We start from the raw sequence: 55,505 nt of genomic DNA, 5'->3' as shown, positions 1-55,505 counted from the left end.
TGTCCGCCCAGCAGCGCGAACGCCGCAGAGAAGATCGACGAGCCCACGAACAGCCAGCACACCATGGCGCTGGTCTTGGCCGTCAGCAGCACCGATTCCTTGACCACGCGGAAGTTCAGCTGCCGGTACGCTGCCGCCAGCAGCGCGCCGCCGAGCGAGCCCACCGCCGCGGCCTCGGTCGGCGTGGCCAGCCCGAACACGATCGAGCCCAGCACCGCCAGGATCAGCAGCGCCAGCGGGAAGAACGACGACAGCAGCATCTTGAAGATTTCCAGCCGCGCGAAGCTGAAGCGCCAGTAGAAGTACACCAGCACTGCCGCCACGGCCGCCAGCGTGATCCAGAACCAGCGGGGTGCCGATACCGCAGCCGCCGCCGGTGCTGGCTGCGCCCCGGCTGGCGCTGCAGTGGTGGGCGCAGGGGTGGCAGCGGCGGGGGCGGCCGGTGCGGCGGGCGCAGCGGATTCTTCCACCGGCGGCGCCTGCAGGTCGTCGAGTGACGTGCTGCTTTCCTCTGCGCCGCCCAGTGACAGCGGTGCTTCCACCGCGACGCTGGCGGCGGGCGCGGTCACCGCGCTGTATAGCGTTCCCATCACCAGCACCACGGCGATCGCCGGCAGCAGCACGATGCCCAGCTGGCGCGCGAACACTGCGGTCGGCAGGTCGGCATTGCGCGGGCCCTTGAGCGCGCGCATCAGGCCGGCACCGAGCGCAGGCAAGGCATGGGTGGCGCCGCGGGCTTCCAGCGTGCGCGCCACCGGCGGCAGCGGCACCACCCGCTCGGCTTCCGGCAGCGGCGGCGCGAGCGCGGGCTTGAGCTTGGCCAGGATCAGGATGTAGAGGATATAGAGCCCGGTCAGCATCAGGCCGGGGAAGAACGCGCCCGCATAGAGCTGCACCACCGACACGCCCGCGGTGGCGCCGTAGACGATCAGCAGCACCGACGGCGGGATCAGGATGCCCAGGCAACCGCCCGCGGTGACCGCGCCGGCCGACAGCGAGGTGTTGTAGCCCGCGCGCAGCATGGCGGGGAAGGCCAGCAGGCCCATCAGCGTGACCACGGCGCCGACGATGCCGGTGGCGGTCGCGAAGATCGCGCAGGTCACCAGCGTGGCGACCGCGAGCGAGCCGGGAATCCACGCCAGCGCAAGGTGCAGGCTGCGGAAGAGCTTTTCGATCAGGTTGGAGCGCTCGACTAGGTAGCCCATGAACACGAACAACGGGATCGAGATCAGCACGTCGTTGGTCATGACGGCATAGGCCCGCTGCACCATCAGGTCCAGCGTCTGCTGCACCGCGATCGAGGGGTCGGCGTGGCGGTAGGCCAGCCAGGAGAACAGCACGCCCATGCCCATCAGCGTGAACGCGGTGGGGAAGCCCAGCATGATCGCCACCACGATCAGCGCCAGCATCAGCAGGCCGAGATGCCCGTTGGTCCAGTCCGCCGGCGCGGGCATGAACCACGCCACGGCGCCGACAATCAGCACCATCAGGGAAACGCCAAACCACAGTTCCTTCCTCATCGGCCGGCTCCAGGCTGGTCGTTACGCGGCGGCGGTGACTCGGCCAGCTCAGCGGTAGGGGTGCCTTGCACCATCTCCTTGAGCTGCTCGACATCGACTTCCTCGACATCGCCTTCGCGCAGCGGCCAGCTGCCGTTCGCCAGGCACACGATGCAGCGGATGGTCTCGGCCACGCCTTGCAGCAAAAGCAGCGCGCCGGCCACGGGAATCACTGCCTTGAACGGATAGATCGGCGGGCCGTCGGCGGCGATGGAAGAGTGTTCGTCCTGTGCCAGCGAGACCTCAAAGAAATCAATGCCGGCCCAGGCCAGAGCGATCACCCCGGGGAAGAAGAAGGCCAGGTAGAGCACCAGGTCGATGGACGCCTGCATCCGCGGCGACAGGAAGCCGTAGAGGATGTCGCCGCGCACGTGGCCGCGCTTGGCCAGGGTATAGGCGCCGGCCAGCATGAACAGCGTTCCGTACAGCATATTGCTGGCATCGAACACCCAGGCGTGCGGTGTACCCAGCGCATAGCGCGAGAACACCTCGTAGCTGATCATCAGCGTGAGCCCGATGATCAGCCACGCGCCGGCCTGCCCGACGAAGGTGCTGATGCGGTCGATGCCAAACAGCAAGCGTTGCACGGTATGGCCCCCGGCGTGGCGTGGCTCAGGTGCGTTTGGAGAAGTAGTGGCTCGTTGCCAGCCGGAAATCGACGTTAGTGTCGTTCTGCCAGCGCGTGGCGCGCTCGGCGAAGGCCTTCATCGAATCATTGACCTTCTTGAACATCGGGTTTTCTTTTTCCTTGCGCGCCACGATCTCATCCCATACCTTCAACTGCGCCTGCAGCACCGAGTTGGGGGTCGCATAGAACTTCACGCCTTGCTTCTGCAGCGCCTGGTAGTCCTTGGAATAGCGGTCGATCGCCTTGATCGACATATCCGCGGACGCCGCCTCCACCGCGTTGGCGATCAGCGCCTTGAGCTTGGCCGGCAGCGCGTCATAGCGTTTCCGGTTGAACAGGATCTCGAACTGCTCCGAGGGCTGGTGGAAGCTGCGCAGCATGCAGACCTTGGACACATCCTGGAAGCCCAGCGCGCGGTCCGAGCTGGCGTTGTTGAACTCGGCCGCATCGAGCAGCCCGCGGTCCAGCGCCGGCACGATCTCAGCGCCCGGCAGCGCATTCACCGCGGCGCCCAGGCCGGTGAAGATGTCGATCGACAGCCCCACCGTGCGGAACTTCAGCCCCTTGAAGTCTTCCGGCTTGGTGATGGGCTTCTTGAACCAGCCCAGCGGCTGGGTCGGCATCGGGCCATACAGGAACGACACCACGTCCAGGTTGAGGCTGCGGTAGATCTCCTGCTGCAGCTCCTTGCCGCCGCCGTACTTGTGCCAGGCCAGCAGCATGTTCGGGTCCATGCCCCAGGCCGGGCCCGAGCCCCACAGCGCCAGCGCCGAGTTCTTGCCATACCAGTACGCGATCACGCCATGGCCGCCGTCCAGCGTGCCCTTGCTGACCGCGTCGATCAGGTCGAAGGCCTTGACCACCGCGCCCGCGGGCAGCAGCTCGATCTTCAGGTCGCCGCCCGACATATTGTTCACCTTGGTGACGAAGTCGCCGGCGAACTCATGGAAGATGTCCTTGGTGGGCCAGGTGCTCTGCCAGCGCATCGTGACCGGGCCTTGCGCCTTGACGATGGCCGGGAAGCCCATTGCCGCGGCGCCCGCGGCCGCACCGGCGGCCCCCCCGAGGAAGCCGCGCCGGGAAACGCCTGGCCTGGTTTCCGCTTCAGGTTTTGCCGCGCCTGCTTTCCTTGTCCTGGATGCCATGACCGCCTCCATTTGCTGTGTGTGGGATTACCCGCGAGCGCCGGCCATGGGGGGCCGAGACAACTCGCCACTGACGCGAACATCGGAAAAGTCGGGAAATCTGGAGCATGCCGGGCCAGTGGCCGCGCGGCAGGAGCGGGCGTGCAGGTGGCCCGTGATTCCCTTCATGGTAGGAAAGGGACAGGGAACCACAATCTAGGGATTACCCGCGCGGTGTGGGCCCGCGCACTTTGTGGCGGCGCCGGCCGATGCCGCGGATCCGGGACTGGGCGGCTCAGGTGCGGGCGATGCCGACCGTGAACTCGGCCTCCAGCAGCCCCGCCGCATCGGCGGCCTGGCGCACGCGCATCTGGTTCGGGTGGGATCCCGCGATCGGGTCCTGCGCGGTGGCGCGCGACGGCACGCCGCGCGCGCGGTAGGCCGGGTGGCTGCCCAGCACCTCGCGGTTCAGGGTATCGCTGAAATACAGCTGGCTGGTCAGGGCTTCCGACCGCCCGAGCAGCACCTTGAAGTGGATATGGATGGCGCGTGGCGCGTACCAGCCGGGATAGATCGACGTGAACGTGGCCACGCCGTCCTGGCTGGTAGGCTGGACGCCGCGCAGGAAACGCGCCTGGCGGTTGCCGCGGCCCTCGCCGCTGTAGCTGCCGTCGGCATCGCAATGCCAGATGCTGACCAGCGCACCCGGCACCGGCGCGCAGCCGCGCCCGGCATCCACCACCCGGATGCGCAGCCGCAAGGGCTGGCCGGGCCGGTCGTCGCGGATGTCGGCGCGCACCAGGGCATCGTCAAGGTAGAAGGGGCCTTCGGTGGCGGCGGGCGTCAGCAGGCAGGCGGCAGGGGTGGCTGCTGCCGCGCCGGGTGCGATGCCGGCAGCGGCAAGCAGGCCGCCCAGCTCATGCAGGAAGCGGCGGCGCGCCGCGTCGGTGTCTGCCGCGCTGTCGGCGCCAATTGCCGGGCGCACTGTCATCGTGGGCTCCGTGGTGATCCGCGTGCGCCTTGCGGCGCGTGGTGCTGCCGCGCGGGCTCCGGGACGTCAGCGCCCCATCGCCTTGAGCATCGAGTAGCCGTGGCTGGTGATGCGTGGCTCCTGCCGGCGGCCGTGCAGGATCTCAAGTTGTACAAGTTGCTTTTCGACCAGTGCCTTCAGGTCGATGGGGTCGATCTGGCGGGAGTCGCTGGAATCGAGGGAATCCGGACCATCGCTCAACAATAGCAGTGTGGCAAGTTCATGCGGGCTCAGCACGTTCGTCTCCTTGGCTAGAGGGGGGCGTTTGCTGGGAGTCTGCGCGGCGCAGCAGGCGCGGCGCGGGAAGAAGTCGAGAAGTCGTGGAGACGATGCGGGCACATGCCGCCCACGTGTGCTGCGCTGCGGTGAAATGCTGCAACGCGACATCCTGTCTCCGGCGACTAATTGGTTTGACGAGGCCGGCAGCACGCGGTTCCGTGCAACGGCTCGCCGTTACATGTGACCGGGCGTCGCACCGCCATCATCGTCATTCCTCCTTCATTATCAGCTTGTCACGATGACAATGTGATGGCCATGCCGATGCTGTGGAATTAGGCGGCAGCCTACCGCCCTTGCACCGCTTGCGCCGCATCGCGGCTTCTATTGGCCCTGCTGCTCGCGCCACGCCTCGTACAGGTCGATGCCCTCGTCGCGCGCCGGCACGTAGGCCAGCGTCATCTCCCGCTGCTCCAGCGGCCGGGCCAGCTCGATATAGCCGCGCTCCGCGGACAGGTCGTAGGGTTCGCCATCTTCATTGGAGTAGGCGTAGTAGACCGCCTTCACGCCGGCCAGGTACATCGCCGACAGGCACATCGAGCAGGGGTAGCCGCTGGCGTACACCGTGCAGCCGCTCAGGTCCGGCTTGCCCAGCGCCCGGCTGGCGGCGCGCACCGCCTGCATTTCGGCGTGTGCGCTCGGGTCGCAGTTGGCCTCCACCTCGTTTACCGCGCGGGCCAGCACCTCGCCGTCCCTGACGACCACGGCGCCAAAGGGCCAGGTATTGCGTTCGCGCACGTTCTCCATGGCGAGGCGGATGGAATCAAGCAGATAGGCTTCTGTCGTGGACACGCGTTGTCTCCCTTGAGGCCTGGCCCGTGCAGGCGGACGATGGTTCGGGCCTCGGGAATATAGGCCACCTTGCGCCGGCATGGTGGCGTGGGTTGTTATAGGGCGTATTTGGGCCGTGCGCGTGCAGCACCGGCTATTAGCGATGGCACTGGCGCGCATTCGAATCCATAACTTCGCGCGGCGTGGCCGGCATGACAGAATGCACCGGACCGCATCGATATCCCCTTACACCTGACGCATCCGCACGGAGGAAAGAACATGTTGGCGGCGCGCCTGTCCATCTGCCTTGCCCTGGTCATTGCCATGCTGACATCCACCCCAGCCGCCGCCGGCGGCCCAACCGAACAACGGTTGCGCGAGGCCGCGGCCAGCGGCAACGCCGCGCAGGTCACCGCACTGCTTGGCCAGGGCGCCAGCATCGAAGACCGCGATGCGCAGGGACGCACGGCGCTGCTGCTGGCCACCCACCACAACCGGGTGCAGGCGGCCAGGGTCCTGATCGATGCCGGCGCCGACGTGAATGCAAAGGATGCCATCCACGACAGCCCCTACCTGTATGCCGGCGCGCGCGGCTACAACGAGATCCTGCGCCTGACGCTGGCCCACGGCGCGGACCTGCGCAGCACCAACCGCTATGGCGGCACCGCGCTGATTCCCGCCGCCGAGCGCGGCCATGTCGAGACCGTGCGCACGCTGATCGCGGCCGGCGTGGCGGTGAACCACGTCAACAAGCTCAAGTGGACGGCCTTGCTGGAGGCCATCATCCTCGGCAACGGCGGGCAGGCCCATACCGAGATCGTGCGCCTGCTGGTCAGGGCGGGCGCCGACGTGAACCTGGCTGACGGCGACGGCATCTTGCCGCTGCAGCATGCGCGCCAGCGCGGCTATACGCAGATCGAGCAGATTCTCAGCGCCGCCGGCGCACGCTGAACCCTGCGCCGCAAGGCGGCTCGCTCTCGCCTGCCTCATATATACTGTCAGTGTGCATACAAAATGGTGAGAGCGATGTCTGCGAGAGCGAAACGCAACGCAACGAGCGGCAGTCATGAGGTGGCGGATGCCGTGCCGGAAGCCGATCCGGCGAAAGAATTGCTCTGGGCCCGTCCGGGGTTCCTGGTGCGGCGCTTGCACCAGATCCACGTCGCGATGTTCTTCGAGGAGTGCAAGTCTCCCAATATCACGCCCGTGCAATATGCCATCCTGACGGTGCTGTCGGTGCTGCCGGGGCTGGACCAGACCTCGCTCGGGCAGGAGGTCGGCCTGGACCGGACCACGACCGCCGACGTCGTGCGCCGGCTCGAAGAGCGTGGGCTGGTAGAGCGCCGTGACAACCCCGCCGACCGGCGCACCCGCCATGTCTACCTGACGCGGGAAGGCAAGAGCGTGGTCACGGCGCTGCGAGCCGACATGGCGCGTGCGCAGGAGCGCATGCTGGCGCCGCTGAAGCCCGCTCAGCGCGAAGTGTTCATGGACCTGCTGGCGACGCTGGTGGAAGCCAACAACCAGTACAGCCGTACCGTGCTGCGCAGCATGTAAGCCCGGCGGCGGGCGCAAGGCCCGCCGCGCGCACGCGCTAGACTGGGTAGACCAGGTCGTTGGCGATGATGGTGGTGTCGTAGACGACCTGCCGCTCGCGCAGCAGCAGCCTGCCACCCTGGCGGCGGAACCGGTCGTAGTAAGTCCCCGCCAGGTGGATCGTGGTGGGGCCCTCCACCAGCGTTTGCAGCAGCATGTAGTTGGCCTGTGCCAGGATATCGCCGTCCGCGGTTTCGTCGCTGATGCGCGTGTTGGTCACCAGGTGCAGGTTGTAGCGCGGCGCGAACATCTGGGTATTGGCAATCGCAGCGGCGCGGTCGCGCATCATGCCCACCCCTTCGGCGTAGACCAGCCCCACCGGCAGGTTGCGCTCGGCATTCTCGCGCGCGGTGATCCGGTAGAGCGCGTCCTCGGTGAAGAAGCGGGGCCATTGCTCCACCAGGCCGGCGTCGAGCACCGCGCAGTATTCCGCGTGGAAGGCCTCGATCTCCAGTCGCAGTTCAATGGCGCGCGCGGTGCCGAGGGCGCTCTCGCGATAGAGGGAATAGTTCATCGGTTTCATGTTCTGGGGAATCCCGTTAGCCGCCGTTCAGAATCCCATCACGCCGCGGTAGTACTGGTACATCGCACGGATGGCGGATTCGGAGATCAGGGAGTTGGAGGTGCCGACCTGGTCCGGATCCAGCTTGAGCACATTGAGGTCGCTGCTGGAGCGGCGCACGCCTTCCTGCACGAACTTCATCGCCTCGTTGTCCTCCAGCCCCAGGAAGCCTGCGGGGCCCATCAGGTTGCCCTGGCGCAGGCGGTGTTGCGTCATCTCCTCGGTATCGTCCTCGTAGCCGAACATGGTCCACAGCATCAGCATGCTGTCCGGCCCGTTGGGCACGATCTGGCGCACGCCGAGGGTGTTCATTTCGCGCTGCACGATCAGGTTCGGCCAGATCGTCTGCATCGTCACCGACCACGGCGAATCGAACTCTTTCACATACTCCAGGAAGCGCTCGTCTTCCAGGCGCATGCCTTCATGGTATGAGCGCATCTCCTTCTTGTTCTCGTCGCTGACCGCCGCGTACTTGTCCTCCTTCTTCGCCGACGCCATGGTGCCGTGGCGCCCGTGCACGGGATCGGCGATCATGGCGCTTTCATTGCCCGCCACCAGCAGCCCGAACACCACCAGGAAGGAGTGCAGCAGCGTGGCGTGGTACGGGTCCTTGAGGTTCTCGTGGTACATCTTCCAGTTGCACGGGAGTTCGTTCTTGTAGTACCCGAGCACCTTGAGCGGCTTGCCGTTGAAGACGATGTCGAAGTCCTTGAGGATCTCCGGCGTCAGGTAGTCTTCCAGGCTTTCCATGTCCGCCGCGTACGAGGCGAAGACCACGCCGTTGCGCGTGGCCACGTTCAGCTTGACCAGGCCGTGGTCCTCGTTGCGGAAGTCCCTGGGCATGCCGCCCGCGCGATTGACGCCGCGCTTGAACGGAACGCCCTGCAGGTTGCCCTTGAGGTCGTAGGACCACTGGTGATAGGGGCAGACGAATTCCTTCGCATTGCCCTGGCTGTGGCGGCAGAACTCGGCGCCGCGGTGCGCGCAGCGATTTTCGAAGACGTTGACCGAGCCGTCTTCGGCGCGCGACACCACCACCGGCGTCGCGCCGACATAGGAGCGCTTGTAGTCGCCGGCGTTGGGGATCTCCGCTTCGAGCGCGACGTAGTTCCAGGAGCGTCCGCGAAAGATCTTCTGCAGCTCCAGGTCATGCACCGCCTTGCTGGTGTAGACCCAGTCCGGGATGTAGTGCAGGCTGTCTTCGGGCCAACGGCAGCCGGCCAGGCCGGCGTCTTTCTTGCCCAGCGTGTGCTGGATCACCGCTTGTGTCTGGTACATGTGGGAGTCCTTTCAGAGTGTAGTGGGCTGGCCGCTGCCGTCGGGAGGTCGCGCACCAGCTGTCGCAGCGGCAAGGCGTCGTCGCACAGCCGTGGCAGCAGGTCTTCGACGGCATGGCCGAAGAGCGCGCGCAGCGGCCGCAGGTCGCCGCCGGCATTGATGGCGATGGCGTGGCTGAGCCGGCCGTGCCGGGTGCCGAGCAGCATGAACCTGGGGCAGGGCGCGTCGCTGGCGGCGATGCCACGCCAGGCGTAGCGGGTATCGGGAGTGGCCGCGCCGAGCATCTGCACGTTGCAGCCGAACTGGTCGGTCCAGAACCACGGCATCGCCGCGGGTTCGGCCTGCACGCCCAGCATGGCCGCGGCGGCGAGGCGCGCCTGCTCGTTGGCGCTTTGCCAGGATTCCAGCCGCATGTGGGCGCCGAACCGGGGCTGGTACTGGCTGCAGCAGTCGCCTGCGGCATAGATGCCGGCCGCGCTGGTGCGGCCCTGCTGGTCGACCCGGATGCCGCCGTTGGCGGGGTCCAGCGCCAGGCCGGCGGCGGCGCCAAGCGCCACCTCGGGCGTCAGCCCGATCGCGACCACCACCAGCGGCGCCTGCAACGCCGCGCCGTCCGCAAGCCTGACCTGCACGCCATCGGCCTGCGGTACCAGGGCCGCGATGCCGCAGCCGAGCCGCAGCTCGACGCCTTGCGCAAGCACGCGCTGCGCCAGCCAGCTGCCAAGCTCAGGCGGCAGCGCGCGGCCGAGCAGCCGGTCGGCGCTTTCGATCAGCGTGACCCGGAGGCCGAGTCCGGCCGCGGTCGAGGCCGTTTCCAGGCCAAGGAAGCCGCCGCCGATCACGATCACCTCACGCGCGCGCTGCATGGCATCGCGCAGGCGGGCGGCGTCGTCGAGCGTGCGCAGGTAGTGCACGTGGGGCGTGCCCGGGGGAAGCGTAGGCAGGACGCGCGCATTGCCGCCTGTGGCGAGCAGGCAGGCGGCGTAGCGAATGGCCTCGCCATCGGCGCAGTGCGCCATGCTGTGCGCGGGATCCAGCGCGGTGACCGTGGTGCCAAGCCGCAGTTCGATCTCCTGCCCGGCATAGAAGCCGGCGGGGTGCACGCCGATCTTGCCGTCCTGCGCGGCATCGGCGAGCACGGACTTGGACAGCGGCGGGCGTTCGTACGGTGCATGGCGCTCGCCGCCGGCCATGACGATGCGGCCGCGATGGCCGAGCCTGCGCAGTTCGGCAGCGGCCATCGCGCCAGCCTGGCCGGCGCCGACAATCAGGATGGGCGTGTCTTGTGGCATGCTCGGCTCCTTCAAAGCTCGACCCACACCCGGCTGTCTTCGAACTTGACCGGGTAGGTGCGGATGTCGCTGGTGGCAGGCGCGCACATCGCCTTGCCGGAGCGGATGTCGAAGCGGGCCTGGTGCAGCGGGCACTCGATGCAGCCGTCTTCCAGGTAGCCGTCGGACAGCAGCGCGTACTGGTGCGTGCAGACGTTGTCGGTGACGAAGTACTGGTCGTCGCTGCGATAGACGGCGAGCTGGCGGTCCCCCAGCGTGAGCGGCATTACCTCGTCGTTCTGCAGGCCGTGAGCGGCGTCGATTTCAATCCATGCCATGGCGATCTCCGTGAATTGGATTTGTCAGTATGCTGAATATATAAGATCAGTGTACTGATGTTTTTTGCTGGCAGTATTCTGGTTAACCCTGGCCGGGGTTGGCCGCGCCGGACCTGGCTGGCCCCACCGCGGGCGCGCCGGCCTGCAGTGGCGGGCGGGCCTGCCAGCGAGCCAGGATCTCGCCCATGATGCCGCGGCGGAACGTCAGCACGCACACCACGAAGATCAGCCCCGTCACCATGCTGACCGATTCGCCCAGCGCTTCGAACCAGCCGATGCCGGTCATGGCCGCGAGCGCGTTGCCGGCGTCGCCCAACTTGTTTTCCAGCGCCACGATCACCAGCGCGCCGACCAGCGGGCCCGACAACGTGCCCATGCCGCCGACCAGCGTCATCAGGATGACCGTGCCCGACATCATCCAGTGCACGTCGGTGAGCGTGGCAAAGCCCAGCACCAGGGTCTTGAGCGCGCCCGCCAGCCCGGCCAGTGCCGACGACAGCACGAACGCCAGCAGCTTGAAGCGGTCCGCGTCATAGCCCAGCGAGATCGCACGCGGCTCGTTCTCCTTGATCGCGCGCAGGATCTGCCCGAACGGTGAGTTGACGATGCGCATGATGCCGAGGAAGGCCGCGGCGGTGATCAGCAGCACGACGTAGTACATGGTGTGGTCCGACGCCAGCGGCAGCTCGCCGAACAGGTCGCCCCGCGGCACCGCCTGGAGGCCGTCTTCGCCACCGGTCGCGGGTGTCTGCAGGCAGAAGAAGTAGAACATCTGCGCCAGCGCCAGCGTGATCATGGCGAAGTAGATGCCCTGCCTGCGTATCGCCAGTGCGCCAAACACCAGGCCGAGCAAGGCCCCGAAGGCGGTGCCTGCGAGCAGGCCCAGTTCCGGCGTCAGCTGCAGGAACTTCATCGCATAGCCGCAGGCATAGGCGGCGCCGCCGAAGAAGGCCGCATGGCCGAACGACACCAGCCCGGTGTAGCCCAGCAGCAGGTTGAAGGCGCAGGCAAAGAGCGCGAAGCACAGCAGCTTCATCACCAGCACCGGGTAGGCGCCCAGCCAGGGCGCGAGCAGCAGGACCGCCAGCAGCAGTCCGTAGGCGAAGGTTGCACGCTTTCCGCTTGCCATCATTTTTCCTTTCCAAAGAGCCCGGCGGGGCGCACCAGCAGCACGCACACCATGGCGACGAAGACCACCGTCGCGGAGGCTTCGGGGTAGTAGACCTTGGTGATGCCCTCGAAGACACCCAGCCCGAGTCCGGTGAAGATCGAGCCCAGGATCGAACCCATGCCGCCGATCACCACCACGGCGAAGACCGTGATGATCAGGTTCTGGCCCATCAGCGGCGAGACCTGCATCACCGGCGCGGCCAGCACGCCCGCCAGCGCGGCCAGGCCCACGCCGAACGCGTAGGTCAGCGTCACCAGCAGCGGCACGTTGACGCCGAAGGCCTCGACCATGCGCGGATTCTCGGTGCCGGCGCGCAGGTAGGCGCCCAGCCGGGTCTTCTCGATCATGAACCAGGTGGCAAAGCACACCGCCAGCGACGCCAGCACCACCCATGCGCGGTAGTTGGGCAGCACCATGAAGCCCAGATGGCTCACGCCAGACAAGGCTTCCGGCGTGGGATAGGGCAGGCCGGAGACGCCGTAGACCGAGCGCAGCGCGCCTTCGATCAGCAGGCAGATGCCCAGCGTCAGCAGCAGCCCGTACAGGTGGTCGAAGCGGTAGAGGTGGCGCAGCATGGTGCGCTCAAGCACCACGCCGAGCGCGCCGGCCACCACCGGTGCCAGCACCAGCATCAGCCAGTAGTTCAGCCCAAGGTAGTTCAGGCCCATCCAGGCCAGCACCGCGCCGAGCATGAACAGCGCGCCGTGCGCAAAGTTGATCACGTTGAGCAGGCCGAAGATCACGGCCAGCCCGAGGCTCAGGATCGCGTAGAACGATCCGTTGACCAGCCCCAGCAGCAACTGGCTCAGCAGCGCGGGCAGGGGCACTCCAAACAATTCCATGAAAAGTCTCCTTAAACGCCCAGCAAGGCGCTGAGCGTGGGCATCTTTCGTTCGAGTTCATCGGCGTTGAACGCCTCGACGATGCGGCCGTGCTCCATCACGAAGAAGCGGTCCGCCAGCGGCGCGGCAAAGCGGAAGTTCTGCTCCACCATGACGATGGTGTAGCCGCGGCTGCGCAGCATGGCGATCATCTTCGCCAGCTTTTGCACGATCACGGGCGCCAGGCCTTCCGAGATCTCGTCGAGCAGCAGCACGCTGGCGCCGGTGCGCAGGATGCGGGCTACCGCCAGCATCTGCTGCTCGCCGCCCGACATGCGCGTGCCCTGGCTCTTGCGCCGCTCATGCAGGTTGGGGAACATCTCGTAGATCTCGCCCAGCGTCATCGGCTCGCGCAGTCCGACCGCGCCTGGGGTGCAGGCGAATTGCGGCGGCAGCAGCAGGTTCTCCTCGCAGGACAGGCTGGCGAAGATGGCGCGCTCTTCCGGGCAGTAGCCCAGGCCCAGCGGCGCGATGCGGTGCGTCTTCATGCCGATCGTTTCCTGACCCTGCACGCGCACCGAACCCTTGCGCGTGCCGACCAGGCCCATGATGGCGCGCAGCGTGGTGGTGCGTCCGGCGCCGTTGCGGCCGAGCAGTGTCACCACCTCGCCCGGGTTGACGGTCAGGTCCACGCCATGAAGGATGTGCGATTCGCCATACCAGGCGTGGAGGCCGCGGAGTTCGAGGGCAGGGGAGGTCTTTTCGGTCATGATGCCTCCGCGCTCAGCGCCGCCGCGGCTGCGTGGCGGTCTTCGGGTTCGTCGGTGGTTCCCATATAGGCTTCCCTTACCTGCGGATTGCGTGAGATCTCGTCATAGGTTCCTTCTGCCAGCACCGCGCCGCGCTGCAGCACGGTGATGCGGTCCACGATGGACGACACCACGCTCATGTTGTGCTCCACCATCAGCACCGTCCGCCCCGCCGAAACGCGCTTGATCAGGGCGGTGACGGTCTCCACGTCTTCATGGCCCATCCCCTGCGTGGGTTCGTCCAGCAGCATCAGCTCCGGGTCGGTCGCGAGCGTGGTGGCAAGCTCCAGCGCGCGCTTGCGCCCGTAGGCCAGTTCGGCCGTGCCCAGGTGCGCGAAGCCAGCCAGGCCGACCGCATCCAGCAGTTCCATGGCGCGGCTGTCCAGCCGCGACAGGGAGCGCCTGCCACGCCAGAAATGCCAGGAGGTCCCGAGCCGGCGCTGCAGCGCGATGCGCACGTTCTCCAGCACCGTCAGTTGCGGAAACACCGCCGAGATCTGGAACGAGCGGATCACCCCCATGCGGGCGATCTGGGCCGGGCGCAGCGCGGTGATGTCGGTGCCGTTGAAATGGATCGAGCCGGACGAGGGGGCATGGAACTTCGTCAGCAGGTTGAAGCAGGTGGTCTTGCCGGCGCCGTTGGGGCCGATCAGCGCATGGATCGAGCCCCGCCGCACGGACAGGCTGACATCGCTGACTGCGGTAAAGCCCTTGAACGCCTTGGTCAGTCCCTGCGTCTGCAGGATTACATCGGTGTCAGGCATGGCGCGCTCACTTCTTCACCAGGGGGCATTCGCTGGCCGACAGCGGACGGAAGGCCTCGTCGCCGGGGATCGTGCCGATGTACCTGACCAGGTCCCACGGGCCCTTGGACTCGGCCGGGGTCTTGGCCTGGGCCAGGTACATGTCATGCACCATGCGGCCGTCGACACGCACCTTGCCGTTGCGCACAAAGGCGTCGTTCACGGGCAGCGCGCGCATCTTCTCCGCCACGGCCGGGCCTTCCACGGTCTTCGCCGCCTCCACCGCCTTCAGGTAATGCAGCACGCCGGAATAGACGCCGATCTGGCCATGCGTGGGATAGGCCTTGTGGCGCTTGTAGTAGCGCTCGACGAAGTCCTTCGACTTGCCATCCAGGTCGAGCTTGAACGGGTCGACATAGGTCAGCCCCTGCGCAGCGTTCAGGCCCAGGCTCTTGAGATCGGTGATGAAGGTGGAGGGCGTGATCACGGTCTGGCCCGCCTTGATCAGGCCGAATTCGCCGGCCGCCTTGACTCCGTTGATCATGTCATTGCCCGCATTGGCCAGCACCACCACCTTGGCCTTGGAAGCCGAGGCGGCCACCACCGGGCTGCTGAAATCGCTGGCGTTGAGCGGGTGCCGGGTGGCGCCCACGTTCTTGCCGCCGCCGGCGTCCACGGCCTTGCGGAAATCTGCCTCCAGCGACTGGCCGAAGGCGTAGTCCACCGTGATGTAGTACCAGCTGTTGCGGCCCTGTTCGATCATGCGCCGCACCAGCGGGTAAGACACCGAATACGTGTCCCAGGACCAGTGAAAGCCGGTGGGCGAGCAGTTCTGGTTGGTCAGCGCCATGGCGCCGCCAGTCGAGACGATGTCGATCTTCTGCTTCTGCCGCGCCACCTCCTGCACCGCCAGCGCCGTCGACGAGTTGGGGAAGTCGATCACCATGTCGACGCCATCAGTATCGAACCAGCGCCGCGCCAGCGACGAGGCGATATCCGCCTTGTTCTGGTGATCCGCGGAAAGCACCGTCACCGGCTTGCCGAGGGCCTTGCCGCCGAACTCTTCCACCGCCATCTGCGCGGCAAGCACGGAGCCCTTGCCGGAGAGGTCGGCATAGGAGCCGGACATATCGGTGATGACGCCGATCTTCACGCCATTGGCGTCGGCCAGTGCGGGCGTGGCGGCGGCCAGGCCCAGCAGGGCGGAGGACGCAGCGAGGGTGCGGAGGATGCGAGAGGTGGACATCAGGGGCTCCAGGTTGTCTACGCGAAAGATTGGAATGGTTGCGATGACTGCGTCGGCAGACCGCGGCGCCATCGCTGCGCCGCGGTTCCGCTGATAAACTCAGTATGCTGAATAGTTGGCCGGAAAAATGGGCGGATCTCTCCGCCCTTCAGCCGCGTGCGGTGGCGCGGTTCAGGTAGCCAGATCCCGCCCGCGCGTCTCCGGCACGAACAGCATGCCGATGACGAAGGCCAGGCCGGCGATGATCACCGGGTACCACAGGCCGAAGTAGACGTCGCCGCTGGCCACGTTCATGGCCGTGACCACGAAGGACAGCATGCCGCCGACCCAGCCCGCGCCGAGGTGGAAGGGCAGCGACAGCGAGGTGTAGCGCACCCGGGCCGGGAACAGTTCCACCATGAAGGCCGCCATCGGCCCGTACACCATGGCCAGGAACAGGATCGGCACCAGCAGCAACAGGAACACCATCGGCGTGTTGATCTTCGCGGGGTCGGCGCGCTCGGGCCAGCCGGCCGCTACCAGCGCGCTCTTGATGGCATCGCGGTCAAAGCCCTGCAGCGTGCGATCCGCAATGCGCACTTCCGCCTGCGCCGGATTGCCGGCCGGCACGAAGGTGTAGCCCACGCCCAGGTCGGTCAGGTAGCCGCGGATCTTGTCGCAGGCGGACACCGGCTCGCCGAACAGGCGCGCCTTGCAGTCGCCGGCCGTCACCTGCACGGCGCCTTGCTGCTGGAACTGCTCGAGTGCCGGATTGGCATAGTGCGTCAGGCCCTTGAACACCGGCTGGATGCACACCGCCGCCAGCAGGCAGGCGGCCATCATGATGTACTTGCGGCCGATGCGGTCGGACAGCCAGCCGAACAGCAGGTAGCAGGGCGTGGCCACCACCAGCGCGATCCCGATCAGCATGTGGACCGTTTCGAGCGGCACATGCAGCGTCTTGTTGACGAAGAACATCGAGTAGAAGTGGCCGGTGCCGAAGATGGCGCCCAGGCCTGCCGCCACCACGAACAGCAGCAGCACCGACCTGAGGTTCTTCCAGTTGGTGAAACTCTCGCGGATCGGCGCTTTGGAGGTGGTATTGGCAGCCTTCATCCGGGCAAAGACCGGCGATTCATGCAGCTTGCCGCGGATGTAGACCGAGATCACCAGCATCACCAGCGACACGATGAAGGGAATGCGCCAGCCCCAGTCACGGAATTCGGCCTCGCTCAGGAAGGTCTTGAGCAGGTAGACGACCAGCAACGAGGACAGCAGGCCCAGCGTTGCCGTGGTCTGCAGCGAGCTGGTGTACAGCCCGCGCTTGTGCACGGGAGAGTGCTCGGCCACGTAGGTGACCGCGCCGCCGACCTCGCCGCCCAGCGCCAGGCCTTGCAGCAGCCGCAGCAACACCAGCAGCACCGTGGCGGTGATGCCGATCTGCTCATACGTGGGCAGCACGCCGACGCCGACGGTGGCAACCCCCATCAGCAGGATGGTGACCAGGAAGGTGTACTTGCGCCCGATCAGGTCGCCCAGGCGGCCGAACAGCAGCGCGCCCACCGGCCGTATCAGGAAGCCTGCGCCGAAGGTGGCCAGGCTGGCCAGGAAGGCGGCAGTCTCATTGCCCTTGGGGAAGAACAGTGCGCCGAAATACACCGCCAGTGCGGCGTAGATGTAGAAGTCGTACCACTCCATCAGGGCGCCGAAGGAAGAGGCAAGGATGACCTTGCGCTCCTCGGCAGTCATGCCGGTGGCGGGGGCGCGCGTCTCGCTGCGAGTCAGGCTGATCGTCATGGCGGGGGTCCTTTGGTCTAGCTATTGTCTCTATATGTCTGCTCGTCCCGGCGGTGCCGGCGCCGCTGGCCAGGGCCTGTCGGTCCCTCGCGCAGTGCAGCGCCGCATCCTTCCGGTGCATCAGTCAGTATGCTGATGAGAAGCGCAGTATGCTGAGCAAAATGCGGGCCAGTCCACAACGTGCCGGAGTGCCCGAAATCGCCTATTTAAATGGTCTTTTAATATCGTCAGCATACTGAGCATCTGGGCTCAGTGTACTGAGGGTATATGGCCATCGTTATAGGTGTTAACCCTCCGCGCCGCTTCTAGACTTTTGGAAATTCGCTGACTAGAATCCGAAACTAATCAGTGTACTGAGCAATTGCATCGACGCACGCCGCATGCCATGCGGGACGCGCCCGCAGCGAAGCGATTTCACCAATCAGGAGCCCCCACCAGCATGACCAAAGTGAAGAAGATCGCCCTCGAAGAGCATTTCATGACGCCGGGATTCCAGGCCTATTCCAAGGCGTTCACGCAGCATATCGACCCGACGGTGTTTGCCGAGCTGGGCCGCCGCCTCGCCGATTTCGACGAGGACCGCCTCGCCGAGATGGACCGTGCCGGCATCGACATCACGGTGCTGTCGCAGACTGGTCCGGGCGTGCAGGGCGAGCCCGACGCCGGCCTTGCCGTGGCACGGGCGCGCGAGAGCAATGACTTCCTGGCCGCGCAGATCGCGCGCCACCCCACGCGCTTTGCCGGCTTTGCCGCGCTGCCCATGCACGACCCGGAACAGGCCGCGCGCGAGCTGGAACGCGCCGTGCGCGAGCTTGGCTTCAAGGGCTCGCTGGTGAACGGCCATACCCACGGGCGCTATTACGACGACCCTGCATACGATGCTTTCTGGGAACGCATGCAGGCGCTGGACGTGCCCATGTACCTGCACCCGACCGATGCGCTGGTTCAGCCGCAGGTCCTGGCGGGCCACCCCGAGCTGACCGGCGCGGCGTGGGGCTGGGGCGTCGAGACCGCATCGCATGCGCTGCGGCTGCTGTTCGGCGGCGTGTTCGACCGCTTCCCGCGCCTGAAGATCATCCTTGGCCATATGGGCGAGGGCCTGCCGTACCAGCGCTGGCGCTTCGACAGCCGCTTTGCGGTCTATTCGCACGGCGTCCGGCTGGCGCGCGCGCCTTCGGAGTACATCGGCACCAATATCGTCATCACCACTTCGGGCGTGTGCTCGCACGGCGCGCTGGCCGGTGCCATTGCCGAGCTTGGCCCGGAGGCCGTGATGTTCTCGGTCGACTACCCCTACGAATCCACCGAAGTCGCGGCGAAGTTCATCGAGGACGCGCCGCTCGACGACACCACGCGCGCGCTGGTCTGCCACGGCAACGCGCAACGCCTGCTCAAGCTGTAACCGTACAACCCGAGGACCCTCATGCAAAAAGTCTTTCGCATCGGCCAGATCGTTCCCAGCTCGAACACGACCATGGAAACCGAGATTCCCGCCATGCTGCTGGCGCGCCAGCAGATCCGTCCCGAGCGCTTTACCTTTCATTCCAGCCGCATGCGCATGAAGAAGGTGGTCAAGGAAGAGTTGGCCGCCATGGATGCCGAATCCGACCGCTGCGCGGTGGAGCTCAGCGACGCCCGCGTCGACGTGCTCGGCTACGCCTGCCTGGTCGCCATCATGGCCATGGGCCACGGCTATCACCGCAAGTCGGAGCAGCGGCTGAAGGCCCATACCATCGAGAATGGCGGCGACGCACCGGTCATCACCAGCGCCGGTGCGCTGGTGGATGCGCTGCGCGTGATCGGCGCGCGCCGCATCGCCGTGGTGGCGCCGTACATGAAGCCGCTGACCGAGCTGGTGGTGGACTACATCCGCAACGAAGGCTATGAGGTGGTGGATTACCGTGCGCTGGAGATTCCGGACAACCTTGAGGTCGGCCGCCACGATCCGGCGCGGCTGCCGGGCATCGTGTCGCAGATGAACCTGGCGGATGTCGATGCCATCGTGCTGTCGGCCTGCGTGCAGATGCCGTCGCTGCCGGCAGTGGCAAAGGTGGAGGCGATGACGGGCAAGCCGGTCATCACCGCCGCCATCGCCACCACCTACGCCATGCTCAAGGCGCTGGACCTGGAGCCGGTCGTGCCGGGCGCCGGCGCGCTGCTGTCGGGCGCCTACTGAGGGCAGGCCATGACCACCTTCCTTTATGGCGGCCATGCCCATGCCAACGGCATTCGCCAGCACTACCTGCGCTATGGTGGCAACGACGGTGCACGTGCCGCGCGCGATCCCGTGATCATCGTGCCGGGCATCACCAGCCCGGCAATCACCTGGGGCTTCGTCGGCGAGCGCTTTGGCGCCAGCTTCGATACCTATGTGCTGGACGTGCGCGGGCGTGGCCTGTCGTCGGCCGAGGCCGGGCTGGACTACAGCCTCGACGCCCAGGCCCGCGACGTGGTGGCCTTTGCCGAGGCACTTGGCCTGCGCCGCTACAGCGTGGTTGGCCATTCGATGGGCGCGCGCATCGGCGTGCGCGCCGCGGCGGGCCGGCCTGGCGGCCTGGCCAGACTGGTGCTGGTCGACCCGCCGGTGTCGGGGCCCGGGCGCCGCGCGTATCCTGCGCAACTGCCGTGGTATGTGGATTCCATCCGCCTGTCGCGCCAGGGCACCGACGTGGAAGGCATGCGCCGCTTCTGCCCGACCTGGACCGACGAGCAGCTGCGCCTGCGCGCCGAATGGCTGCATACCTGCAACGAAGACGCCGTGGTGCGCAGCTTCGAGGATTTCCATCGCGACGACATCCATGCGGATCTGCCCCGGGTCAAGGTGCCGACGCTGCTGATGACCGCCGGGCGTGGCGACGTGGTGCGCGCTGAAGACGTGGCGGAGATCCGCACGCTGCTGCCGGGGGTGCTGGTCAGCCACGTTGCCGGGGCCGGCCACATGATCCCGTGGGATGACGAAGCGGGCTTTTACGCGGCGCTGGGGGATTTCCTCGGCGCGCCGCTGACGCAATGACAAGCAAGGAGGCGACATGCCGGTAAGTGACCACCAGATGATCGAGGCCTGGCGCAAGGTGCTGAAGCTGTCCCGGCTGGAGCCGGGGCAGACCGTCACCATCCTGACCAGCGCCGCGACCCACCCGCAGACGCTCTCCACCGCGCTGATCGCCACGCAGGCGATGGGTGCCATCGTCAACCGGCTCGACCTGCCGCCGGTCAACGGCGAGAAGGCGCTGAGCCGCGACGCGCTGGCCTACCTGGGCACGACTCCGCTCACGGGCAACCGGGCCGCGATTGCCGCGCTCAGGGAAAGCGACCTGGTGCTGGACCTGATGACGCTGCTGTTCTCCCCCGAGCAGCACGACATCCTGAAGGGCGGCACCAAAATCCTGCTGGCCGTCGAGCCGCCCGAGGTGCTGGCGCGCCTGGTGCCTTGCGAGGCTGACCGCGAGCGCGTCAAGGCCGCCTCCGAGCGGCTGGCTCGCGCCAAGGAAATGCATGTGGTGTCGCCGGCCGGCACCGACCTGCGCTGCCCGCTGGGCGAGTTCCCGGCCATCAGCGAGTACGGCTTTGTCGACGAGCCCGGGCGCTGGGACCACTGGCCCAGCGGTTTCGCGCTGACCTGGCCCAACGAGGGCGCTGCCAACGGCACCATCGTGCTGGAGCGCGGCGACATCCTGCTGCCGCAGAAGACCTACGTCACCGAGCCGGTCATGCTGACGGTCGAGGGCGGCTTTGCCACGCGCATCGAAGGCGGCCTGCACGCCGAACTGCTGAGCGAGTACATGGCCTCCTTCAACGACCCGCAGGCCTATGCCATCTCGCATATCGGCTGGGGACTGCAGCCGCGCGCGCACTGGTCCACGCTGGGGCTGTACGATCGCGAGGCCACCATCGGCATGGACGCGCGCGCGTTCGAGGGCAACTTCCTGTTCTCGCTCGGCCCCAATAACGAAGCCGGCGGCAGCCGCACCACGGCCTGCCATATCGATATTCCCGTGCGCAACTGCACCGTGCGCCTGGACGGCGTGGATGTGGTGAGCCGCGGCAAGGTCATGGACGGGTTCCGCTACCCGGAGGAGAAGTAGCCATGCACAAGGAGATCGGCGCGTACCAGCGCCAGGGCTTCGGCAACGACCTGGAACTGGCGGGCCCGTTCGGGCTGCTGGTGGTCGATTTCGTCAACGGCTTTGCCGACCCGGAGGTGTTCGGCGGCGGCAATATCCGCGAGGCCATCGCCAATACCGTGCCGCTGCTGGCCGTGGCACGGCGCGAAGGCTGGGCGATTGCGCACAGCCGCATCGTCTTTGCGGACGATGGTTCGGACCACAACATCTTTTCCATGAAGGTGCCGAACATGCTGTCGCTGAAGGAGCGCGAGCGCAACAGCGCCATCGTCGAAGAACTGGCGCCCCGGGCCGGTGAACTGGTGGTGCGCAAGACCGTGCCGTCGGCGTTCTTCGGCACGTCGCTGGCCGCCTGGCTGACCCAGCGCGGCGTGCGCACGCTGGTGGTGGCCGGCGCGGTGACCAGCGGCTGCGTGCGCGCCAGCGTGGTGGACGCCATGCAATACGGCTTCCGGCCGCTGGTGCTGTCGGATTGCGTCGGCGACAGGGCGCTTGGACCGCACCAGGCCAACCTGTTCGACATGGAACAGAAATATGCGACGGTCACCACGCGCGCGGAAGGGCTGGCGGCCATCGGGGTGCGCGAATGAGCGCTTGCATGAATCATCGGGACGGATAAAACAATGACATCGTCGATGGAACCGGATCATTCGGAAGGAGGGCGCGGCCAGGGCGTTGGGGCCCGGGTGGCGCGCAAGGAAGACGCCAGGCACCTGCACGGCAAGGGCCGCTTTGTCGCGGACATCGCCATGCCGGACCTGCAGGAGGTAGCCTTCCTGCGCAGCCCCGTGGCGCATGCCAGGCTGTTGTCCGTGACCAAGCCCGCGCGCCACGCGCAAGCGGTGATCGTGCGCGAGGACATGGCGGCGGCGCGGGACATCGTCGCGGATTCGGCGTTCCCGTCCTACCAGCCGTCGGCGCAGGCGCCGCTGGCCAGTGGCAAGGTGCGCTTTGTCGGCGAGCCCGTTGCCATGGCCTTTGCCCCCACGCGCGCCGAAGCCGAGGACATCGCCGAGCAGGTGGTGGCCGAGTTCGACGAGCTGCCCGCGCTGACCGACGTGGCGCAGGCCCGCCAGCTCGCAGGCGAGGTGCGCGTGCACGAACACTGGCGCGACAACACCTTCCTGACGCTGAATATCGACAAGAACTTCGAGGCGCGCCAGCGCGAGGCCTCCGTCGTCGTCCACCGCAAGGTCAACCTGGCGCGCCAGTGCATGGTGCCGATGGAGGGCAAGGCGGTGCTGGCCTACTGGGACCACCAGTTCGACCAGCTGGTGGTGTACAGCGCCACCCAGGTGCCGCATATGATCCGGACCATCCTGAGCCACTGCCTGGACCTGGACCAGGCGCGCGTGCGCGTGATCTCGCCGGACGTGGGCGGCGCCTTCGGCTACAAGTGCGTGCTGCAGCAGGAAGAGCTCTGTGTCGCCTGGCTGGCGATGACCTACAAGCGGCCGTTCCGCTTTATCGAGGACCGGCGCGAGCACCTGACCGCCGGCGCCAACTCGCGTGAACATCACTACGAGCTTACCGCCTATGCCGACAAGCGCGGCCGCCTGCTGGCGCTGGACGCGAACATCGCCATCGACGGCGGTGCCTATTCGGTCTGGCCCTTCACCATCGGGCTGGAGCCGGGGCAGGCGATCGGCAACCTGCCCGGCCCATATGCCTTCGACGGATACCGCTGCGAAACCACTTGCGTGGCCACTAACAAGCCGGGCTTCGTGCCGTATCGGGGGGTGGCCCGGACCGGCGTCTGCTTCGCCATGGAACTGATGATCGACGCGATCGCGCGCGAGGTGGGGCGCGAGCCGTGGGAAGTGCGCGTTGAAAACCTGGTGCCGCCGCAGGCCATGCCTTACGTCAACGTGACCAACAAGCACTTCGACGGCGGCGACTACCCGGCCAGCGTGCGCCAGGCGATGGCGATGATCGACCTGCCCGCGATCCGCGCGCGGCAGCGGGCGGGTCCGCAGGGTAGCTGCTATGTCGGCGTTGGCTTCGGCACCTACACCGAGCAGTCGGCGCATGGCACTTCCGTGTTCGCGGCCTGGGGCACGCCGGTGATCCCGGGCTTCGACTCGGCCACGGTGCGCATCACGCCGGACGGCGGGCTCGAAGTGCGCGTCGGCGTGCATTCGCACGGGCAGGGCATGGAGACGACCTTCGCGCAGATTGCCCACGAGATCCTGGGCATCGACATCGGACGGATCAAGCTGGTGCATGGCGATACCGGGCTGACGCCGTTCTCCACCGGCACCTATGCCTCGCGCTCGCTGGTGATGTCGGGCGGCGCGGTGTCGCGGGCGTGCAAGGCACTGCTGCCGCGGCTGCAGAAGATTGGCGCGCACATGCTGGGGCAGCCGGTGGAGGCGGTAACGTTCGCGGCCGGCGCGGTTCGTGCGGGCGATGCCAGCGTCATCGACATCGGCCGCATTGCCGACGCCTGGTACATCAATCCCCACCTGCTGCCGTCCGACGTGGATGCGCAAGGGCTGGAGGTCACCATGGGCTTCAAGCCCGCGGTCGATACCGGCAGTTTCACCTACGCCACGCACGCGGTCGCTGTGGAAGTCGACATCGATTCCGGCCATGTCGAGATCCTGGACTACGTGGTGGTGGAAGACTGCGGCACCATGATCAATCCGATGGTGGTCGAGGGCCAGACCTATGGCGGCGTGGCGCAGGGCATCGGCACCGCGATGTTCGAAGAGATGCGCTATGACGGCAACGGGCAGCCGCTGGCCTCCACGCTGGCGGACTACATGCTGCCCGGGCCGACCGAGATTCCGTCTATCCGCATCCATCATTTCGAGACGCCATCTCCGCACACGGAATTCGGCGCCAAGGGGATGGGCGAGGGCGGTGCCATCGCACCGCCGGCGGCGATCTTCAACGCGGTGAACGACGCCTTGCGCGGCTTCGGCGTCGAACTGCAGGAAACGCCGCTGACCCCGAGAAAGATCCTTGAAGCGCTGGATGTGGCAGTAGCCGGCGCACAAAGCAAGAAGGCAGCCTGACCGATGAAAGCCGTCGCTTTTTCCTATCATGCGCCCGGCTCGCTGCCGGACGCGCTGGCCCGCCTTGGCGCGGGCACCGATGTGGCCAAGACCATGGGCGGAGGCCAGTCGCTCGGCCCGATGCTGAACCTGCGGCTGACCCGTCCCGACACGGTGATCGATGTGTCGGGGCTGGCCGAACTGCGGCAAGTCGCGTCCACCCCCGATGGCATCCGCATCGGCGCCTGCGTGACCCATGCGCAGATCGAGGACGGCGTGTTCGCGCCGCTGCGCGGCACCATGCTGCAGGCCGTGGCGGGCGGCATTGCCTATCGCGCGATCCGCAACCGCGGCACCGTGGGCGGCAGCCTGGCCCATGCGGACCCGGCCGCGGACTGGGTGGTGGCGATGACCGCGCTGGGTGCGCGCATCGAGATTGCATCAGGCACCGGCACGCGCGAGGTGCCCATGGAAGCCTTCATGATCGGCGCCTACACCACGGTGCTGGCCGACGGCGAGCTGATCGCCGCCGTGCGCGTGCCGCATGCCACCGCGCACAGCCGCTGGGGCTACCAGAAGCTGTGCCGCAAGACCGGCGAGTTCGCCGAAGCCAGTTGCGCCGCGTACTTCGATGCCAGCCGCCGCTTCGCACGCATCGTGCTCGGCGCGCTGGACGGGCCGCCGGTGGTGCTGCCCGGACTCACGCGCGCGGTCGCCGCGCAAGGCGCCGCGGCGCTCACCGCCAGTGCCGTGGACGAAGCGGTGGCGCAGGCCGCGCCGGGCAAGGACGCCATCGACCGCAAGCTTTACCGTACCGTCGTGATGCGCTGCGTCACGCAAATGCTGAACTGAGGAGCGCCCGTGCAGACCATCGAATTCAACGTCAACGGCCGCCGGGTTTCCGGCGCGTGCGCGGACCGGACGCACCTGGGCGACTTCCTGCGCGACACGCACCGCCTGACCGGCACCCACCTTGGCTGCGAGCACGGCGTGTGCGGCGCCTGCACCGTGCTGCTCGACGACAAGCCGGTGCGGTCGTGCATCACCTTCGCGGCTGCCTGCCAGGGCGCCGACATCGTCACCGTGGAAGGCTACCAGGACGATGCCGTGATGGCCGACCTGCGCGCGGCGTTCAACCAGCACCACGCGCTGCAGTGCGGCTTCTGCACGCCGGGCATGCTGGCGACCGCGCGCGACATCGTGCTGCGCCTGCCCGACGCCGACGACGCCACCATCCGTCACGAGCTGTCGGGCAACCTGTGCCGCTGCACCGGCTATATGGGGATCGTCGCCGCCATCCGCTCGGTACTGGACGCACGCCGCGCCGCAGCCGGCGTGATTGCTCGGCACGCCGCGGGCGCGGCGCCCGCCGAAGCGCCGTTCACCGGTTTTGCCGTTGCGGACGAAGCGCTCGGCACGCTGCCGCACCTGGCCGCCGGCACCGGCGCCGAGGCGGAACGGTCAGCCGACCGCAAGGGCTGGTCGCGCATCGAAGGCAGCTTCACCGTTCCCTACACGCTCGACGCGGTATGGGCCTTCATGGCTGACCTGCCGGCCGTGGCGGGCTGCCTGCCGGGCGCGGTGCTCACTGAAATGGAGGGGGAGAAGGTCAAGGGCCATATCGCCATCAAGTTCGGCCCGATGTCCGCCAGGTTCGAAGGCGCCGCGCGCCTGCAGCGCGATGATGCGAACAAGCGCGGCGTGCTGAAGGGCGCGGGGCAGGACTCGCTCAGCAATTCCAAGGCCGCGGGCGACATCGCCTACCAGCTGAAGGCGCTTGCCGCGCACGAGACCGAGGTCGCGGTCGACCTGCAGTATTCGCTGCAGGGGCCGCTGGCGCAGTTCTCGCGATCGGGGCTGGTGCGCGATTTCGTGCGGCGCATGATTGCGGATTTCGGCAAGTCGGTAGCGCGCCGGATGGATCCGACGCTGAGCGATGCCGAACGCAACCAGGCGGTACGCCTCAATCCCATGGCGATGTTCTTCGGCGTGCTGTGGGAGCGGGTCAAACGGTGGTTCGGCGCCCGCTGAACCCGCCCTCCGGGCTGTCGCAACCCTTGCCCGCGTCAGCCCGGATGCACTACAACCAGTAGTGCGGTGGCAGTGGTCTTGCCGCCATTGGAGATCGCATGTGCGACATCGGCCGCATAGCGCGCGGTCTCGCCGTGCCGCAGCTTCTTCTCATCGGCGCCCGCGCGCACTGTCATCGATCCGCTCAGCACCGACAGGTGTTCCTGGGTGCCGGCCTCGTGCGGCTCGGAGGCCAGCACGCCGCCGGCCTGGATGGTCAGCTCATACCACTCGAAGCGCCCGGCCAGGTCGATCGGGCCCAGGATGCGCAGGTCGCAGCGGGTATCGGGGCTTTTCAGCGACGGGATCGCGTGCGGCTGGACTACGGTGATGCCGCCGGCGGGGCGCTCAGCGGCGCCTCCGGCGAGGAAGTCCGTCAGGTTCACGCCGAGCGCATTGGCCAGGCGCCACAGCACCGCCACGGTGGGGTTGGCCAGGTTGCGTTCGATCTGCGACAGCATCGACTTGGAAACCCCGGCACGGCGCGACAGTTCATCCAGCGACAGCCGTTGCTGCTGGCGCAGCGCCTGCAGCGCCATGCCGACGGCGGGCGGGCCATCGGCCTGCGGGGTCTGGGCGAGGGCTTGCGTCATGGGTTAATGTTCGTTATATTGCGCAAAATGTTCGATATACAGAACGCGTTCGATTTATCGATCGAATCCTAGCACATCCCTCGCACACCAACGGGAGCCAAGCCATGTCGAATGCCGAGGCATTCTATGCATCCATCCGTACCGAACTCGAAAGCATCCGCGCGGCGGGGCTGTTCAAGAACGAGCGCGTGATCGCCACGCCGCAGGGTGCGCGGGTGCGCACCACCGACGGCCGCGAGGTCATCAACCTGTGCGCCAACAACTACCTTGGCCTGTCGTCGCACCCGCAGGTGATCGAGGCCGCGCATGAAGCGCTGCGCACGCATGGCTTCGGGCTGAGCTCGGTGCGCTTTATCTGCGGCACGCAGGACCTGCACAAGACGCTGGAGGCGCGGCTGTCGGCCTTCCTCGGCACCGAGGACACCATCCTCTATGGCTCGGCCTTCGATGCCAATGGCGGTTTGTTCGAAACGCTGCTGGGCGCAGAAGACGCGGTCATCAGCGATGCGCTCAACCATGCCTCGATCATCGACGGCATCCGCCTGTCCAAGGCACGCCGCTACCGCTACCAGCACAACGACATGGACGACCTGCGCGTGCAGCTGGAGCAGGCGCGGGCCGACGGTGCGCGCTACACGCTGGTGTTTTCCGACGGCGTGTTCTCGATGGACGGCACCGTGGCGCGGCTGGATGAGATGCGCGCGATCTGCGATGAGTACGGCGCGCTGCTGGGCATCGATGAATGCCATGCCACCGGTTTCATGGGCCAGCGCGGGCGCGGCACGCATGAGGCGCGCGGCGTGTTCGGCAAGATCGACATCATCACCGGCACGCTGGGCAAGGCGCTGGGCGGCGCCTCGGGCGGCTTCACCAGCGCGCGCAAGGAGGTCGTGGCGCTGCTGCGCCAGCGCTCGCGGCCCTACCTGTTCTCCAATACGGTGGCGCCGGCCATCGTGGGCGCGTCGATCGCGGTGCTCGATATCCTGGAAGCCAGCACCGAGCTGCGCGACCGGCTGGAGGGCAATACCAGGTTCTTCCGCGCGGGACTTGACCAGCTGGGCTTCGACGTCAAGGCGGGCGACCACCCCATCATCCCGATCATGGTCTACGACGCCGACAAGGCGCAGCAGCTCGCGCAGCGCCTGCTGGAGCTGGGCGTGTACGTGGTCGGCTTCTTCTACCCGGTGGTGCCCAAGGGCCAGGCGCGCATCCGCGTGCAGATGAGCGCGCTGCATGACGAGGCCGCGCTGCAGGCGGCGCTGGATGCCTTCGGCCAGGCTGGCCGCGAACTGGGGCTGATCTGATGGAAGATGGCAAACCGAAGATCCTGATCGTCGGCGCCAACGGCCAGATCGGGTCTGAACTGGCACTGGCGCTGGCCGAGCGCTACGGGCGCACCAACGTGATCACCTCCGACGTGGTGCCCACCGGCCGCCATGTGCACCTGACGCACGAGATGCTCAACGCCACCGACCGCGGCGAGCTGGCCACCGTGGTCGAGCGCCATGGCATCACCCAGGTCTACCTGCTGGCTGCCGCGCTGTCCGCCACCGGCGAAAAGGCGCCGCAGTGGGCGTGGAACCTCAATATGACCAGCCTGCTCAATGTGCTGGAACTGGCGCGGCAGACCGGGCTGGAGCGGGTGTTCTGGCCCAGCTCGATTGCAGCCTTCGGCCCGACCACGCCTGCCGGACAGACACCGCAGAAGACCGTGATGGAGCCCACCACCGTCTACGGCATCTCCAAGCAGGCGGGCGAGGGCTGGTGCCGCTGGTATCACGCCAACCACGGCGTGGATGTGCGCAGCGTGCGCTATCCCGGCCTGATCTCGCACAAGACCCCGCCCGGCGGCGGCACCACCGACTATGCGGTCGACATCTTCCATGCGGCGGTGAAGGGCGAGCCCTACACCTGCTTCCTGAAGGAAGACGAGGCCCTGCCGATGATGTATATGCCCGATGCCATCCGCGCCACCATCGAACTGATGGAAGCGCCGGCGGACAAGCTCGGCGAGCGCGGCAGCTACAACATCGCCGGCATGAGCTTCACGCCCGCGCAGATTGCAGCGGCGATCCGCGAGCAGGTGCCGGGCTTCCAGATCCGCTATGAACCCGACTATCGCCAGGCGATTGCGCAGGGCTGGCCGGATTCGATCGACGATTCGGTCGCGCGCGCGGACTGGGGCTGGCAGGCGGAGTACGGCCTGAAGGAGATGGTGGCGGACATGCTGGCCAACCTGAAGGCGACGCTGCCCACCTGAGACGCTATGGCGCGATCGCGCCGTCGATGGCGATGCGGGTGCCCTCGGTGCCGACTGCCACCGGTCCGGTGCGTCCCACCAGGTCCCCGGCCTTAGGCAAGGCGCTGCCGCTGGCGGAGATGCGCGCTTCCAGCATGACCAGTTGCTGCCCTGACAGCCGGTGGTCGGGCCGCATCGCCATCGCATCGTCCAGCGTGAACGACAGCGGCAGGTCGCGCGCCTGCCGGCGCAGCACCGCCAGCGGCATGCGGGAGCCGTCAGCGGGCAGCGCATAGACAAAGAGGGTGTCGCCCGGCTGCGGCGTGCGCCCGGCCTTTTCGCTGAGCGTGACCATGCCGGTGATCTTCGGGGTTTGCGCCGCGGCAGCCGTGCCGCGCGCGGCCGCGAGGTTGGCGGCGATGCGCGCCGCGGTCTGCGAATCCGCCGGCAGCAGCCGGTACAGGTGCTCCCAATATCCGATCGCCGCCTGCTTGTCGCCGCGTTCGGCCGCGGCGCTGGCGGCCAGCGCCAGCGCCTTGGGGTCGTCCGGGTCCAGCACCAGGGCCTGGCGCACTTGCGCCATGGGCGGGCCTTCCAGCGAGCCGCCGTTCAGGCTGGCCAGCACATCGGCGTAGTCGGAGCGCAGCGCGGCCACGTCCGGCGCCAGTTCGACGGCCCGCGCGTAGGCCGCGGCGGCGTCGGCATGGCGTTCCATCACGCTGTATGAGCGCGCCAGCATGGCCCAGCCCTGCGCATCGCCGGGCGACTCGCGCAGGCGCTGCGCGAGCTGGTTCACCATGCCCTCGACCTGCGCGCCGCTCAGCTGGTGCTGGCTGCCGGTGCTTTCGGGCAGGTCGTCGGCACGCCATAGCGCGACCGGGTTGCCCAGGTGCAGGTAGAGCAGGATGGCGGCGCTGGGCAGTACTGCGAGCAGCAGCGCGGCGAGCAGCGGCGAGGTGCCGGCCCGTCCCGTGCCGGTGGCGGCGCCGGCGGCTTCATCGAGCAGCCGGCGGCCGAGTTCGTCGCGGGCTTCGGCGTGGCGCGCCGCGGTGAGGGTGCCGCCGCGCAGGTCGGTGTCGAGCTCGTGCAGCTGGTCGTGGTACAGGTCAACCAGCAAGGTGCGTTCCGGCGTGCCCGGGGCTGGCGCCGTCCGGCGGCGCAGCAGCGGCCACAGCAGGCAGGCCGTGGCGGCGGCGATCAGGGCGGCGGCGAGCAGCCAGAAGGTGGTCATGGCTGGCGGTGCTCCACGGGTGTTGTGGCCGATTCGTCCAGCAAGTCCGCAAGCTGGCGCTGCGCGCTGGCGTCCAGCGTCGCATCGGCCTGGCGGTTGCGCGAGCGCGCACGCACGATCGCGGCCGCCACGCCGGCCACCAGCAGCAGCGGGCCGAACCACAGCAGCCACGTCAGCGGCCGCAGCGGCGGCTTGTACAGCACGAAGTCGCCATAGCGCTGCACCAGGTAGTCCTTCACCGCCTCGTCGCTGGCGCCGCCGCGCAGCTGCGCGCGGATCTGGCGCCTCAGGTCGACCGCCAGGTCGGCGTTGGAATCGGCCAGGGTCTGGTTCTGGCAGACCAGGCAGCGCAACTCGTTGGACAGCGCGTGCACGCGGGCATCGAGGTCGGCGTCCGTCAGCGCCATCGCCTGCAGCGAAGCGCAACAAAGCCACACGGCAAGCGTCGTGCGAATCCGGCTACGCATGGCTGCCTCCCTGCCGTTCCAGCTGCTCGATCAGCGGGATCAGCTTGCGCTCCAGCACCTCGCGCGTGACCGGGCCCACCTGGCGGTAGCGCACCACGCCGTGCTGGTCGATGACAAAGGTCTCGGGCACGCCGTAGACGCCGTAGTCGATGCCGACGCGGCCGTCGGCATCGACCAGCGAAGCGGCATAGGGGTTGCCCAGCCGCTGCAGCCAGTCGCGCGCGGCGCCGGTCTCGTCCTTGTAGTTGAGGCCATACAGCGGCACCGGCGAGCGCGCGGCAAAATCCACCAGCAGCGGATGCTCGGTGCGGCAGGCCGCGCACCACGATGCCCACACATTCAGCAGCCAGACCTTGCCGCGCATGTCGGCACTGGCCAGCGTGCGGCCTTCAGGATCGAGCAGCGGCAGGCGGAATGCCGGCGCGGCCTTGCCGACCAGCGGCGAGGGCAGTTCGCGCGGGTCGTGGCGCAGCCCGGCGGCCAGCGCGACGGCAAGGGCGAGGAAGGCGGCCAGCGGCAGCAGGAAGCGCGTCATGCGGGCGTCTCCTCATGGGCGGAGGCCAATGCCGGCACTGCGGGCGCATCCGGCGCCCCCGGCGCGGTGGCAGGATTGGCGGCACGGCGGCGCAGCCGGTAACGCTTGTCGCAGACGGCCAGCAGCCCGCCCAGCGCCATCAGCACGCAGCCGGCCCAGATCCAGTCGACAAAGGGCTTGACGTGGATGCGCACGGCCCAGGCGCTGCCATCGACGTTCTCGCCCAGCGCCACGTAGAGGTCGCGTGCCAGGCCGCTGTCGATCGCGGCCTCGGTGGTGGGCATGTCCTGGCTGCGGTAGATGCGGCGCTCGGGGTGGAGCAATGCTACCCGCCTGCCGTCGCGCGAGGCCACCAGCGTGCCGCGCAGCGCGTCGTAGTTGGGGCCGCCGGCCTGGGTCACGCCGGCAAAGCGGAAGTCATAGCCGCCCACGCTGACGCTGTCGCCGGCGCGCATCGGCAGTTCGCGCAGGCTTTCCTGGCCGGATACCAGCGTCACGCCGGCGATAAAGACGCCCACGCCGGCGTGGGCGAGCAGCATGCCCCAGTAGCTTGGCGTGAACTGCCGCAGCGCGGCCAGGCGGCGCCCTTGCTGTTGGCGCAGACGCGCCGCCAGGCTGGCCACGGCGCTCAGCACGCACCAGGCCGCCAGCAGCAGCCCCAGCCCGCTCAGCGCCGACGCATTGCGCAGCACCAGCAGCAGCCCCAGGCCGATGGCCGCGCTGGCCACGGCGGCCCAGCGCAGGCGGCGCGCCATGTCGGGCAGGCTGCCGTGGCGCCAGCGCGCCAGCGGCGCGGCGCCCATCAGCAGCACCGCGGGGGCCATCAAGGGCACGAAGACCTGCTCGAAATAGGCCGGGCCGACCGAGATCTTGCCCAGCCCCAGCACATCAACCAGCAGCGGGTAGAGCGTGCCCAGCAGCACCGTGGCGGCGGCCACCGCCAGCAGCACGTTGTTGGCCAGCAGCATCGACTCGCGCGACACCGCCGCAAACTCCACGCGCCGCGCCAGCCGCGGCGCGCGCCACGCATACAGCGCCAGTGCCAGCCCGGTAACCAGCCCCAGCAGCGCCAGGATGAAGATGCCGCGCTTCGGGTCAACGGCGAAAGCGTGGACGGAGGTCAGCACGCCGGAGCGGACCAGGAAGGTGCCCAGCAGGCTCAGCGAGAAAGTGAAGATCGCGAGCAGCACGGTCCAGGCGCGGAAGGCGCCGCGCTTCTCGGTGACCGCCAGCGAATGCATCAGCGCGGTGCCGGCCAGCCACGGCATGAACGAGGCGTTCTCGACCGGGTCCCAGAACCACCAGCCGCCCCAGCCCAGCTCGTAGTAGGCCCAGGCGCTGCCCAGCATGATGCCCAGCGTCAGGAAGGCCCACGCCACCGCGGTCCACGGCCGCGACCAGCGTGCCCAGGCGGCATCGACGCGCCCGGCCAGCAGCGCCGCCACGGCAAAGGCAAAAGTCACCGAGAAGCCCACATAGCCCATGTAGAGCAGGGGCGGGTGGAACACCATGCCCGGGTCCTGCAGCAACGGGTTGAGGTCGCGGCCTTCCATCGCGGGCGGCAGCAGCCGCACGAAGGGGTTGGAGGCGAACAGCAGGAATGCCAGGAAGCCGGCGCTGATCGCACCCATCACGGCCAGCACGCGGGCCACGGCGGCCAGCGGCAGCTGCCGGCTGCACACGGACACGGCCAGCGACCACAGGCCCAGCATCAGCGTCCACAGCAGCATCGAGCCCTCGTGCCCGCCCCAGACCGCGGCGATGCGGTAGGCCAGCGGCAGCGCGCTGTTGGCGTTGGCGGCGACATAGCGCACGCTGAAGTCGTTGCTGACGAAGGACCAGGTCAGCGCGGCGAAGGACAGCGCCACCAGCAGGCACTGCACGCGCGCGGCGGGGCGCGCCAGCGCCATCCACGCCAACTGGCCGCGTGCGGCCCCGGCCAGCGGCACCACGGCCTGCACCAGCGCGACCAGCAGCGCCACGATCAGCGCGAAATGGCCGAGTTCCGCGATCACTGGCGCACTCCCTGTGCCGGCGCGGCTTCGGCCATGCGGCGGTTCACCTGTTCGGCCTGTTTGAGCGCGTCGGCGGCTTCGGGCGGCATGTAGTTTTCATCGTGCTTGGCCAGCACCTCGCTGGCGATGAAGGTGCCGTCCGCCTGCAGCTGGCCGCGCGCGACCACGCCCTTGCCTTCGCGGAACAGGTCGGGCAGTAGGCCGCGGTAGAGCACCGGCACCTGGCGTGCCGTGTCGGTGACCACGAAGCGCACCGTCATGCCGTCGCCCTCGCGCCGGATCGAGCCGGGCGCCACCAGCCCGCCCAGCCGGAAGCTGCGTGCCACCGGCGCCTCCTGCGCGGCGACCTGGCTGGGACTGAAGAAGAACACCAGGTTGGAGCGGAAGGCATTGAGCACCAGCGCCGCCGCGATGCCGCAGCAGGCCAGCGCCGCGGCCAGCAGCCCGAAGCGGCGCTGGCGCGGCGTCATTGGCCGGCTTCCTGGCGCGTGGCACGGCAGCGCCGGGCCAGCAGCACCAGCTCCAGCGCCAGCAGCACCGCGCTCACGCCGAAGGCGCCGGCGATGAAGATGCCGTGATGCCCGTAGGGCAGCAGCGAGGACATCGTCATGAGGTCTCTCCGGTAACCATGGCCGGGCCGTGCGGCACCTCGCCGCGCTCGCGCAGGATGCAGCGCACGCGCACCAGCGCCACCGCCACCGTGTACATCCAGCACGCCATCGTCATCAGCAGCATGCCAGCCAGCATGGTTGCCGCCATCGACGGCGCCGCGGTCAGGCTGACCGATGCGCCCTGGTGCAGCGTGTTCCACCACTGCACCGAGAAATAGATCACCGGGATATTGACCACCCCCACCAGCGCCAGCACCGCGCAGGCGCGCTCGGCCCGGCGCGGCTCGTCGATGGCCGCTTCCAGCGCGATAAAGCCCAGGTACAGGAACAGCAGGATCAGCTCGGAGGTGAGCCGCGCATCCCAGACCCACCAGGTGCCCCAGGTGGGCTGGCCCCACAGCGCGCCGGTCCACAGCGCCAGCGCGGTGAAGAGCGCGCCGGTGGGCGCCAGCGCCGAGGCCATCATCGACGACAGCCGCGTGCGCAGCACCAATGCCAGCGCGCAGTAGCCGGCCATGACCAGGTAGATGAGCATCGACATCCACGCCGCCGGCACGTGGATGAAGATGATGCGGTAGACCTCGCCCTGCTGCGCATCGGTGGGGGCCACGCCAAAGCCAAGCCACAGTCCCGCCACCGCGAACAGCGCCGCCGCGGCAAAGAACCATGGGGCCATGCGTCCGGCCAGCGGATAGAAGCGCACCGGCGCCGCATAGGCCAGCCAGCCGCCGCGGACCGGGGGCCGCGGCGCGGCAGCGGGGTGGACGGATGGCAGCGGCTGGCTCATGCCGGCGTCTCCATGGCAATGCGCAGCCCGGCGGCGGTGGCCAGCGGGCACAGGAACAGCGACAGCGCCAGGCAGGCGCCCAGCAGCGAGAACTGCGGCATCACGTCCAGCCCGGCATCGGCCGCGGCCGCGGCGCTGGCGCCGAACACCAGCACCGGCACGCACAGCGGCAGCACCAGGATGCACAGCAGCACCGCGCCGCCGCGCACGCCCAGCGTCAGCGCCGCGCCGACCGCGCCGATCAGGCTCAGCGCCGGCGTGCCCACCAGCAGCGACGCCGCCAGCAGCAGCGATGCGCCCAGGGGCAACCCGTACTGCTGCGCCAGCAGCGGCGTCAGCAACAGCAGCGGCAGGCCGCTGGTGAGCCAGTGCGCGGCGATCTTGGCCAGCACCAGCAGCGCCAGCGGATGCGGCGACAGCAGCAGCTGGTCCAGGCTGCCATCGGCGTGCTCCTGCGCGAACAGCCGCGACAGCGACAGCATCGACGCCAGCAGTGCCGTCACCCACAGGATGCCGGGCGCCAGCGCGCGCAGCTGCTGCGGCTCGGGGCCGATCGCCAGCGGGAACAGGCTGGCGGCAATGACAAAGAACACCACGCCGCCGAGCAGGCTGCCGCGCCGCCGCCAGGACAGCGAGACATCGTGCGCGACGATGGCGGCGAGCGTGCGCATCATGCCGGCGCCCCCAGGTGCAGCACCGTGCCGCCAGCGGGCAGCGGCTGGTGCGTGGCGATCACGGCCATGCCGCCGGCGGCGAGGTGCGCGCCGAGCTGGGTGTCGAAGCGCGCGCAGGCATCGGCATCGAGCGCGGTCACCGGTTCATCCAGCAGCCACAGGGCGCGCGGCGCCAGCGACAGGCGCGCCAGCGCGACGCGCCGGCGCTGCCCCTGCGAGAGCGTGCGCGCCGGCGCGTGCGCGACGCGCTCCAGCCCCTGCGCGGCGAGTGCGCGCGCGACGCTGTCGGCGCTGTCACCGGCGAGCCGCGCGGCAAAGCGCAGGTTCTCCGCCGGGCTCAGTTCAGGGTCGATGCCGTTGGTGTGGCCGACATACGCCAGCGCTTGCTGGTAGTCAGGATCGGCGGCGCGCACCGGGCGGCCGCGCCAGTGCAGCGTGCCGGCATCGGCCATGGCCAGCCCGCACAGCACGCGCAGCAGGCTGGTCTTGCCGCTGCCGTTGGGGCCAAGCACCTGCAGCAGGCCGCCGGGGGCGAGCTCGAGGTCGATGCCGCGCAACACCGGGCGTCCGGCGCGCGAGATGGCCAACCCGTTCGCGCTCAGCACGGGGGCGGCGCAACATGGGGATTCAGGCGGAAGCTCGGATGGCGGCGCGGGCGAGCGGACTGGCACGCGTCATTTCTCCTCGGCCTTGGAGATGTCGGGAAGGTGGTGCGCGATGCCCTTGTGGCAGTCGATGCAGGTCTTCTCCTTGTTGGCCAGGTAGTTGGAGTGCATGGCCTGCGCGCGCGGGCTCTGGCGCGTGAAGTCCATCGACTGGTAGTCGTGGCAGTTGCGGCATTCCAGTGAATCATTGGCCTTGAAGCGTGCCCATTCATGCTGCGCCAGGGTGAGCCGGTGCGCCTGGAACTTTTCGCGGGTGTCGACGGTGCCGAAGATCTTGGCCCAGACCTCCTTGGACGCCTGCATCTTGCGCGCCATCTTGGAGGTCCAGTTGTGCGGCACGTGGCAGTCCGAGCACTTGGCGCGCACGCCGCTGCGGTTGGTGAAGTGGATGGTGCCCTGCAGCTCCTGGTAGACGTTGTCGCGCATCTCGTGGCAGCCGGTGCAGAACTGCTCGGTGTTGGTCAGTTCCAGCGCGGTGTTGAATGCGCCCCAGAACACCACGCCGGCGATAAAGCCGCCGAGCGTCAGGAAGCCCAGGCTGAAATACGCGCTGGGCCGGTTGATGGTTCGCCAGTAACGCTTGAGCAGGTCGAGCATGGCGCGCATCCGCTAGTTGGATGAGCCCTTGACGCCGGGCTTGCGCTTGAGCAGCTGCTCGACGTCAATGAAGGTGTTGCCCACCAGCGGCTTGGCGTCGGCCTGCGGCACATGGCATTGCGTGCAGAAGTAGCGGCGCGGCGAGACGTCGGCCAGCACGTTGTTGTCGCGGTCCATGTAGTGCGTGATGCTGACCGGGATCGCCTGGGTTTCCTCGGTGCGCGTGCGGGCGTGGCAGAACATGCAGCGGTTGAAGTCCTTGTCGACCTGGTAGCCGTCGATCTTGTGCGGGATCGTCGGCGGCTGCATGGTGTAGTTGCGGGTGCGGCGGATGTCCTTGTTCTCGGTCGGGTAGAGCAGCGGCGCCTTGCTCTCGCTGGCGATGGGCGTGGGGCCGCGCATCGCGTCGACCAGGCCCTGGGCGTGCGCCGGCATTGCCAGCACGGCCAGCAGCAGCGCACACAGGGCCAGCATCCAGGATCGGCTTGGTTTCATGGCGTCTCCCTGTTCGATTCCGGGCTAGACCTTGACGATCTTGACCGCGCACTTCTTGAAGTCCGTCTGCAGCGAGATCGGGCAGGTGGCGTCCAGCGTCACCTTGTTGATCAGCTGGCTGGCATCGAACCACGGCACGAACACCAGCCCGCGCGGCGGCGCGTCGCGCCCGCGGGTCTCCACGCGCGAGCGCATGCGCCCGCGCCGCGACACCACTTCCACCTCGACGCCGCGGCGCAGCCCCATTGCCTTGGCGTCTTCCGGATGCATGAACACCACCGCGTTGGGGAAGGCGCGATACAGCTCCGGCACGCGCCGCGTCATCGAGCCGGAATGCCAGTGCTCCAGCACGCGGCCGGTGGCCAGCCAGAACGGGTATTCCTTGTCGGGCGACTCGGCTGCCGGCTCGTAGGGCAGGGCGAAGATCACCGCCTTGCCGTCGGGGTTGCCGTAGAACTGGTAGCCGGTGCCGGCCTTGACGTAAGGGTCGCTGCCCTCGCGGTAGCGCCAGCGGGTCTCCTTGCCGTTGACCACCGGCCAGCGCAATCCGCGCGCCTCATGGTAGGCGTCGAACGGGGCCAGGTCGTGGCCGTGGCCGCGGCCGAAGGTTGCGTACTCTTCAAACAGGCCTTTCTGCACATAGAAGCCGAAGGCCTTGGCCTCGGCGTTGTGGTACTCGGCGTTGACTTCCTTGAGCGGGAACTTGTCGACCTGGCCATTGCGGTAGAGCACGTCGAACAGGGTCTTGCCGCGGTACTCCGGCTTCTTCGCGATCAGCTCGGCGGGCCAGACGTCCTCGACCTTGAAGCGCTTGGAGAACTCCATCAGCTGCCACAGGTCGGAGCGCGAGTCGCCCGGGGCATCGACCAGCTGGTGCCAGAACTGCGTGCGGCGCTCGGCATTGCCGTAGGCGCCTTCCTTTTCCACCCACATCGCGCTGGGCAGGATCAGGTCGGCGGCCAGCGCGGTCACGGTGGGGTAGGCGTCTGACACCACCACGAAGTTCTGCGGGTTGCGGTAGCCCGGCAGGCCTTCTTCCATCAGGTTGGCGGCGGCCTGCATGTTGTTGTTGACCTGCACCCAGTAGGCATTGAGCTTGCCGTCCTTGAGCATGCGGTTCTGCAGCACGGCGTGGTAGCCCGGCTTGTCGGGGATGGTGCCAGCCGGCAGCTTCCAGATGCGCTCGGCCTCTTCGCGGTGCTTGGGGTTGGTCACCACCATGTCGGCCGGCAGCCGGTGCGAGAAGGTGCCCACCTCGCGCGCGGTGCCGCACGCCGACGGCTGCCCCGTCAGCGAGAACGGGCTGTTGCCCGGCGTGGCGATCTTGCCGGTCAGCAGGTGCAGGTTGTAGACCATGTTGTTGGCCCAGCTGCCGCGCGTATGCTGGTTGAAGCCCATGGTCCACAGCGACATCACCTTGACGTTGGGGTCGGCATACAGTTCTGCCAGCTGGTCCAGCTTGGCCTTGGGCACGCCCGACAGCTTGCTGACGTAGTCGGCGTCGTACTTGGCCACGAAGCGCGCGAAGTCATCGAAGGTGATCGGGCGCGAGGCACCGGGATCGGCAGCGTTCTTGGCCGCCTTCTGCAGCGGATGTTCCGGGCGCAGGCCATAGCCGATGTCGGTCACGCCTTCCTTGAAGACCGTATGCTTGTTGACGAAGTCCTTGTTGACCTTGTTGTTCTTGATGATGTAGTGGGCGATGTAGTTCATCATCGCCAGGTCGGTCTGCGGCTTGAAGATGACCGGGATGTCGGCCAGGTCGAAGGAACGGTGCGTGAAGGTCGACAGCACCGCCACCCGCGTCTTGGGGTAGCTCAGGCGCCGGTCGGTGATGCGGGTCCACAGGATCGGGTGCATCTCGGCCATGTTCGAGCCCCACAGCACGAAGGCATCGGCGGCCTCGAAATCGTCGTAGCAGCCCATCGGCTCGTCCATGCCGAAGGTACGCATGAAGCCCTGCACGGCCGATGCCATGCAGTGGCGCGCGTTGGGGTCGATATTGTTGGAGCGGAAGCCCGCCTTGTAGAGCTTGGAGGCGGCATAGCCTTCCCACACCGTCCACTGGCCGGAACCGAACATCCCCACCGCGGTCGGCCCTTTTTCCTTCAGTACGCGCTTGAACTGGCGTTCCATCTCGTCGAAGGCGCGTTCCCACGTGACCGGAGCGAATTCGCCGTTCTTGTCGTACTTGCCGTTCTTCATACGCAAGAGCGGCTTGGTCAGCCGGTCCTGCCCGTACATGATCTTCGACAGGAAATAGCCCTTGACGCAGTTCAGGCCCTTGTTGACCTCGGCCTGCGGATCGCCCTGCGTGGCCACCACCTTGTTGTCCTTGACCGCCACGGTCACGCCGCAGCCGGTGCCGCAGAAGCGGCAGGGCGCCTTGGACCACTTCAGCTTGGTCATGTCGCTGTCAGTGACAAAGTTGGCGGCCCCGGCCGGCAGCGTTACGCCGGCAACCGATGCGGTCGCGGCGACAGCGGTCTGCTTGATGAAGTCACGACGAGAGATGGTCATGTGCCTGCCTCCTCGTTCATTGCCGGGTCCATTGCTTCGTGCATCGCCTCGGCGTCTTCGTTGTGCTGGTAGACGAGCGCGGCCGACAGCACGCCCTCGAGCTGGTGCAGGTAGGTCAGGTGCGCGGCAATGGCGCGCGAGGTGGGGGCTTCGATGGTGACCACGAGCTTGCCGGCATCGCTGGCGGCGTGGACTTCGGCGCCGGTGATGGCGTCGATCGCGGCGCGCACCTGCGCCAGGCTGTCGGGAATGGCATGCACGACGATGCCGGCGATATGCCACTCTGCGCTCGCGGGCAGCGGCTGGATGGGGATGGCACGTCTTGCTGCGGGCATGCGCAAGCTCCGGTTCGATGCCGTTTCAGTCTGTGCTGCAGCTTTTTTTTCTGTCAAATGCCGCCCCGGTCGCGGCAAGTATTGCGCACCGGGCTTGCCGGGCCGCTCAATGCGACGGCGGACCGCTGATCAGTTGGGTCATCCAGACAATGAACCCATAGCCTGCCACGATGATGACGGAGAGCACCGGCACCATCACGGCGGTCAGGAAAAGGAAACTGCGCAGTTCTTCTTGCTTGCGCTGCGGATCGCGGGCTTCACCGGTTTCCATCATGGTGTGAAGTAATCGGCAAAAGTGATCAGGCAAGACACCTGATGCGTTACACCATTAAAGGAAGCGCCAGCCAAGGTGTCAAGACTGCACTCGCTTACCCGTGCCCACGGCTCAGGGGATCAGGCCGCGCGCGCGGCCCAGTGCCACCGCTTCTGTGCGGCTTTGCGCGCCCAGCTTGGCATGGATGCGGCGCAGGTGCGACTTGACGGTCAGCTCGGACAGGAACAGCTTCTGCGCGATCACCCGATTGCGGTAACCCGCGGACAGCATGTGCAGCACTTCCAGTTCGCGCCCGGTCAGCGGGTCGGGCTGGTGCGCCGGTTCCGCGGGCGGTTCTGCGGCCGGCTTGGTCGAGCCTGCGTCGGTGAGCCGCGCGAGCAGGCTGGCGACAAAGGGCTCGGCCACGCCAAGCGCTGCTGCCTGTGCCAGATAGGCGCCTGCCCAGGCCCGCAGCAGCACGGCAACGCGTTCGCCTTCTTCCAGGAAGGAGCGCAAGAAGCCTTCATGGCTGGCCAGGCGCAGGGCTTCGGTGATTTCCTGCAGGGCGGCATCGCGCTGCTGCATGCCGTCGAGCGCGGTGGCGCGCAGGATGCGCAGCCGGATCAGGCGCCAGTAGCGCTGGCGTGCCAGTGCGGCCTCGATGGCGGCATCCAGCGCGGACAGCGCCGGCGCGATATTGCCGCGCGCGATGTCGAGCCGGCAGCGCGCGATGGAAGGCCGGTCGATATCGTTGGCATGGCCGGTGGCGTCCAGTGCTTCCCAGCCGCCGTACAGGTCGGCCGCCTGCAACGCCTGCAATGCGGTTTCCAGCTTGCCCTCCAGCGTGGCGACGCGTGCGCGCTCCAGCCAGGCCGAGCACACGATGCGCGCAGTGCCGGACTGCTGTCCCAGTTGCTCCAGTTCAGCCAGGCGCTGCAGCCACTGGCCGCGGTCGCCGCGCGCCAGCGCCAGCCGCGCGCTCAGCACGTGGCAGGCGATCATCGAATCGGGCGGGCCGTTGCCTTTGCTGTAGGGCAGGGCATTGGTCAGCAGGCGCCAGGCCTCTTCCAGCGCATCGTGCTCATACAGCGCCAGTGCCCAGAACACGTCGCTGCCCGGACTGTCGCCGGACGCGGCGCGCAGGCGCGCCAGCGCGTTGCCCAGGCGTCCCTGCACCAGGTCGATCACGCCTTCCAGCGTGTCGCTGACACCGCGTACCGACTGCGGCTGCTGCGCGCGCAGCGTCGCCCGCGAGAGCACGCTGCGCGCTTCGTCGTAGCGGTGCGTGCAGATCAGCGCGTAGGCCAGCGAATTGGCCAGGATGCGGTACTGGAAGCGCTCGTCCGGCGCCAGGCGGCGCAGGTGCGCGCCGGCGGCATCGCGGCAGGCCTCGACCTGGTCGGTCAGGGCCAGCAGCACGCAGTGGATGGTCTGTGCTTCCACCCCCAGGCGCGCGCGCTGGTTGTCGTCGCCGGGTTGCTCCAGTTCGGGCTGGAACGGCGCCAGTGCGGCCATGGCCTCGGCGTGGCGCCGGTTAAGCAGCAGCACCCATGCGCGTGTCAGTGCCAGTGCCGGCTGCCGCGCCAGCGTTGCGGGATGGATCTGGTCGAACCAGCGCAGCAGCAGGCGTACCCGCCCGGTGCCCAGCAGCGAGTCGGACTGGCTGGCAATGGCGTTGAGGGCCTCGTCATGCCGGCCCGCCTGCAGCAGGTGGTCCACCGCGGGGATCGGGTAGCCGTGCTCCAGGTACCAGTGCGCGGCGGCCAGGTGCAGCGGCGCGACCCGCTCCGGCGCCTGCACGGCCAGCCGGTGCTGCAGGAAGCTGGCAAAGAGGCGGTGGTAGCGGTACCACGTGCGTTCGGCATCGAGCGGGAACAGCAGCAGGTTGGCGCGTTCGAGGTGATCCAGCATCTCGCGCGCGTCGGCGCGGCCGGTGAGGGCGTCGCACAGCGGCGCGCTCAGCTGGCCCAGCACGCTGGTTTCCAGCAGGAAGGCGCGGCACGCGTCGGATTGCCGCGCCAGGATGTCCTCGGCCAGGAATTCGCCCAGCTCCAGATGGGTGCCGGAAAACGCGGCGACGAAGGCGGCGTGGTCGCCACGCTGCTGCAGCGACAGCGCGGCCAGGTAGATCGCGGTGGCCCAGCCTTCGGTGCGGCGGTGCAGCGTGGCAATGTCGCTGTCGCGCAGCGGCAGGCCGCAGCGCCCGCGCAGCAGCTGCGTGGCCTCGTCGACGGAAAAATGCAGGGCGGCGGGCGGGATCTCAAGCAACTGCCCGCGTGCACGCAGCCGGCCCAGGCCGATTTCCGGCGCGGTGCGCGAGCCGATCACCAGCGTGCCGCAGGGCGGCATCGCGTCGATCAGCTGCTGCACCAGGTCCAGCGCCGGCAGGCTCTGCAAGGTCTCGAAATCGTCCAGCACGATCGCGAACGGCTGCGCCGCGGCGCCCACTTGCCCCAGGATGCGCTGCGCCAGGCGTGGTCCGCTGGCCGGCTCCTGCGCTGCCGCGCCGCGCCGCTTGCCGCCGCGCAGCGCGGCCAGGCCGGCGTCCAGGTGGACCAGCAGCCGCTCCAGGTCATTGTCGCCCGCATCCAGGCGCAGCCACACCGTGGCTTGCTGCTGCGCTGCGCAATGCTCCGCGTATTGCTGCATCAGCGTGGTCTTGCCAAAGCCGGCCGCGGCCCGCACCAGGATCACGCGGGCCGCGCGGTCCTGCGCCATGCGCGCGACCAGGTGCGGACGGCCGATCGTGGCGGGGTGCGCCACGGGGGGCGCTAGTTTGGATGCGAGCACCGTCGGCAGCGGGCCGCCGCTCACGGCGTGGTTGTCGAAGGGATGCAATGCACTCTCCTAGGGCGATGGCCGTCACCGCCACCCTGGCCCGCATGCGGCGGACAAGATCATAAGTGCTGTATCGGCAATTTTTTGGCGGGAGGGCATCAGGTCCGGGCGATTGTTCCACGGCCCTAAGGGTTGCGTCCTAGTTCGTTTGGACGATTCTGGCGGATTGCTGATTTTCCTCCCTTTGGCAGACGACACCGGCGCCCGAGCCTCCTACAGTGGCCCGCACGCGCTCCCGGCAGCGGCCCACAGAGGCTGGCCGGGCATGGCGGGGCAGGATGCCGGCACGGCACGAGGCCGGCTGCCGGAGACGAGACACAGGAGACAAGGTATGCAGCAAGGCAGGCGCAGGGTTTTGCAGCAAATGGGTCTGGGCGTCGCGGGTGCGGCGCTGGCAGGGGTCGGGCTGGGCGCGCGGGCGCAGGGTGGTGCGGGGGTGGATTTCCCGGCACGCACGGTGCGCGTCGTGATGCCGTATGCCGCGGGGGGGACCGGCGACGTGGTCGCGCGCATGGTCGCGGACGGCCTTGCCAAGGCATGGGGCAAGGCCGTGGTGGTGGACAACCGGCCGGGAGCGGGGGGCATGATCGGCGCGGACATGGTGGCCAAGGCCGAGCCGGACGGCTATACGCTGTTGTTCGCGCTGACTGGCCTGGTGCAGGCCCCGCTCCTGTACAGCAAGGCAACCTACAACGCGGTGCGTGACTTCGCGCCGATCTCGGAGCTGGCGACAGCCAACTTGGCGCTGGTAGTCCAGCCCGACGTGCCGACGGCCAACGTGAAGCAACTGATCGACTACATCCGCAAGCTGGGCAAGCCGCTGCCGTACGGCACCTACGGGCTGGGTTCCAGCGGGCATCTGCAGATGGAGATCTTCGGCCGCAACGCCAGGGTCGAGCTGACCCACGTGCCCTACAAGGGCGAGGGCCCGCTGGTCAATGACCTGCTTGGCGGCCAACTGCCCGCCGGCATCGTGGCCGCGGTCACCGCGCGCCAGCATGCGCGCGCCGGCAAGCTCAAGGTGGTCGCCGTGGCCGGGCAATCGCGCTCGCCGCTGCTGCCGGATGTGCCGACCTTCCAGGAGGCGGGCGTGTCCGGGCTGGAGCGCCAGGGCTGGCTGGGCCTGTTCGCGCCGGCGGCGACGCCGCGCGCCGTGGTCGACAAGGTGTCTGCCGACGTCAACCGCGTGCTGGCCAACCCCGAGCTGCACACACGGCTGGTCGATCTCGGCATCATCGTCAAGGGAAGTTCCCCCGCGGCCTTTGCCGATGTGGTGAAGGTGGAGCAGACCTACTGGGCCGAAGCGATCCGGGCGTCCAATATCCGCCTGGACTGACGCGGCCCCGGCAGGGATGGCGGCAGGCAGGGCCGGCTTGTGCGGGCACCTGCCTGCCGTGCCGTTTACTGGTAGGTCACTACCACCACGTACGCGTCCGGCGTGCCGCGTTGCCCGGCACGGGCGGGCTCGACGTCCAGCCTCGCCACGCCGATGCGGGCTTGCCCGGGCATCCGCGCAGGCGACATCGGCAAAGGGGCCGAGACGATCTGCCCCGACGGCTGCTGGCAGCTCGCCTGCAACAGTCCGGCCGACGGACTGAAGCCACAGGACGGGTACGAGATTCCCCCAAGGAACGTAATGGTGCCGGTATGCGCGGCAGCGGGGCCGGCCCCCGCGGCTGCCAGAAGACCTGCTGCGACCAGCCGGCCGGCAACGCCGGCGGCCTTCCTGCTGAGTTCGACCGCTTTCATGACTACCCTCTTATTGTCAGCGTGGCGCAGAGACAGGCCGCCACTGAGAACCGGCACAGTGCAGGCCCATGGATCCGCGCGTGGGCCATATTCATCATAGCGACGGTTTCAGAACATTCTTAAGGGTTATGACACTTTTGTGACAATTGAGCTTGGTGACGGCCGCTGTCCTACCGCAGGATCAGCCGCGAGCGGGCAAAGCCTGCATGGGTGCGCAGCGCCTGCATCAACTGGTCTGACGGCACACGGTCGAGGTCGGTGACCACATAGCCGGTGTGGCCGCGCGTCTGCAGGTGCTGGCCGGTGATATTCACGCTCTCCTGCGCCAGCAGCGTGTTCAGCGCCGCCAGGGCGCCCGGCGCGTTGCCGTGCACGTTGAGCAGCCGCGCCGGCGCGTGCAGCGGGCCGGGATCGACTTCGGGGAGGTTGACGGCGCCGATGGTGCCGCCGGTGGCCAGGAAGTGCGCCAGCTTGGCCGCCACTTCGGTGCCGATATTCTCCTGCGCCTCTTCGGTGCTGCCGCCCACGTGCGGGGTCAGCAGCACGTTGGGCAGGTTCTGCAGTTCGCTGACGAAAGGATCGTTGTTGGTCTTCGGCTCCTCCGGGAACACGTCGATGGCGGCACCGCCCAGGCGTTTCTCGCGCAGCGCCGCGGCCAGTGCGGCGATGTCCACCACGCTGCCGCGCGAGGCATTGATCAGGATCGCGCCCGGCTTGCAGGCGGCCAGGATGCGCGCATCGATCATATTGCGCGTGCGCGGCGTGGCTGGCACATGCAGGGTCACCACTTCGGCCTGCGACACGGCTTCTTCCAGCGATCCCGCAGCGCGCGCGGAGCCGTGCGAGAGCCGCGCCAGCACGTCGTAGTAGACCACGCGCATGCCCATCGATTCGGCCAGCACGCCCACCTGCGAGCCGATATTGCCGTAGCCGACGATGGCAATGGTCTTGCCGCGCGCCTCGAACGCGCCGGCGGCGCCCTTGGCCCACTTGCCGGCGTGTGCCAGGGTGTTCTTCTCCGGGATCCGGCGCAGCAGCATCACCGCTTCGGACACCACCAGCTCGGCCACCGAGCGGGTGTTGGAGAAGGGCGCGTTGAACACCGGGATGCCGGCGGTGGTGGCGGCTTCCAGGTCCACCTGCGAGGTGCCGATGCAGAAGCAGCCAACCGAGAGCAGCCCGGGCGCGCTGCGGATGTCGTCGGCGCGCAGGTGGGTGGCAGAGCGGATGCCGACCACGTCGTGGCTGGCCAGCACCTGGCGCAGTTCGGCACCGGCCAGGGCGCCGGTGCGGCGCTCGACCTGCAGGCCGGCTTCAGCCAGCCGGGCGTTGGCACTCTGGTGGATGTTCTCGAGCAGGATCGCAGTGGTCACGTTCTTTTCCGCATGGAGGGTGGGCGGCGGTTGCCGCATCACCACCATTCTGCGCGCAAAAAGGCCCGTGGGCCGGGGAGCCCCTGCTGCCGGCAATGGCACCGGCTGCCTCGCTGGCCTTGCTTCAGCGCGAGTGGCGCGAGTCGCCGCCGAGCGGGTCGACGATGATCATGGTCTGGCGCAGCACGCCGGCATCATCGAAGTAGCAGCTGAAATGCGCGGTCTGCAAGCCATCCTTGTACATGCGCCAGGACCAGGCCTCACGCTTCATCAGCGAGTAGTACTGGATGGGCTCGCGCGGCAGGCCAAAGCGCTCCTGCACGTCCTTCTTGGTCCAGGTCCCGACCTGGGCGCGGTAGATCTCCGTCTCGGTCAGCATCTGGCGATAGTTGGTGAGCTTGCCGCTGGCGTCGAAATCAGCGGCATAGACCTCATGGCCGAGGGGCTGGCGCGACCAGATCCAGCGGGTGGTGCCGTCGGCGAGGCGGTAGGTCTCGGTGGGGGATCCGAAGGTACTGCGTACGGCACTTTCAGGGCTGCCGATCATTTGCTTGCCGGTCTGTTCCGGCTGCAAGGTCGCACAGGCCCCGAGCGAGCCGAGCACGACAGCGGCAACGCACAGTTTGCCGAGATACCGGGATGGCGTGCGGGATTGCATGGCGCTCTCCTGCGGACGAGATGCCCGCATCCCGCCATTTTCCGTCCGCCAGGCCGGCCCGTGCAACACCGGCTGGTGCCAGCCAGGACCGGCCGGCCAGTGCGGCGCCGGCGCTGGCTTAGCAGCGGCCTTTCTTGGCCTGTCCCGGCGGACAGAAGGACTCGTTGCCGTACGGGTCGACGCGGCAGTTGCCCTTCTTTGCCTGCCCCGGCGGGCAGCCCTGGGGGCCGCTGCCGTAGGTGTCATAGGGGGCTACCACGCAGCCGCCCAGCAGTGCGCTGCAGGCGACCAGAAGGGCCAGAGCGGATTTCATCGCATTCTCCTTGTTGTGGGGGATTCCATTTGCGACAGGAGAATAGATGGTGGCAGCGTCTTTGTCTGTAAGGAATAGTGAAAGCCGCCCGTTCAGGGTGAATGCCGGCTATTTGCCGGCGGCGTCGGCGGGGCGCTTCCCGGCTGGCCTGGGCCGGCGCACCGCGCGGATCTTGCCGCTGTTGCCGCCACCGCAGAAGAACTGGTCGCCGCCATCGGACTCCAGCCCCGACACGCCCGCGCCGGCCGGCATGGTGACCGATTCCAGCACCGCGCCCGATTGCGGGTCGATGTGCCGCAGCTCGCTCTGGTCGCCTTCCCAGGTGCCGTGCCAGAGCTCGGCATCGACCCAGGTGACGCCAGTGACAAAGCGGTCGGACGTGATGGTGCGCAGGATCGCACCGGTCTGCGGATCGACCTGGTGGATCTTCCGCTCCCGGTACTGGCCCACCCACAAGGTGCCTTCGGCCCAGGCAAGCCCCGAGTCGCCGCCGCCGCCCGGCGCGGGGATCGTGGCCAGCACGCGGCCGCTTTGCGGATCGATCTTCTGGATCCGGTCCTCGGCAATCTGGTACAGGTGCTGGCCGTCGAAAGCCGTTCCGGCATGGGCGGGGACATCGAGCGAGCGCAGTGTCCTGCCGGTGACCGGGTCCAGGGCATTGAGCTTGTCTCCGCTGGCAAACCAGACCCGCTGGCCGTCATAGCTGACACCGTGGACGTTCTCGACCCCGGGGAAGGGACCATACTCGCGAAGCACTTCGGCTTGTGATCGTTTCATGTTGTCATCCTGGTGGCTTGGGGATGGCTACATGCTAGTCAATCGGCAGCGGCGAGGGGAGTAACAAGGCCGTCGTGAATCCCGGCACCGGCGGCGTCATCCAGCGGCGCGCGCGCCCGTGGCCAAGGGACTGGATCTTGCCCGCGGCCGCCAGCGTTTCAAGTGCCCGTTGCACCGAGCGCTGGCTGGCACCCAGCGCCAGCGCTAGGGCAGAGCTGGACCATGACTCGCCATCGGCCAGCAAGGCGAGCAACGCCGCGTGTTTCTCTTCCACGGGCCGGGCCAGCACCACCACCTCGCGCGCGCGGTGCGGCACCAGCGCGAAGCCGCGCCCGGTTGCCGTGACGCCGGCAAATGCGCCAAGCACCGCGCGCAGCCGCCCGATCTCGACACGCAGCCGCGCGCGGTGCGAAGCATCGGCGTGCCTGGTGCGGAAGGCGTGCGCGATCAGCATGTCCCGGGGCACGTCGGCGGGCCAGGCCTCGGCCAGCGCGCGCGCCAGCGTGAACAACACCGGCCGCCTGGCGAGCGGGACCGCGGTGCCAGCGCAGCGCACGGCATAGCGGCACGCATCCACGACCAGCGCTTTCGACGCCAGCAGCGCTTCGACTTCCTCGAGCAGCAGCGGCCGTTCCTCGCCGCGCGCGATGCGGCGTGCCGCGGGGCTGTGCAGCGCCTGGGCCGCGCTTTCGACCTCGGCGCTCAAGGATGGGATGCCGGCGCGCTGCGCCGCGTGCGCGGCCTGTGCCAGCGCGATGCGCGCCGGCCTGGTCTGCACGCGCCGCATCGCAATGCCAGCCACGATCAGGGCATGGGCTGTGCGCAACGCGGGCGGGAAGGGGGTGGGGTCGAGCCCGGCCAGCGCCTGCTCGGCGTCGTCGATGCGGCCGATCAGCAGCAGCCGCCGGATCGCCAGATACCGCGCATGGGCGGCGTTGACCCAGTCGCCGTGCGCTTCAAGGGTGGCGCGCGCGCTGTCCAACGTCTTTGCCGGCCAGGCCAGGTCGCGAGAGACAAAGGCGATCTCCGTTTCGGCCACCACGCACCTGGCGCGCGCTACGGCTTCGCGCGGACCGAAGGCGCGCGCCGCGCTGCGCAACAGTGCCCGGGCGCGGATGAAGTCGCCAAGCTGGGCCATGGCGATGCCGCGCAGCGCCAGCGCCGGCGGATCGTCGCGCAGGGCAACCCGGTTCAGCGCGCCAAGCGGATCACCCGCGGCAAGCGCGAGCGCCGCGGCGGCAATGCGTGAGTCCATCCGAATCCCGCCAGAAATCCCGCCACACTTGTCACTCCCACCGTTGGAAGCCGGCGCCTAATCTAGCACATGAACACCAACCAACGGAGGGATGCACGATGACCACACACAGCACCGGAACCCGTGAAGCCTGGCTGGCCGCGCGGCGTGAACTGCTCGAGGCCGAAAAGGATCTCACCCGACGCAGCGATGAACTGGCACGGCAGCGCCAGGCGTTGCCGTGGGTTCGAATCGACAAGCCCTACCGGTTCGAGACCGCGGCGGGCAGCGCCTCGCTGGCAGACCTGTTCCAGGGACGTTCGCAACTGCTGGTCTACCACTTCATGTTCGGCCCGGACTACCAGGCAGGGTGCCCGTCCTGCTCCGCGATTGCGGACGGGTTTGACGGCTTTGCCGTCCACCTGGCGCATCACGACGTCACGCTGGCCGCGGTGTCGCGGGCACCGTTGGCGAAATTGCAGGCGTACCAGCGGCGCATGGGCTGGACGTTTCCGTGGGCGTCGTCGCAGGGCAGCGACTTCAACACGGACTTCAACGTCTGGTTCAGCGAAGCGCAACAGCGCCAGGGCAATATCGACTACAACTACCGGCGCGAGGCGGCATTCGCCTGGCGCCCTGAGCTGGAGGCCGGCGGCGCAGCTGCCGAGGCCCGGTTTGCTGCCATGTGCGGCACCGATGCCGCGACGTACCAGCGCGACCGGCCCGGCATGAGCGCCTTCGCACTGGAAGATGGCGTTGTGTACCACACCTATTCCACCTATGCGCGCGGGCTGGATGGCCTGTGGGGCATGTACCAGTGGCTGGATCGCGCACCGCGCGGACGCAACGAGGCCGGGGTCTGGTGGCGCCGGCACGATGAGTACGAGCAGGGCTGAGGCAGGCCGTTTCCAGCGTACTCACCGCGCACAGGCTACGTTGGTGCGGGCAGGTTGGGGCGGATGACCGGGTGGTGCTCGCCAAGCGCGACCGCGAACAGCGCCGCAATCAGCGGCCGCTCCTTGCGCACCTCCAGGCAGCACAGCGAATAGTCGATCGACAGCAGCGGCTCGTCGACCGGCACCACCTGCAGGCCCGGCAGCGGGATGCATTCGATCTGCGTGACGAAGCTGATGCCCATGCCATTGGCCACCGCATGCAGGATGGCTTCGCGGCTGTTGATCTCCATCACGCAGTTCAGCGCTACGCCATGCTGTGCGCACGCGCGTTCGACACGAAGCCGGGTCTTCGATCCCGGCTCGCGCAGGATCACGGCTTCGCCGGCGACGTCTTGCACCGTGATCGAAGGGCGCGCGGCCAGCGGATGGCCAGCCGGCATCACGGCAACGATGCGCTCTCTCCGATACGGCGCGATATGCAGGCCATCGACCGGATCGGGCTCGGCCAGGATGCCGACGTCGATATCGAAATCCTGCAGGCCGCGCAGCACCGAGGCTTCCGAGCCGATGGTGACCGTCAGTTCCAGCGAAGCATGCGTGGAACGGAAACTACGCGCCAGCCCCAGCGCGATCGGCGGTGACACCGCGCCCACGCGCACCAGCCCGGTCTTGAGCTTGTGCGCGCTCTGCAGGAACTGCATGGCCTCTTCTTCCTGCCCGAACAATCCCTGGGTGATGGCGTAGAGCCGCTCGCCGGTGTCGGTCAGGCGCACGGTGCGGCCCGCGCGCAGGAACAGCTCCACGCCGAAGCGCGTCTCCAGTGCCTTGACCTGGTCGGTCACGGTCGGCTGCCCGATATGCAGGTATTGCGCCGCGGCAGTGAAGCCGCCCGTCCGGGCGACCGCATGGAAGCAGCGGATCGACTTGTAGTACTGGTGGAACATGGGGTCTCGATGGGGGCTGGCCGCCGTTCTGCGCGGCGTGTGCGGCGAGTCTCCCACAGACGCGTGCCGTTGCGTACAGGGTTTCCCCGAGGCTAGCAGCGTGCCGGCGATCCATCGGTTTTGGCGCACCTCGCCGTCAAAGATGCGATTGGACCGGGGGTTTGGCGTCTCCCAAACTTCAGCCACCAAGGAACGCGGCCCGAGCCGCCGCCCAGGCTACCCAAGAAAGAAGCGAGGAGACCCCATGAACCATGCCTACCACAACCCCGTGTCGATCCATTGCGGGGCTGGCAGCCTTGACCAGCTCCCGGCCCTGCTGCACGGCCGGCGCGTCATCGTCGTGACGTTTCCCGAAGCGCGCGCGCTGGGACTGGTGGCGCGGCTTGAAGCCCTGCTGGGCGCAGACCTTGTCGGGCTGATCGAAGATGTGCAGCCGAACCCGGATGTCGCCCAGTTGTCCGGCCTGTACAACCGCTTCTGGGAACACGCCGACGCTTGCGACGCCATCGTTGCGGTCGGCGGCGGCAGCGCGATCGATACCGCCAAGGCGTTGATGGTAGGAACCAGGTCGGGGCGGTTCGATTCGCTGATCAGCCTGCTGGCGACGGGCAAGTCGTTCACGCCGGCGCAGGTCAAGCCGCTGATCGCGGTGCCGACCACTGCCGGCACCGGCAGCGAAGTGACGCCCTGGGCCACCATCTGGGACGCCGCGAACCAGAAGAAGTACTCGCTTCACCTGCAGGCAACCTGGCCCGAAGCGGCCATCGTGGATGCGGAGCTGATGATGTCGGTGCCACGGGGCACCACGATCTCCACCGGGCTTGATGCCCTGTCCCACGCGCTGGAATCGATCTGGAACGTCAACGCCAACCCGATTTCCGACACCTTCGCGATTTCGGCGGTGGAGGACATCTTCGACACCTTGCCGGAACTGGTGCGCAACCTGGACGACATTGGCCTGCGTGAGCGCATGGCGCTGGCCGCCCTCAAGGCCGGACTGGCGTTCTCCAATACCAAGACGGCACTTGCGCACTCCATCTCCTACGAAATGACGCTGCGCCATGGCCTGCCGCACGGCATCGCGTGCTCGTTCACGCTGCCGATGGTGCTCGAAAAAGCCTGGGCACGCCGGCCCGACCGCGACCGCACGCTGCAGCGGTTGTTCGGGCCGGTGCTGGGCAACGGGCAGCAGAGGCTGCGCGCCTTCCTGCAGGACCTGGGCGTGAAGACCGAGTTTGCCGACTACGGCGTCTCCGACGACGAGGCCGGCGCCATGATCGCGCGTGCGCTGGACGGCGCCCGGGGCAGGAACTTCATCGGCGCTGTGCCGGCCTAGTGGCACGACCCCGGCCGACGGTACCGCCGGCCAACACGAGCCCGCAATACGGGCCGACAATACAAGAGGAGACAAAAATGGAAACTGCCGATCGCATCCAGGCAGGGGCGTTCGTCGCCCCGGCCGAGCATTCGTTCCGGCGAGCCCAGTGGCGCATGCTGCTGGCCGCGATGTTCTGCTACTTCTTCTTCTACACGGGGCGTCAGACCTTTGGCTTCGCCATTCCCGGCATCCAGCAGGAATTCGGGTTTTCCAAGGAAGCGCTGGGCTGGGCCTCCACCTGCCTGCTGTGGTGCTACGCCATCGGGCAGGCCATCAACGGCAACCTGGGTGACAAGTTCGGCGGCCGCCGCGTCATGACCGCCGGCGCGATCCTGTCGTGCGCCGCCAACTGGGTGGTCAGCTTCGCCGTCGGCTTCAAGAGCCTGGCGATTCCCTGGGGCATCAACGGCTACTTCCAGGCCCTTGGCTGGGCACCCGGCAGCCGGCTGCTGTCGAACTGGTGGGGCGCCGAAGAACGCGGCAAGGTCTACGGCTTCTACGTGTTCGCTGCCGGCTGCGCCTCGGTGCTGTCGTTCGTCACCTCGATCGTGGTCGTGAATATCCTGCACCTGGACTGGCGCTGGATCTTCCGCCTGCCGGTGCTGCTGATGCTGGTGGGCGGCATCACCTTCTTCCTGATCGTACGCGAGCGGCCGGAAGACCTTGGCTTCAAGTCGCCCGATACCGGCGTGGCCAAGGCCGAGGATGCAGAGAAGGCCATGGCATCCGAGACCGATGCCGATGAAAGCTCCTGGTCGCGCTACAAGGCCGTGCTGCGCAACCCGCGGCTGCTGGTCGCGGGCCTGTCGATCGGTTTTCAGAATGCCGCGCGCTATGGCCTGATCGTCTGGGTACCGGTGCACTTCCTGGGCAAGAACTGGAAAAGCGCCGAGACGCTGATCGACCCGGCCTGGATCTCGGTGGCGCTGCCGGTGGGCATGGCCTTCGGCGCACTGTCCAACGGCTGGATTTCCGACCGCCTGTTCGGCTCCAGCCGCAGCAAGGCCATCATGCTCTACATGGTGCTGGGTGCGATTGCCTCGATGATCATGTACCAGCTGCCCACGGGCATGGGCGCGATCGTCGCGCTGTTCCTTGCCGGCTTCTTCGTGTACGGCCCCGCCTCGTCCTTCTGGGCGCTGTGCCCGGACCTGGTCGGCGCCAAGCGCGCGGGCACCGCCACCGGCATCCTGAACTTCTTCTCGTACCTGCTCGCAGGCCTGGGCGAACCGCTGATCGGCCGCATCCTGGACCAGTCCGGCAATACCTCGCTGGTGTTCCCGATCGTGGCAACCAGCTGCATCATCAGCGCCGTGATCGCCGCCTTCATCCGCCGCTGAGCGCGCCGGGCCGGCTAGCCGCCGGCCCGCCTGCGACGGCTGCATCTCCTTCCACACACTGCTCAAGACCCGAGAGGGCAAGATCATGACCGCATTGCAAGCCATCCCCGAAATCCGCCATGAAGCGCTGCGCATCGCCGGCGAGAAAATCTACCGCGAAGACGTGATCGAGGTGACCTATCCGTACACCGGCGAAGCCATCGCCACCGTGCCGAAGGCCACGCTAGACGACGTGCGCCGCGCCTACCGCATCGCGCGCGACTACCAGCCCACGCTGACGCGCTATGAACGCTACAAGATCCTGATGCGCGCTGGCGAGATCATCGCCTCGCGCCTGGATGAGATCTCGCGCACCATCACGCTGGAATCCGGCCTGTGCCGCAAGGATTCGCTGTACGAGGTGGGCCGCGCCTCCGACGTGCTGTTGTTTGCCGCCAACCAGGCGCTGGTCGACGATGGCCAAGTGTTCTCGTGCGACCTGACCCACCATGGCAAGAGCCGCAAGGTCTATACGCTGCGTGAACCGTTGCTGGGCGTGATCACCGCGATCACGCCGTTCAACCATCCGCTCAACCAGGTGATCCACAAGGTGGCGCCGTCAGTGGCCACCAACAACCGCATGGTGCTCAAGCCCAGCGAGAAGACGCCGCTGGCGGCCTACCTGCTGGCCGATATCCTGTATGAGGCCGGGCTGCCGCCGCAGATGCTGTCGGTCATTACCGGCGACCCGCGCGAGATCGCCGACGAGATGCTGACGCACCCGGACGTGGACCTGGTGACCTTCACCGGTGGCGTGCCGATCGGCAAGTACATTGCCGCCACTGCCACCTACAAGCGCCAGGTGCTGGAGTTGGGGGGCAACGACCCGATCATCGTGATGGAAGACGCGGACCTGGAAGAGGCCGCCACGCTGGCGGCCAGCGGCTCGTACAAGAACTCCGGGCAGCGCTGCACGGCGATCAAGCGCATGCTGGTGCATGAGTCGGTGGCGGACCGCTTTGTCGACCTGCTGGTGGCCAAGACCGAAGCGCTCAGCTACGGCGATCCCATGGACCCGAAGGTGGACATGGGCACGGTCATCGACGAAGCCGCCGCGATCCAGTTCGAAGCCGTGGTCAATGAAGCGATTGCCGCCGGGGCCACGCTGCGCTACGGCAATATCCGGCGCGGCGCGCTGTATTCGCCGACGGTGCTCGATCATGTCGATCCCGGAATGACGGTGGCCAAACGAGAGACCTTCGGGCCGGTGTCGCCGGTGATCCGCTTCAGGGACATCGAGGATGCGATACGCATCTCGAATGGCACCGCCTACGGGCTGTCGTCGTCGGTCTGCACCAACCGGCTCGACTACATCACGCGTTTTGTGCGTGAGCTGAAGGTCGGCAGCGTCAATGTGCGGGAGGTGCCAGGGTATCGGCTGGAGCTGACGCCGTTTGGTGGGATCAAGGACTCTGGGCTGGGGTACAAGGAAGGGGTGTTGGAGGCGATGAAGAGTTTTACTAATACCAAGACGTATTCGTTGCCTTGGTAGTAGGGGTGGTTCGTGGTTGGCTTGTCGCCATGCGGTCGGTTGTCGGCCTTGACTAGAGTGGGCTGTTTCGCCGGCGTAGCCGGCGAGTCACTTTCTGTCCGAGCGACAGAAAGTAACCAAAGAGCGCGTCGCCTGGGCGGCTGGCCATCCATTCCACGGCGTTGGTGGTTCGAGCGGCGGTGCTTGCCGTTTGGGCGTGGTTGCCCGTTCGACCCAGCTACGCTCCCTGTCCGATGCCTACGTCGACGGACTATTGGACGAACCC

56 protein-coding genes (1 of these 56 running past the window's edge) are annotated in these 55,505 nt (G+C 67.8%); 17 read left to right on the top strand and 39 right to left on the bottom strand.

What is annotated here, in order from left to right; genetic code table 11:
* From CF68_RS13335 to CF68_RS13310, 6 genes are all read right to left on the bottom strand, one after another.
* Nucleotides 1–1,520 carry the 5' portion of a TRAP transporter large permease subunit gene (locus tag CF68_RS13335; protein WP_035819492.1) on the bottom strand. Its footprint begins 394 nt before the window's first position, so the window shows 1,520 of its 1,914 coding nt (coding positions 1–1,520); the start codon lies at nt 1,518–1,520; its stop codon lies off the left edge, out of view.
* A complete protein-coding gene (locus CF68_RS13330) occupies nt 1,517–2,146 on the bottom strand; it encodes a TRAP transporter small permease subunit (protein ID WP_035819488.1) in 630 nt (209 codons plus the stop codon). Before CF68_RS13330 ends, CF68_RS13335 begins: the two co-directional genes overlap by 4 nt.
* A gap of 25 nt (nt 2,147–2,171) precedes the next feature.
* Nucleotides 2,172–3,215, bottom strand: coding sequence for a TRAP transporter substrate-binding protein (locus CF68_RS13325; RefSeq protein WP_200872559.1), 1,044 nt, complete (start codon nt 3,213–3,215; stop codon nt 2,172–2,174).
* 391 nt (nt 3,216–3,606) lie between these two features.
* Nucleotides 3,607–4,302: an intradiol ring-cleavage dioxygenase gene (locus CF68_RS13320; protein WP_035819484.1), complete on the bottom strand. Its 696-nt coding sequence runs from the start codon at nt 4,300–4,302 to the stop codon at nt 3,607–3,609.
* 66 nt (nt 4,303–4,368) lie between these two features.
* The gene (locus tag CF68_RS13315; protein WP_035819482.1) at nt 4,369–4,578 is read right to left on the bottom strand and encodes a hypothetical protein; all 210 of its coding nucleotides are present in this window, start codon (nt 4,576–4,578) and stop codon (nt 4,369–4,371) included.
* A 363-nt stretch (nt 4,579–4,941) separates the two neighbouring features.
* Nucleotides 4,942–5,409: a nucleoside deaminase gene (locus CF68_RS13310; protein WP_035819480.1), complete on the bottom strand. Its 468-nt coding sequence runs from the start codon at nt 5,407–5,409 to the stop codon at nt 4,942–4,944.
* Between the two features lie 258 nt (nt 5,410–5,667).
* On the opposite strand from CF68_RS13310, the gene CF68_RS13305 reads away from it, so the two are divergent.
* Both CF68_RS13305 and CF68_RS13300 read left to right on the top strand, forming a co-directional pair.
* Nucleotides 5,668–6,339, top strand: a complete 672-nt coding sequence (locus CF68_RS13305; protein ID WP_035819477.1) for an ankyrin repeat domain-containing protein — start codon at nt 5,668–5,670, stop codon at nt 6,337–6,339.
* Between the two features lie 75 nt (nt 6,340–6,414).
* A complete protein-coding gene (locus CF68_RS13300) occupies nt 6,415–6,945 on the top strand; it encodes a MarR family winged helix-turn-helix transcriptional regulator (RefSeq protein WP_035819474.1) in 531 nt (176 codons plus the stop codon).
* A gap of 37 nt (nt 6,946–6,982) precedes the next feature.
* On the opposite strand, the gene CF68_RS13295 is transcribed toward CF68_RS13300, so the two are convergent.
* From CF68_RS13295 to CF68_RS13250, 10 genes are all read right to left on the bottom strand, one after another.
* Nucleotides 6,983–7,498, bottom strand: coding sequence for a nuclear transport factor 2 family protein (locus tag CF68_RS13295; protein ID WP_235205761.1), 516 nt, complete (start codon nt 7,496–7,498; stop codon nt 6,983–6,985).
* Nucleotides 7,499–7,534: 36 nt separating this feature from the next.
* Nucleotides 7,535–8,824, bottom strand: coding sequence for an aromatic ring-hydroxylating dioxygenase subunit alpha (locus CF68_RS13290; RefSeq protein ID WP_035819469.1), 1,290 nt, complete (start codon nt 8,822–8,824; stop codon nt 7,535–7,537).
* Complete coding sequence (locus CF68_RS13285) at nt 8,803–10,116, bottom strand: NAD(P)/FAD-dependent oxidoreductase (RefSeq protein ID WP_051591523.1); 1,314 nt, start codon at nt 10,114–10,116, stop codon at nt 8,803–8,805. The genes CF68_RS13290 and CF68_RS13285 overlap by 22 nt, the downstream gene beginning before the upstream one ends.
* An 11-nt stretch (nt 10,117–10,127) precedes the next feature.
* Nucleotides 10,128–10,433: a non-heme iron oxygenase ferredoxin subunit gene (locus CF68_RS13280; RefSeq protein WP_013952434.1), complete on the bottom strand. Its 306-nt coding sequence runs from the start codon at nt 10,431–10,433 to the stop codon at nt 10,128–10,130.
* A gap of 82 nt (nt 10,434–10,515) precedes the next feature.
* Nucleotides 10,516–11,562, bottom strand: coding sequence for a branched-chain amino acid ABC transporter permease (locus tag CF68_RS13275; protein WP_035819466.1), 1,047 nt, complete (start codon nt 11,560–11,562; stop codon nt 10,516–10,518).
* Nucleotides 11,562–12,446 carry a branched-chain amino acid ABC transporter permease gene (locus tag CF68_RS13270; protein ID WP_013952436.1) on the bottom strand — a complete coding sequence of 295 codons (885 nt, stop codon included), beginning with the start codon at nt 12,444–12,446 and terminating at the stop codon, nt 11,562–11,564. The genes CF68_RS13275 and CF68_RS13270 overlap by 1 nt, the downstream gene beginning before the upstream one ends.
* A gap of 11 nt (nt 12,447–12,457) precedes the next feature.
* Entirely contained in the window at nt 12,458–13,195 is a 738-nt protein-coding gene (locus tag CF68_RS13265) for an ABC transporter ATP-binding protein (protein WP_035819463.1), read from the bottom strand.
* The gene (locus CF68_RS13260; RefSeq protein WP_035819460.1) at nt 13,192–13,998 is read right to left on the bottom strand and encodes an ABC transporter ATP-binding protein; all 807 of its coding nucleotides are present in this window, start codon (nt 13,996–13,998) and stop codon (nt 13,192–13,194) included. The genes CF68_RS13265 and CF68_RS13260 overlap by 4 nt, the downstream gene beginning before the upstream one ends.
* A 7-nt stretch (nt 13,999–14,005) precedes the next feature.
* A complete protein-coding gene (locus CF68_RS13255; RefSeq protein WP_035819538.1) occupies nt 14,006–15,223 on the bottom strand; it encodes an ABC transporter substrate-binding protein in 1,218 nt (405 codons plus the stop codon).
* Nucleotides 15,224–15,394: 171 nt separating this feature from the next.
* Entirely contained in the window at nt 15,395–16,999 is a 1,605-nt protein-coding gene (locus tag CF68_RS13250) for an MFS transporter (protein ID WP_035819458.1), read from the bottom strand.
* 439 nt (nt 17,000–17,438) lie between these two features.
* Here CF68_RS13250 and CF68_RS13245 point away from each other — a divergent pair, with 439 nt between their 5' ends.
* The 8 genes from CF68_RS13245 to CF68_RS13210 are packed head-to-tail and all read left to right on the top strand — an operon-like array spanning nt 17,439 to nt 26,153.
* Nucleotides 17,439–18,401: an amidohydrolase family protein gene (locus CF68_RS13245; protein WP_035819456.1), complete on the top strand. Its 963-nt coding sequence runs from the start codon at nt 17,439–17,441 to the stop codon at nt 18,399–18,401.
* A gap of 21 nt (nt 18,402–18,422) precedes the next feature.
* Nucleotides 18,423–19,175 carry an Asp/Glu racemase gene (locus CF68_RS13240; protein ID WP_035819453.1) on the top strand — a complete coding sequence of 251 codons (753 nt, stop codon included), beginning with the start codon at nt 18,423–18,425 and terminating at the stop codon, nt 19,173–19,175.
* Nucleotides 19,176–19,184: 9 nt separating this feature from the next.
* Entirely contained in the window at nt 19,185–20,012 is an 828-nt protein-coding gene (locus CF68_RS13235; RefSeq protein WP_035819451.1) for an alpha/beta fold hydrolase, read from the top strand.
* Between the two features lie 16 nt (nt 20,013–20,028).
* Complete coding sequence (locus tag CF68_RS13230; RefSeq protein WP_035819449.1) at nt 20,029–21,084, top strand: 2,5-dihydroxypyridine 5,6-dioxygenase; 1,056 nt, start codon at nt 20,029–20,031, stop codon at nt 21,082–21,084.
* A 2-nt stretch (nt 21,085–21,086) separates the two neighbouring features.
* The gene (locus CF68_RS13225) at nt 21,087–21,713 is read left to right on the top strand and encodes an N-carbamoylsarcosine amidohydrolase (RefSeq protein ID WP_035819447.1); all 627 of its coding nucleotides are present in this window, start codon (nt 21,087–21,089) and stop codon (nt 21,711–21,713) included.
* Nucleotides 21,714–21,746: 33 nt separating this feature from the next.
* Nucleotides 21,747–24,143, top strand: a complete 2,397-nt coding sequence (locus CF68_RS13220; protein ID WP_051591522.1) for a xanthine dehydrogenase family protein molybdopterin-binding subunit — start codon at nt 21,747–21,749, stop codon at nt 24,141–24,143.
* A 3-nt stretch (nt 24,144–24,146) separates the two neighbouring features.
* A complete protein-coding gene (locus tag CF68_RS13215) occupies nt 24,147–24,974 on the top strand; it encodes a xanthine dehydrogenase family protein subunit M (RefSeq protein WP_035819443.1) in 828 nt (275 codons plus the stop codon).
* Between the two features lie 9 nt (nt 24,975–24,983).
* Nucleotides 24,984–26,153 carry a 2Fe-2S iron-sulfur cluster-binding protein gene (locus CF68_RS13210; protein WP_035819441.1) on the top strand — a complete coding sequence of 390 codons (1,170 nt, stop codon included), beginning with the start codon at nt 24,984–24,986 and terminating at the stop codon, nt 26,151–26,153.
* Between the two features lie 35 nt (nt 26,154–26,188).
* Here CF68_RS13210 and CF68_RS13205 read toward each other — a convergent pair whose 3' ends face one another.
* Nucleotides 26,189–26,785, bottom strand: a complete 597-nt coding sequence (locus tag CF68_RS13205; protein WP_010813494.1) for a helix-turn-helix domain-containing protein — start codon at nt 26,783–26,785, stop codon at nt 26,189–26,191.
* A gap of 104 nt (nt 26,786–26,889) precedes the next feature.
* Between CF68_RS13205 and kbl the strand changes: the two genes are divergently transcribed.
* Complete coding sequence (kbl, locus tag CF68_RS13200) at nt 26,890–28,089, top strand: glycine C-acetyltransferase (protein ID WP_035819439.1); 1,200 nt, start codon at nt 26,890–26,892, stop codon at nt 28,087–28,089.
* Entirely contained in the window at nt 28,089–29,045 is a 957-nt protein-coding gene (locus CF68_RS13195) for an L-threonine 3-dehydrogenase (protein WP_035819438.1), read from the top strand. Before kbl ends, CF68_RS13195 begins: the two co-directional genes overlap by 1 nt.
* Before the next feature lie 4 nt (nt 29,046–29,049).
* Here the strand turns inward: CF68_RS13195 and ccmI are convergent, their stop codons facing one another.
* From ccmI to CF68_RS13125, 15 genes are all read right to left on the bottom strand, one after another.
* Nucleotides 29,050–30,255 carry a c-type cytochrome biogenesis protein CcmI gene (gene ccmI / locus CF68_RS13190; RefSeq protein ID WP_035819436.1) on the bottom strand — a complete coding sequence of 402 codons (1,206 nt, stop codon included), beginning with the start codon at nt 30,253–30,255 and terminating at the stop codon, nt 29,050–29,052.
* Nucleotides 30,252–30,722, bottom strand: a complete 471-nt coding sequence (locus CF68_RS13185) for a cytochrome c-type biogenesis protein (protein WP_035819434.1) — start codon at nt 30,720–30,722, stop codon at nt 30,252–30,254. Before CF68_RS13185 ends, ccmI begins: the two co-directional genes overlap by 4 nt.
* On the bottom strand, nt 30,715–31,257 hold the full coding sequence (locus tag CF68_RS13180; RefSeq protein ID WP_035819432.1) for a DsbE family thiol:disulfide interchange protein: 543 nt from the start codon (nt 31,255–31,257) through the stop codon (nt 30,715–30,717). The genes CF68_RS13185 and CF68_RS13180 overlap by 8 nt, the downstream gene beginning before the upstream one ends.
* Entirely contained in the window at nt 31,254–33,272 is a 2,019-nt protein-coding gene (locus tag CF68_RS13175; protein WP_035819430.1) for a heme lyase CcmF/NrfE family subunit, read from the bottom strand. The genes CF68_RS13180 and CF68_RS13175 overlap by 4 nt, the downstream gene beginning before the upstream one ends.
* A complete protein-coding gene (ccmE, locus tag CF68_RS13170; RefSeq protein ID WP_035819427.1) occupies nt 33,269–33,742 on the bottom strand; it encodes a cytochrome c maturation protein CcmE in 474 nt (157 codons plus the stop codon). The genes CF68_RS13175 and ccmE overlap by 4 nt, the downstream gene beginning before the upstream one ends.
* On the bottom strand, nt 33,739–33,882 hold the full coding sequence (gene ccmD / locus CF68_RS35715; protein ID WP_063832565.1) for a heme exporter protein CcmD: 144 nt from the start codon (nt 33,880–33,882) through the stop codon (nt 33,739–33,741). Before ccmD ends, ccmE begins: the two co-directional genes overlap by 4 nt.
* Entirely contained in the window at nt 33,879–34,670 is a 792-nt protein-coding gene (locus CF68_RS13165) for a heme ABC transporter permease (protein WP_035819424.1), read from the bottom strand. The genes ccmD and CF68_RS13165 overlap by 4 nt, the downstream gene beginning before the upstream one ends.
* Nucleotides 34,667–35,344: a heme exporter protein CcmB gene (ccmB, locus tag CF68_RS13160; RefSeq protein ID WP_035819421.1), complete on the bottom strand. Its 678-nt coding sequence runs from the start codon at nt 35,342–35,344 to the stop codon at nt 34,667–34,669. Before ccmB ends, CF68_RS13165 begins: the two co-directional genes overlap by 4 nt.
* Complete coding sequence (gene ccmA / locus CF68_RS13155) at nt 35,341–35,949, bottom strand: cytochrome c biogenesis heme-transporting ATPase CcmA (RefSeq protein WP_035819419.1); 609 nt, start codon at nt 35,947–35,949, stop codon at nt 35,341–35,343. Before ccmA ends, ccmB begins: the two co-directional genes overlap by 4 nt.
* Nucleotides 35,950–36,018: 69 nt before the next feature.
* Complete coding sequence (locus tag CF68_RS13150) at nt 36,019–36,606, bottom strand: cytochrome c3 family protein (protein ID WP_035819535.1); 588 nt, start codon at nt 36,604–36,606, stop codon at nt 36,019–36,021.
* A gap of 12 nt (nt 36,607–36,618) precedes the next feature.
* Complete coding sequence (locus tag CF68_RS13145; protein ID WP_035819417.1) at nt 36,619–37,101, bottom strand: nitrate reductase cytochrome c-type subunit; 483 nt, start codon at nt 37,099–37,101, stop codon at nt 36,619–36,621.
* A gap of 24 nt (nt 37,102–37,125) precedes the next feature.
* Nucleotides 37,126–39,621, bottom strand: coding sequence for a periplasmic nitrate reductase subunit alpha (gene napA, locus CF68_RS13140; RefSeq protein WP_035819414.1), 2,496 nt, complete (start codon nt 39,619–39,621; stop codon nt 37,126–37,128).
* Nucleotides 39,618–39,956: a chaperone NapD gene (locus tag CF68_RS13135; protein ID WP_035819411.1), complete on the bottom strand. Its 339-nt coding sequence runs from the start codon at nt 39,954–39,956 to the stop codon at nt 39,618–39,620. Before CF68_RS13135 ends, napA begins: the two co-directional genes overlap by 4 nt.
* 106 nt (nt 39,957–40,062) lie before the next feature.
* A complete protein-coding gene (gene napE / locus CF68_RS13130) occupies nt 40,063–40,230 on the bottom strand; it encodes a periplasmic nitrate reductase, NapE protein (protein ID WP_369798867.1) in 168 nt (55 codons plus the stop codon).
* 111 nt (nt 40,231–40,341) lie between these two features.
* Complete coding sequence (locus tag CF68_RS13125) at nt 40,342–43,047, bottom strand: LuxR C-terminal-related transcriptional regulator (RefSeq protein WP_051591521.1); 2,706 nt, start codon at nt 43,045–43,047, stop codon at nt 40,342–40,344.
* A 331-nt stretch (nt 43,048–43,378) separates the two neighbouring features.
* On the opposite strand from CF68_RS13125, the gene CF68_RS13120 reads away from it, so the two are divergent.
* Entirely contained in the window at nt 43,379–44,383 is a 1,005-nt protein-coding gene (locus CF68_RS13120; RefSeq protein WP_035819409.1) for a tripartite tricarboxylate transporter substrate binding protein, read from the top strand.
* A 65-nt stretch (nt 44,384–44,448) separates the two neighbouring features.
* On the opposite strand, the gene CF68_RS13115 is transcribed toward CF68_RS13120, so the two are convergent.
* The 6 genes from CF68_RS13115 to CF68_RS13090 form a co-directional block, all read right to left on the bottom strand.
* Nucleotides 44,449–44,796, bottom strand: a complete 348-nt coding sequence (locus CF68_RS13115; RefSeq protein WP_035819530.1) for a hypothetical protein — start codon at nt 44,794–44,796, stop codon at nt 44,449–44,451.
* Between the two features lie 170 nt (nt 44,797–44,966).
* The gene (serA, locus tag CF68_RS13110) at nt 44,967–46,217 is read right to left on the bottom strand and encodes a phosphoglycerate dehydrogenase (RefSeq protein WP_369798866.1); all 1,251 of its coding nucleotides are present in this window, start codon (nt 46,215–46,217) and stop codon (nt 44,967–44,969) included.
* A 76-nt stretch (nt 46,218–46,293) separates the two neighbouring features.
* Nucleotides 46,294–46,827, bottom strand: coding sequence for a hypothetical protein (locus CF68_RS13105; protein ID WP_035819406.1), 534 nt, complete (start codon nt 46,825–46,827; stop codon nt 46,294–46,296).
* Nucleotides 46,828–46,945: 118 nt separating this feature from the next.
* Nucleotides 46,946–47,140 carry a lipoprotein gene (locus CF68_RS13100; RefSeq protein WP_010813486.1) on the bottom strand — a complete coding sequence of 65 codons (195 nt, stop codon included), beginning with the start codon at nt 47,138–47,140 and terminating at the stop codon, nt 46,946–46,948.
* A 108-nt stretch (nt 47,141–47,248) separates the two neighbouring features.
* Nucleotides 47,249–47,917: a glutamine cyclotransferase gene (locus tag CF68_RS13095; RefSeq protein WP_035819403.1), complete on the bottom strand. Its 669-nt coding sequence runs from the start codon at nt 47,915–47,917 to the stop codon at nt 47,249–47,251.
* Between the two features lie 34 nt (nt 47,918–47,951).
* Entirely contained in the window at nt 47,952–49,172 is a 1,221-nt protein-coding gene (locus tag CF68_RS13090; protein WP_035819400.1) for a hypothetical protein, read from the bottom strand.
* A gap of 98 nt (nt 49,173–49,270) precedes the next feature.
* On the opposite strand from CF68_RS13090, the gene CF68_RS13085 reads away from it, so the two are divergent.
* Nucleotides 49,271–50,047: a DUF899 domain-containing protein gene (locus CF68_RS13085; protein WP_035819398.1), complete on the top strand. Its 777-nt coding sequence runs from the start codon at nt 49,271–49,273 to the stop codon at nt 50,045–50,047.
* A gap of 35 nt (nt 50,048–50,082) precedes the next feature.
* On the opposite strand, the gene CF68_RS13080 is transcribed toward CF68_RS13085, so the two are convergent.
* Nucleotides 50,083–50,991, bottom strand: a complete 909-nt coding sequence (locus tag CF68_RS13080) for a LysR substrate-binding domain-containing protein (RefSeq protein ID WP_051591520.1) — start codon at nt 50,989–50,991, stop codon at nt 50,083–50,085.
* A 244-nt stretch (nt 50,992–51,235) separates the two neighbouring features.
* On the opposite strand from CF68_RS13080, the gene psrA reads away from it, so the two are divergent.
* The 3 genes from psrA to phnY all read left to right on the top strand — a co-directional run bounded on the left by psrA (nt 51,236) and on the right by phnY (nt 55,240).
* Nucleotides 51,236–52,327 (top strand): iron-containing alcohol dehydrogenase PsrA, encoded by a 1,092-nt coding sequence (gene psrA, locus CF68_RS13075; RefSeq protein WP_035819396.1) that lies wholly within the window; start codon nt 51,236–51,238, stop codon nt 52,325–52,327.
* Between the two features lie 77 nt (nt 52,328–52,404).
* Nucleotides 52,405–53,709 carry an MFS transporter gene (locus tag CF68_RS13070; RefSeq protein ID WP_035819395.1) on the top strand — a complete coding sequence of 435 codons (1,305 nt, stop codon included), beginning with the start codon at nt 52,405–52,407 and terminating at the stop codon, nt 53,707–53,709.
* A gap of 85 nt (nt 53,710–53,794) precedes the next feature.
* Nucleotides 53,795–55,240: a phosphonoacetaldehyde dehydrogenase gene (phnY, locus tag CF68_RS13065; RefSeq protein ID WP_035819393.1), complete on the top strand. Its 1,446-nt coding sequence runs from the start codon at nt 53,795–53,797 to the stop codon at nt 55,238–55,240.
* Nucleotides 55,241–55,505 lie beyond the last annotated feature (265 nt).

This window comes from Cupriavidus sp. SK-4 (assembly GCF_000611125.1).
GTDB classification, from domain to species: domain Bacteria; phylum Pseudomonadota; class Gammaproteobacteria; order Burkholderiales; family Burkholderiaceae; genus Cupriavidus; species Cupriavidus necator.
The sequence above is the reverse complement of the archived record's forward strand: the minus strand, read 5'-3'. Positions and strand labels throughout refer to the sequence as shown.

Excerpts from the sequence above, each read along its gene's own strand:
- CF68_RS13180 (WP_035819432.1), bottom strand. The coding sequence starts at position 31,257 with ATGACGCGCTTCCTGCTGCCGCTGGCCGCCTTCCTCGCCCTTGCCGTC.
- CF68_RS13275 (WP_035819466.1), bottom strand. The coding sequence starts at position 11,562 with ATGGCAAGCGGAAAGCGTGCAACCTTCGCCTACGGACTGCTGCTGGCG.
- serA (WP_369798866.1), bottom strand. The coding sequence starts at position 46,217 with ATGGTGGTGATGCGGCAACCGCCGCCCACCCTCCATGCGGAAAAGAAC.
- ccmE (WP_035819427.1), bottom strand. The coding sequence starts at position 33,742 with ATGACGCCGCGCCAGCGCCGCTTCGGGCTGCTGGCCGCGGCGCTGGCC.
- CF68_RS13145 (WP_035819417.1), bottom strand. The coding sequence starts at position 37,101 with ATGAAACCAAGCCGATCCTGGATGCTGGCCCTGTGTGCGCTGCTGCTG.
- CF68_RS13325 (WP_200872559.1), bottom strand. The coding sequence starts at position 3,215 with ATGGGCTTCCCGGCCATCGTCAAGGCGCAAGGCCCGGTCACGATGCGC.
- napE (WP_369798867.1), bottom strand. The coding sequence starts at position 40,230 with ATGATGGAAACCGGTGAAGCCCGCGATCCGCAGCGCAAGCAAGAAGAA.
- CF68_RS13290 (WP_035819469.1), bottom strand. The coding sequence starts at position 8,824 with ATGTACCAGACACAAGCGGTGATCCAGCACACGCTGGGCAAGAAAGAC.
- CF68_RS13205 (WP_010813494.1), bottom strand. The coding sequence starts at position 26,785 with ATGACGCAAGCCCTCGCCCAGACCCCGCAGGCCGATGGCCCGCCCGCC.
- CF68_RS13265 (WP_035819463.1), bottom strand. The coding sequence starts at position 13,195 with ATGACCGAAAAGACCTCCCCTGCCCTCGAACTCCGCGGCCTCCACGCC.
- CF68_RS13095 (WP_035819403.1), bottom strand. The coding sequence starts at position 47,917 with ATGAAACGATCACAAGCCGAAGTGCTTCGCGAGTATGGTCCCTTCCCC.
- CF68_RS13245 (WP_035819456.1), top strand. The coding sequence starts at position 17,439 with ATGACCAAAGTGAAGAAGATCGCCCTCGAAGAGCATTTCATGACGCCG.
- napA (WP_035819414.1), bottom strand. The coding sequence starts at position 39,621 with ATGACCATCTCTCGTCGTGACTTCATCAAGCAGACCGCTGTCGCCGCG.
- CF68_RS13085 (WP_035819398.1), top strand. The coding sequence starts at position 49,271 with ATGACCACACACAGCACCGGAACCCGTGAAGCCTGGCTGGCCGCGCGG.
- CF68_RS13115 (WP_035819530.1), bottom strand. The coding sequence starts at position 44,796 with ATGAAAGCGGTCGAACTCAGCAGGAAGGCCGCCGGCGTTGCCGGCCGG.
- CF68_RS13195 (WP_035819438.1), top strand. The coding sequence starts at position 28,089 with ATGGAAGATGGCAAACCGAAGATCCTGATCGTCGGCGCCAACGGCCAG.
- kbl (WP_035819439.1), top strand. The coding sequence starts at position 26,890 with ATGTCGAATGCCGAGGCATTCTATGCATCCATCCGTACCGAACTCGAA.
- CF68_RS13220 (WP_051591522.1), top strand. The coding sequence starts at position 21,747 with ATGACATCGTCGATGGAACCGGATCATTCGGAAGGAGGGCGCGGCCAG.
- CF68_RS13285 (WP_051591523.1), bottom strand. The coding sequence starts at position 10,116 with ATGCCACAAGACACGCCCATCCTGATTGTCGGCGCCGGCCAGGCTGGC.
- CF68_RS13300 (WP_035819474.1), top strand. The coding sequence starts at position 6,415 with ATGTCTGCGAGAGCGAAACGCAACGCAACGAGCGGCAGTCATGAGGTG.
- CF68_RS13280 (WP_013952434.1), bottom strand. The coding sequence starts at position 10,433 with ATGGCATGGATTGAAATCGACGCCGCTCACGGCCTGCAGAACGACGAG.
- CF68_RS13260 (WP_035819460.1), bottom strand. The coding sequence starts at position 13,998 with ATGCCTGACACCGATGTAATCCTGCAGACGCAGGGACTGACCAAGGCG.
- CF68_RS13235 (WP_035819451.1), top strand. The coding sequence starts at position 19,185 with ATGACCACCTTCCTTTATGGCGGCCATGCCCATGCCAACGGCATTCGC.
- ccmB (WP_035819421.1), bottom strand. The coding sequence starts at position 35,344 with ATGATGCGCACGCTCGCCGCCATCGTCGCGCACGATGTCTCGCTGTCC.
- CF68_RS13295 (WP_235205761.1), bottom strand. The coding sequence starts at position 7,498 with ATGAACTATTCCCTCTATCGCGAGAGCGCCCTCGGCACCGCGCGCGCC.
- CF68_RS13090 (WP_035819400.1), bottom strand. The coding sequence starts at position 49,172 with ATGGACTCACGCATTGCCGCCGCGGCGCTCGCGCTTGCCGCGGGTGAT.
- CF68_RS13105 (WP_035819406.1), bottom strand. The coding sequence starts at position 46,827 with ATGCAATCCCGCACGCCATCCCGGTATCTCGGCAAACTGTGCGTTGCC.
- phnY (WP_035819393.1), top strand. The coding sequence starts at position 53,795 with ATGACCGCATTGCAAGCCATCCCCGAAATCCGCCATGAAGCGCTGCGC.
- CF68_RS13120 (WP_035819409.1), top strand. The coding sequence starts at position 43,379 with ATGCAGCAAGGCAGGCGCAGGGTTTTGCAGCAAATGGGTCTGGGCGTC.
- CF68_RS13240 (WP_035819453.1), top strand. The coding sequence starts at position 18,423 with ATGCAAAAAGTCTTTCGCATCGGCCAGATCGTTCCCAGCTCGAACACG.
- CF68_RS13270 (WP_013952436.1), bottom strand. The coding sequence starts at position 12,446 with ATGGAATTGTTTGGAGTGCCCCTGCCCGCGCTGCTGAGCCAGTTGCTG.
- psrA (WP_035819396.1), top strand. The coding sequence starts at position 51,236 with ATGAACCATGCCTACCACAACCCCGTGTCGATCCATTGCGGGGCTGGC.
- CF68_RS13080 (WP_051591520.1), bottom strand. The coding sequence starts at position 50,991 with ATGTTCCACCAGTACTACAAGTCGATCCGCTGCTTCCATGCGGTCGCC.
- CF68_RS13255 (WP_035819538.1), bottom strand. The coding sequence starts at position 15,223 with ATGTCCACCTCTCGCATCCTCCGCACCCTCGCTGCGTCCTCCGCCCTG.
- CF68_RS13165 (WP_035819424.1), bottom strand. The coding sequence starts at position 34,670 with ATGAGCCAGCCGCTGCCATCCGTCCACCCCGCTGCCGCGCCGCGGCCC.
- CF68_RS13250 (WP_035819458.1), bottom strand. The coding sequence starts at position 16,999 with ATGACGATCAGCCTGACTCGCAGCGAGACGCGCGCCCCCGCCACCGGC.
- CF68_RS13185 (WP_035819434.1), bottom strand. The coding sequence starts at position 30,722 with ATGCGTAGCCGGATTCGCACGACGCTTGCCGTGTGGCTTTGTTGCGCT.
- ccmD (WP_063832565.1), bottom strand. The coding sequence starts at position 33,882 with ATGACGATGTCCTCGCTGCTGCCCTACGGGCATCACGGCATCTTCATC.
- CF68_RS13305 (WP_035819477.1), top strand. The coding sequence starts at position 5,668 with ATGTTGGCGGCGCGCCTGTCCATCTGCCTTGCCCTGGTCATTGCCATG.
- CF68_RS13135 (WP_035819411.1), bottom strand. The coding sequence starts at position 39,956 with ATGCCCGCAGCAAGACGTGCCATCCCCATCCAGCCGCTGCCCGCGAGC.
- CF68_RS13320 (WP_035819484.1), bottom strand. The coding sequence starts at position 4,302 with ATGACAGTGCGCCCGGCAATTGGCGCCGACAGCGCGGCAGACACCGAC.
- CF68_RS13070 (WP_035819395.1), top strand. The coding sequence starts at position 52,405 with ATGGAAACTGCCGATCGCATCCAGGCAGGGGCGTTCGTCGCCCCGGCC.
- ccmI (WP_035819436.1), bottom strand. The coding sequence starts at position 30,255 with ATGACCACCTTCTGGCTGCTCGCCGCCGCCCTGATCGCCGCCGCCACG.
- CF68_RS13100 (WP_010813486.1), bottom strand. The coding sequence starts at position 47,140 with ATGAAATCCGCTCTGGCCCTTCTGGTCGCCTGCAGCGCACTGCTGGGC.
- CF68_RS13150 (WP_035819535.1), bottom strand. The coding sequence starts at position 36,606 with ATGCTCGACCTGCTCAAGCGTTACTGGCGAACCATCAACCGGCCCAGC.
- CF68_RS13230 (WP_035819449.1), top strand. The coding sequence starts at position 20,029 with ATGCCGGTAAGTGACCACCAGATGATCGAGGCCTGGCGCAAGGTGCTG.
- CF68_RS13225 (WP_035819447.1), top strand. The coding sequence starts at position 21,087 with ATGCACAAGGAGATCGGCGCGTACCAGCGCCAGGGCTTCGGCAACGAC.
- CF68_RS13215 (WP_035819443.1), top strand. The coding sequence starts at position 24,147 with ATGAAAGCCGTCGCTTTTTCCTATCATGCGCCCGGCTCGCTGCCGGAC.